The organism is Sphingomonas sp. MM-1 (genome assembly GCF_000347675.2).
GTDB classification, from domain to species: Bacteria; Pseudomonadota; Alphaproteobacteria; order Sphingomonadales; family Sphingomonadaceae; genus Sphingomonas_E; species Sphingomonas_E fennica.
On sequence record NC_020561.1, the window covers coordinates 2,255,000 to 2,312,670 of the forward strand.

41 protein-coding genes and 2 tRNA genes (1 of these 43 cut by a window edge) are annotated in these 57,671 nt (G+C 68.0%); 26 read left to right on the top strand and 17 right to left on the bottom strand.

Annotated elements, in window-relative coordinates; translation table 11 throughout:
- Both G432_RS10905 and G432_RS10910 read right to left on the bottom strand, forming a co-directional pair.
- A protein-coding gene (locus G432_RS10905) for a GNAT family N-acetyltransferase (protein WP_015458879.1) crosses the window boundary here: on the bottom strand, nt 1-366 show its 5' portion. It extends 249 nt beyond the left edge of the window; the window shows 366 of its 615 coding nt (coding positions 1-366); its start codon is at nt 364-366; its stop codon lies off the left edge, out of view.
- Nucleotides 347-8,593 carry an autotransporter-associated beta strand repeat-containing protein gene (locus G432_RS10910; RefSeq protein ID WP_015458880.1) on the bottom strand — a complete coding sequence of 2,749 codons (8,247 nt, stop codon included), beginning with the start codon at nt 8,591-8,593 and terminating at the stop codon, nt 347-349. Before G432_RS10910 ends, G432_RS10905 begins: the two co-directional genes overlap by 20 nt.
- 412 nt (nt 8,594-9,005) lie before the next feature.
- On the opposite strand from G432_RS10910, the gene G432_RS10915 reads away from it, so the two are divergent.
- Together G432_RS10915 and G432_RS10920 are read left to right on the top strand one after the other, a co-directional pair.
- Nucleotides 9,006-10,697, top strand: a complete 1,692-nt coding sequence (locus tag G432_RS10915; protein WP_236626761.1) for an N-acyl-D-amino-acid deacylase family protein — start codon at nt 9,006-9,008, stop codon at nt 10,695-10,697.
- Between the two features lie 76 nt (nt 10,698-10,773).
- Nucleotides 10,774-11,421 (top strand): DsbA family oxidoreductase, encoded by a 648-nt coding sequence (locus G432_RS10920; RefSeq protein WP_015458882.1) that lies wholly within the window; start codon nt 10,774-10,776, stop codon nt 11,419-11,421.
- A gap of 12 nt (nt 11,422-11,433) precedes the next feature.
- Here G432_RS10920 and G432_RS10925 read toward each other — a convergent pair whose 3' ends face one another.
- Entirely contained in the window at nt 11,434-12,042 is a 609-nt protein-coding gene (locus tag G432_RS10925; protein ID WP_236626762.1) for a M23 family metallopeptidase, read from the bottom strand.
- A gap of 353 nt (nt 12,043-12,395) precedes the next feature.
- On the opposite strand from G432_RS10925, the gene G432_RS10930 reads away from it, so the two are divergent.
- From G432_RS10930 to G432_RS10995, 14 genes are all read left to right on the top strand, one after another.
- Nucleotides 12,396-13,202, top strand: a complete 807-nt coding sequence (locus G432_RS10930) for an aldolase/citrate lyase family protein (protein WP_015458884.1) — start codon at nt 12,396-12,398, stop codon at nt 13,200-13,202.
- Nucleotides 13,203-13,291: 89 nt separating this feature from the next.
- Entirely contained in the window at nt 13,292-14,134 is an 843-nt protein-coding gene (locus G432_RS10935) for an inositol monophosphatase family protein (protein WP_015458885.1), read from the top strand.
- Between the two features lie 52 nt (nt 14,135-14,186).
- Nucleotides 14,187-16,181 (top strand): polysaccharide biosynthesis/export family protein, encoded by a 1,995-nt coding sequence (locus G432_RS10940; protein ID WP_015458886.1) that lies wholly within the window; start codon nt 14,187-14,189, stop codon nt 16,179-16,181.
- On the top strand, nt 16,178-17,314 hold the full coding sequence (locus tag G432_RS10945) for a hypothetical protein (protein ID WP_015458887.1): 1,137 nt from the start codon (nt 16,178-16,180) through the stop codon (nt 17,312-17,314). The genes G432_RS10940 and G432_RS10945 overlap by 4 nt, the downstream gene beginning before the upstream one ends.
- The gene (locus tag G432_RS10950) at nt 17,311-18,333 is read left to right on the top strand and encodes a glycosyltransferase family 2 protein (protein WP_015458888.1); all 1,023 of its coding nucleotides are present in this window, start codon (nt 17,311-17,313) and stop codon (nt 18,331-18,333) included. The genes G432_RS10945 and G432_RS10950 overlap by 4 nt, the downstream gene beginning before the upstream one ends.
- On the top strand, nt 18,330-19,673 hold the full coding sequence (locus G432_RS10955) for a glycosyltransferase 87 family protein (RefSeq protein ID WP_015458889.1): 1,344 nt from the start codon (nt 18,330-18,332) through the stop codon (nt 19,671-19,673). The genes G432_RS10950 and G432_RS10955 overlap by 4 nt, the downstream gene beginning before the upstream one ends.
- Nucleotides 19,670-20,731, top strand: a complete 1,062-nt coding sequence (locus tag G432_RS10960) for an NAD-dependent epimerase/dehydratase family protein (RefSeq protein ID WP_051128830.1) — start codon at nt 19,670-19,672, stop codon at nt 20,729-20,731. Before G432_RS10955 ends, G432_RS10960 begins: the two co-directional genes overlap by 4 nt.
- Complete coding sequence (locus G432_RS10965; protein WP_015458891.1) at nt 20,728-22,548, top strand: thiamine pyrophosphate-binding protein; 1,821 nt, start codon at nt 20,728-20,730, stop codon at nt 22,546-22,548. Before G432_RS10960 ends, G432_RS10965 begins: the two co-directional genes overlap by 4 nt.
- Complete coding sequence (locus G432_RS10970) at nt 22,545-23,039, top strand: GtrA family protein (RefSeq protein ID WP_015458892.1); 495 nt, start codon at nt 22,545-22,547, stop codon at nt 23,037-23,039. Before G432_RS10965 ends, G432_RS10970 begins: the two co-directional genes overlap by 4 nt.
- Nucleotides 23,027-23,797, top strand: coding sequence for a glucose-1-phosphate cytidylyltransferase (gene rfbF / locus G432_RS10975; RefSeq protein ID WP_041864885.1), 771 nt, complete (start codon nt 23,027-23,029; stop codon nt 23,795-23,797). The genes G432_RS10970 and rfbF overlap by 13 nt, the downstream gene beginning before the upstream one ends.
- Nucleotides 23,788-24,918 carry a CDP-glucose 4,6-dehydratase gene (gene rfbG, locus G432_RS10980; protein ID WP_015458894.1) on the top strand — a complete coding sequence of 377 codons (1,131 nt, stop codon included), beginning with the start codon at nt 23,788-23,790 and terminating at the stop codon, nt 24,916-24,918. The genes rfbF and rfbG overlap by 10 nt, the downstream gene beginning before the upstream one ends.
- A complete protein-coding gene (locus tag G432_RS10985) occupies nt 24,915-26,585 on the top strand; it encodes an ArnT family glycosyltransferase (protein ID WP_015458895.1) in 1,671 nt (556 codons plus the stop codon). Before rfbG ends, G432_RS10985 begins: the two co-directional genes overlap by 4 nt.
- 60 nt (nt 26,586-26,645) lie before the next feature.
- Nucleotides 26,646-28,010 (top strand): DUF4139 domain-containing protein, encoded by a 1,365-nt coding sequence (locus G432_RS10990; RefSeq protein ID WP_015458896.1) that lies wholly within the window; start codon nt 26,646-26,648, stop codon nt 28,008-28,010.
- A complete protein-coding gene (locus G432_RS10995; protein WP_015458897.1) occupies nt 28,007-29,593 on the top strand; it encodes a DUF4139 domain-containing protein in 1,587 nt (528 codons plus the stop codon). The genes G432_RS10990 and G432_RS10995 overlap by 4 nt, the downstream gene beginning before the upstream one ends.
- A gap of 138 nt (nt 29,594-29,731) precedes the next feature.
- On the opposite strand, the gene G432_RS11000 is transcribed toward G432_RS10995, so the two are convergent.
- Nucleotides 29,732-30,595, bottom strand: coding sequence for a fructosamine kinase family protein (locus G432_RS11000; RefSeq protein WP_015458898.1), 864 nt, complete (start codon nt 30,593-30,595; stop codon nt 29,732-29,734).
- Nucleotides 30,596-30,914: 319 nt separating this feature from the next.
- On the opposite strand from G432_RS11000, the gene G432_RS11005 reads away from it, so the two are divergent.
- Entirely contained in the window at nt 30,915-32,207 is a 1,293-nt protein-coding gene (locus G432_RS11005; protein ID WP_015458899.1) for an Hsp70 family protein, read from the top strand.
- A 163-nt stretch (nt 32,208-32,370) separates the two neighbouring features.
- Here the strand turns inward: G432_RS11005 and G432_RS11010 are convergent, their stop codons facing one another.
- Nucleotides 32,371-32,718, bottom strand: a complete 348-nt coding sequence (locus tag G432_RS11010) for a hypothetical protein (RefSeq protein ID WP_144062031.1) — start codon at nt 32,716-32,718, stop codon at nt 32,371-32,373.
- Nucleotides 32,719-33,020: 302 nt separating this feature from the next.
- Entirely contained in the window at nt 33,021-33,695 is a 675-nt protein-coding gene (locus tag G432_RS11015; protein WP_015458901.1) for a TetR/AcrR family transcriptional regulator, read from the bottom strand.
- Between the two features lie 80 nt (nt 33,696-33,775).
- Between G432_RS11015 and G432_RS11020 the strand changes: the two genes are divergently transcribed.
- From G432_RS11020 to G432_RS11030, 3 genes are all read left to right on the top strand, one after another.
- Nucleotides 33,776-34,903, top strand: coding sequence for an FAD-dependent oxidoreductase (locus G432_RS11020; RefSeq protein ID WP_236626906.1), 1,128 nt, complete (start codon nt 33,776-33,778; stop codon nt 34,901-34,903).
- A gap of 240 nt (nt 34,904-35,143) precedes the next feature.
- Nucleotides 35,144-36,802, top strand: a complete 1,659-nt coding sequence (locus G432_RS11025; RefSeq protein ID WP_015458903.1) for a M28 family metallopeptidase — start codon at nt 35,144-35,146, stop codon at nt 36,800-36,802.
- A gap of 607 nt (nt 36,803-37,409) precedes the next feature.
- On the top strand, nt 37,410-38,459 hold the full coding sequence (locus G432_RS11030; protein ID WP_144062032.1) for a hypothetical protein: 1,050 nt from the start codon (nt 37,410-37,412) through the stop codon (nt 38,457-38,459).
- A 231-nt stretch (nt 38,460-38,690) separates the two neighbouring features.
- Here G432_RS11030 and G432_RS11035 read toward each other — a convergent pair.
- Nucleotides 38,691-38,776 (bottom strand) — tRNA-Tyr (locus G432_RS11035).
- Nucleotides 38,777-38,968: 192 nt separating this feature from the next.
- Between G432_RS11035 and cobU the strand changes: the two genes are divergently transcribed.
- Both cobU and G432_RS11045 read left to right on the top strand, forming a co-directional pair.
- Nucleotides 38,969-39,481 (top strand): bifunctional adenosylcobinamide kinase/adenosylcobinamide-phosphate guanylyltransferase, encoded by a 513-nt coding sequence (gene cobU / locus G432_RS11040; RefSeq protein WP_015458905.1) that lies wholly within the window; start codon nt 38,969-38,971, stop codon nt 39,479-39,481.
- A 110-nt stretch (nt 39,482-39,591) separates the two neighbouring features.
- Nucleotides 39,592-39,678: transfer RNA gene (locus tag G432_RS11045), tRNA-Leu, on the top strand.
- A 116-nt stretch (nt 39,679-39,794) separates the two neighbouring features.
- Here the strand turns inward: G432_RS11045 and G432_RS11050 are convergent.
- Nucleotides 39,795-40,994, bottom strand: a complete 1,200-nt coding sequence (locus G432_RS11050; protein ID WP_202192007.1) for a cation:proton antiporter — start codon at nt 40,992-40,994, stop codon at nt 39,795-39,797.
- Between the two features lie 521 nt (nt 40,995-41,515).
- Here G432_RS11050 and G432_RS11055 point away from each other — a divergent pair.
- The 3 genes from G432_RS11055 to G432_RS11065 all read left to right on the top strand — a co-directional run bounded on the left by G432_RS11055 (nt 41,516) and on the right by G432_RS11065 (nt 44,952).
- A complete protein-coding gene (locus G432_RS11055; protein ID WP_015458907.1) occupies nt 41,516-42,535 on the top strand; it encodes a LacI family DNA-binding transcriptional regulator in 1,020 nt (339 codons plus the stop codon).
- A 151-nt stretch (nt 42,536-42,686) separates the two neighbouring features.
- Nucleotides 42,687-43,973 carry an MFS transporter gene (locus G432_RS11060; RefSeq protein WP_015458908.1) on the top strand — a complete coding sequence of 429 codons (1,287 nt, stop codon included), beginning with the start codon at nt 42,687-42,689 and terminating at the stop codon, nt 43,971-43,973.
- A gap of 58 nt (nt 43,974-44,031) precedes the next feature.
- Nucleotides 44,032-44,952, top strand: a complete 921-nt coding sequence (locus tag G432_RS11065; protein WP_015458909.1) for a bifunctional helix-turn-helix transcriptional regulator/GNAT family N-acetyltransferase — start codon at nt 44,032-44,034, stop codon at nt 44,950-44,952.
- Between the two features lie 21 nt (nt 44,953-44,973).
- On the opposite strand, the gene G432_RS11070 is transcribed toward G432_RS11065, so the two are convergent.
- The 9 genes from G432_RS11070 to G432_RS11110 form a co-directional block, all read right to left on the bottom strand.
- Nucleotides 44,974-46,074, bottom strand: a complete 1,101-nt coding sequence (locus tag G432_RS11070; RefSeq protein WP_015458910.1) for an HPP family protein — start codon at nt 46,072-46,074, stop codon at nt 44,974-44,976.
- Nucleotides 46,075-46,133: 59 nt separating this feature from the next.
- Nucleotides 46,134-48,119 (bottom strand): acetyl-CoA carboxylase biotin carboxylase subunit, encoded by a 1,986-nt coding sequence (locus tag G432_RS11075; protein WP_015458911.1) that lies wholly within the window; start codon nt 48,117-48,119, stop codon nt 46,134-46,136.
- Nucleotides 48,120-48,138: 19 nt separating this feature from the next.
- Nucleotides 48,139-48,693, bottom strand: a complete 555-nt coding sequence (locus tag G432_RS11080) for a hypothetical protein (protein WP_015458912.1) — start codon at nt 48,691-48,693, stop codon at nt 48,139-48,141.
- Complete coding sequence (gene bioB, locus G432_RS11085) at nt 48,690-49,685, bottom strand: biotin synthase BioB (protein ID WP_015458913.1); 996 nt, start codon at nt 49,683-49,685, stop codon at nt 48,690-48,692. Before bioB ends, G432_RS11080 begins: the two co-directional genes overlap by 4 nt.
- Nucleotides 49,682-50,959, bottom strand: coding sequence for an O-acetylhomoserine aminocarboxypropyltransferase (locus tag G432_RS11090; protein ID WP_015458914.1), 1,278 nt, complete (start codon nt 50,957-50,959; stop codon nt 49,682-49,684). Before G432_RS11090 ends, bioB begins: the two co-directional genes overlap by 4 nt.
- Nucleotides 50,956-53,106: a methylmalonyl-CoA mutase gene (scpA, locus tag G432_RS11095; protein ID WP_015458915.1), complete on the bottom strand. Its 2,151-nt coding sequence runs from the start codon at nt 53,104-53,106 to the stop codon at nt 50,956-50,958. Before scpA ends, G432_RS11090 begins: the two co-directional genes overlap by 4 nt.
- 1 nt (nt 53,107) lies before the next feature.
- A complete protein-coding gene (locus tag G432_RS11100) occupies nt 53,108-53,884 on the bottom strand; it encodes an enoyl-CoA hydratase-related protein (protein WP_015458916.1) in 777 nt (258 codons plus the stop codon).
- A 54-nt stretch (nt 53,885-53,938) separates the two neighbouring features.
- On the bottom strand, nt 53,939-54,382 hold the full coding sequence (gene mce, locus G432_RS11105) for a methylmalonyl-CoA epimerase (protein ID WP_015458917.1): 444 nt from the start codon (nt 54,380-54,382) through the stop codon (nt 53,939-53,941).
- 120 nt (nt 54,383-54,502) lie between these two features.
- Nucleotides 54,503-56,035: an acyl-CoA carboxylase subunit beta gene (locus tag G432_RS11110; RefSeq protein ID WP_015458918.1), complete on the bottom strand. Its 1,533-nt coding sequence runs from the start codon at nt 56,033-56,035 to the stop codon at nt 54,503-54,505.
- Between the two features lie 130 nt (nt 56,036-56,165).
- Between G432_RS11110 and G432_RS11115 the strand changes: the two genes are divergently transcribed.
- Nucleotides 56,166-57,593: a helix-turn-helix domain-containing protein gene (locus tag G432_RS11115; RefSeq protein WP_015458919.1), complete on the top strand. Its 1,428-nt coding sequence runs from the start codon at nt 56,166-56,168 to the stop codon at nt 57,591-57,593.
- The last annotated feature ends 78 nt before the right edge of the window (nt 57,594-57,671 follow it).

Genomic DNA, 57,671 nt, shown 5'->3' on the forward strand with positions numbered 1-57,671 from the left:
ATCGGCAAAAGCCGGGTCGAGGCCGGTGGTGATGTTGCCCACCTTGTGGTTCAGGTCGACGTCGAGCGTGTAGAAACCCGCCAGCGCACCCTGGTCCCGATCGAATATCCCCACGAAATAATGGTGGAGGTCGTTGAAGCTGGCGACGAAGGCGCGCAGCCGTTCCAGCGAGAAATCGAGCGGCGGCAGGTTGAGCCCGTCGCGCAGCGGCGCATCGTTCAGCCAGGCGGCGAAACGGGGCGTCACGTCCGCCGGTGAAAGGCTGCGCAACACATAGCCGTTGGTTTCGATATGGACGGGGGCGCCGCGCGGCCCGGCCGAGGGGGTATCGGGCCGGGCAAGGGCCTCAGAAGCGCCAGTTGACATAGATCTTCCCGCCATGATCCGAATAATCCCCGCCGATCTGGCCCGAATAGGTGGCGCCGATCCCGAATTCGGGGGTGATGTCGTAGTGGGCGCCGGCCTCGATCGCGGCGGCATCGCGCGCGACCGGCACGCCCTGGATCGAGAAGGGCGTGCTGCCCGCCAGGAAGGACGCGTCCGAATAAGGCCGGGCATCCCAGAAGGCGTGGCGCCAGCCCAGCATGCCGTTCAGCTGCACGCTGTCCCCGTCGCCCACCGCGATATCGTATGTGGCGCGGCCGCCCAGCGTGGTGAACACCGTGTCCATATTGTCCTTGTTGACGCGCAGCGCCGCTTCCCCACCGCGTTCGGCGAAGCTGTCGGTATGGAGGTGGACATAAGCGGCGTTGAGGAAGGGCTTCAGCGTGATGCCGCCATAGATCAGGCTGTAGGATGCCTCGCCGAACACCTGCACGGTCGATCCGTCATAATCGGCGGACAGCGCATCCGAGAAGCCGTCGAAGGCGACCGAGCGGTTGGCCTTCAGATTGTGCCAGCTATAGGCCGCGCCGGCCTGAAGCTGGAACTGGCCGTAATCGCCGCCGGCATAGGCGCCGACATGGTAGGCCTTGTCCTTGGTGCCCGATACATAATCGTTCACGCGATATTTGGCGTGGCTGTAGCCGCCGACGATGCCGGCCCGCCAGCTGGAGCCGAGGTCCATGTCGGCGCCCAGGAACACGCCCTTGATATCCCGCTTCAGCCGCGATGCGGTGCCGTCGCCCGAATGGTGGCCCCACGAACCGAAGACCTGGAGCCACAGGCCCTTGCCGACGGCGTTGGGATCGTCGCCCAGCCCGGCCGTCGCCAGCCGCTTGCCCACCGCCTCGCGCAGGAAGCGGCTGTCGTCCAGCATTCCGGTACGCACCGAGGCGTGAATCTCGCCCGTCAGCTGGCCAAAGGCTTTGCAGGCGCTGGCATCGTCCGGCGACATCAGCAGCGCGCCCTTCAGCGGGCTGTTGTTCGGCCGCGAATCGGCCCCGCCGGCCACGGCGAGCTGATTGCGCGATCCGCAGGCCGCCTCGTTGAGCGCGCGGGTCTGTTCCACCGTCAGATAGGCGTTGTTGGCGTCATATTCGTCCGCCAGCCCCAGGAAGGCGGACAGCGCCGTATCGCCCGACACGTCGAACGTGCCGGAAAGCCCGCCGGTGGCGGTGAGGACGGTGTAGCGCGTGCCGACCTGATAGGCGCCCTCCTGGCTCTTCACCACGTCCAGCTTGGCGCCCGAGGCGAGCGTCGCCGCGCCGGTGACGGCGATCACGTCCGACGTATTCGACAGCGGATCCAGCGCGGCGCGATAGATGCCGCCCGATGCCTGGTTGTAGGCACCGTTGACGGTGAGCGTGCCGGTGGCGCCCGAAGGGGTGATGATGCCGCCGCTTTCCACCGTTGTGGCACCCACCCGGCCGCGGCCGGAAAGCGTGCCGCCATTCTGGACGAGCATCGCCGAGCTGCCGAGATCGCCGATCACGTCGAGCGTGCCGGCCGTGACCCGCGTCTGGCCGGAGAATGTGCCGCCCGTCGCCACCAGAAGGGTGCCGGCGCCCGCCTTGGTGAGCGTGCCCGCCCCGCTGATCGGGCCGTTGACGGTCAGCGTGGTATCGGCGTCGGTAAGGTAGGTGCCCGCGCTCAGCACGTTCACCGCGCGGACGGAGGTGAAGCTTGCCGTCGTCTGCAGCGTGCCGCCGTCGAAGCTCAGCGCGCCGGACGACGCGCCGAGATTGCTGGCGTTGGAGATGCGAACCGTGCCGCCCTGCAGCAGGGTGCCGCCGGTATAGGTATTGGCGCCGGAGAGGACGAGCGTGCCGCCGTCCGTCTTCACCAATTGCGTGTTGCCGGTAAGCTCGGTGGCGATGGTAGCGGTGAATCCGGCGCCGGCGGCGGTGCCGTCGCCCACACGGATCGTCGATTGCGGGCCGACCAGGATCAGCGGCGCGCCGTCGATCGTATAGCCGTCCGCCGCGAACTGCATGCCGGCGGCGGTGACGTTGCCCTGGCTGCGATCGACCGTGACGGTGCCGCCCGTGCCGGCGAAGATGGCGAAGCTGTCGTCGCCATAGGCCGCGTTGACGGCACCGTCCGATCCGGTCCAGTTGTCGTTGCCGCGGGATGTTTGCCACAGGCCGCTGCCGCCATCGACCACGCCGTTATTCTTGGGGCCGGTGCCGTCCCAATAATCGAAGCTGAGCGGCCCGGCGGCGTAGATCAGGTTCACCTGGTTGGCGACCGATGTCTGCACCGTCAGGTCGGCCGGCGGGACGGTGCCGAGATCGAGGCCGTTGTCCGTCAGCATGCCCTGATAGTTGATCAGCCGGTAGATGCCGGGGCCGAAATTGCCGGTGGCGGTGACGTCGATTGTGCCGTCGAGCGTGAGGTTGCCGGCGACGTTGATGAGATCGTTGAACGCGCCGCCCACCGTGCCCGGCTGGCCGAGATTATAATCGAGCCGCGATCCGCCGGCCAGGGTGAGGTTGCCGGTGATGGCCAGCGTGCCGGCGGACCCGGCATCCGCGCCCGGCCGCAGCGTGCCGCCGTCCGCGACCGAGAGATTGCCGCCGAGCGTGCCGTTGCCGCCCAGCACCGCGCCGCTGGCGACGGTGGAGTTGGCGGCCGCATTGCCGCCGAGCGTGCTGTTCACCAGCAGCGTGCCCGCCGTGACGTTGACGCCGCCGCCATGCGCCGCGCCGTTGCCGGTGAAGGCGAGCGTGCCGGCCCCTGCCTTGGTGATCGCGCCCGCGCCCGAAACGGCGCCGCCGAGCGTCAGGCTCGTGCCGGGATCGGTGATAATCGTGCCGGCGGTATCGAACGTTGCCGCGCGATTGGCGGTGAAGCTCCCCGTCGTCTGCAACGTGCCGCCGCTGAAGGTGAGGCCGCCCGCGGCCGCGCCGAGATTGGCGTCGCTGGCGACCTGGGTGACGCCGCCGGTGAAGCGGGTGCCGCCGGCATAGCTGTTGGCGCCGGTGAGGACGAGGGTGCCGCCGCCGGCCTTCACCAGCCCGCCGGCACCCGAAACCGCGCCGTTGAGCGTAAGGGTGGTGCTGCCGGCGGTGTCGACGGTGCCGGTGCCAACAAGGTTGACCGCGCGGCCGCTGGCGAAGGAGGCGCCGGTGCCCAGCGTGCCCCCTTCGAAGGTGATCGCGCCGGATGCCGCGCCCAGATTGCCGTCATTCACCACCTGCAGCGTGCCGGCGCGGATGCGGGTGCCGCCCGTATAGCTGTTGGCGCCGGCCAGGATCAGCGTGCCGCCATCGGCCTTCACCAGTTCGGACGATCCGGTGATCGGCGCATCGATCACGGCGGTGAAGCCGGTCGCGCGGGTGGTGCCTTCGCCCACGCGGACCACCGCCTGCGTGCCCGTTAGCGTAAGGGTCCCGCCGGTGACGACATAGCCGTCCGCCGCGAACTGCATGCCCGATGTGGTGACGGCGCCAGGGCCGTTGTCCACCGTCACCGTGCCGCCCTGTCCCATGAAGATGGCGAAGGCCGCATCCGCGAAGGGCGCGATGTCGGTGCCGTTGGCGTCGGTCCAGTTGGTGTTGCCGCCCGATGCCTGCCAGGTGCCGGTGCCGCCGTTGATCGTGCCGTCGCCATGCGGGCCGTTGCCGTCCCAGTAATTGAGGACGAGATCGCCGGCATAGATCAGGTTCACCTGATTGGGGATCGACGTCTGCACCGAAAGGCCGGTGGCGGAAGGTGCGGTGCCGATGTCGAGGCCGTTGTCGTTGAGCGTGCCGCCATAATCGATGATGCGATAGAGGCCGGGATCGAACGTCCCGCCGGGGGCGACGGCAACGTTGATCCGGCCATCGAGGACGAGATCGCCGTTGACCTCGATCAGGTCGTTTTCGGGGCCGCCGGGGGAGTCGGCGCGCCCGAACTGGAAGTCGAGCGCCGCGCCGGACGCGAGCGAAAGATTGCCGCCGATGCCCAGCGTGCCAACGGAAGCCGCGGCCGCGCCGGGTGTCAGCGTGCCGCCGTCGGCGACGGTTACGTTGCCGCCCGCCCGGCCTTCGCCGCCCAGCCGTGCGCCGCTGGCAACGGTGATGTCGCCGCCGAGGCTGCCGTTCACCCACATCGCGCCGGCGGCCACGTTGGTTGTGCCGGCAAAGCCCGCGCTGTTGCCGGTCAGCACCAGATCACCGGTGCCGGCGGTGGTGAGCGCGCCCGCGCCCGATACCACGCCACCCAGTGTCAGCACCGTGCCGGGATCGGTCAGCAGCGTGCCGCTCGTCTCCACCGCCAGATTGCGGGTGGAGGTGAAGCTGGCGGTGTTCTGCAGCGTGCCGCCGGCCAGCGTGATGGCGCCCGCCGCATCGCCCAGATTGGCGTCGCTCGATACCTGCAGCGTGCCGGCTTCGATCCGCGTGCCGCCGCCATAGGTGTTGGCGCCGGTCAGCGCCATCGTGCCGGCGCCCTGTTTCACCAGCGCGCCCGGGCCGGAGGCGACCCCGCTCATGGTGAAGACGGTATTGGGATCGACCAGGAACAGGCCGTTCGACTGGAACACCATGTTCCGGCCGGTGCCGAAGCTGGTGAGCGTCTGCAGGGTGCCGCCCTCGAAGGTGAGCACGCTGGTGCCGGCGCCCAGCGCCACGGTGTTGGCGATGGCGATCGTGCCGGCCTGCAGGCGGGTGCCGCCGGTATAGCTGCTGTTGCCCGCCAGTTGCAGCGTGCCGGTGCCCTGCTTGATCAGGGCGCCCGCGCCCGAAATGACGCCGCCCAGCGTGAAGGTGGTGCCGGGATCGGTGACGATCGTGCCGGTGGTCTCCAGCGTCGACGTGCGGTTGGACGTGAAGCTCGCCGTCGTCTGCAAGGTGCCGCCGCTGAAGGTCATCGCCCCGGTGGCGGCGCCCAGATTGGCATCGGCGGATATCTGGGTAAGGCCCGCGCCGAACCGCGTGCCGCCGGCATAGCTGTTGGTGCCGGCCAGCACCAGCGTGCCGGCGCCCCGCTTCGCCACGCCGCCCGCGCCCGCGATGGTCCCGCTCAGCGTCAGCGTCGTGCCGGGATCGGTCAGCAGCGTGCCGGTGCCCTCCATCGTCAGCCCGCGCGCGGTGGCGAAACTGCTTGTGGTGCGCAGCGTGCCGCCTTCCGCGAAGGTGACGGCGGTGCCTGCCGCGCCCAGATTGCCGTCACTGGCGATCTGCAACGTGCCCGCATTGATGCGGGTGCCGCCCGCATAGCTGTTCGCGCCGGTCAGGATCAGTGTGCCGCCATCATCCTTCACCAGTTGCGAAGCGCCGGTGACCTGCGATGCGATCGTGGCGGTCGTCGCGGCGGAACCGCTCGTCCCGTCGCCGACGCGGATGGTGGCCTGCGGACCCACAAGGGTCAGCGGATCGCCCGTGATCACATAGTCGCTGGCCGCGAATTGCATGCCGGATGCGGTTACGGCGCCCGGGCCGTTGTCGATCGTCACGGTGCCGGCGGTGCCGCCGAATATCGCAAAGCCGCCGTCCAGATAATGGGCCACCGGCGTGCCCGACACGTCCGTCCAGTTGGTGTTGCCCGCCCCCGCCTGCCAGGTGCCGCTGCCACCCGTGATCTGGCCGTCGCCCGCCGTGCCGCCGCCATCCCAGAAATCCAGGTTGGGGGAAGGGAAGACGAGATTCACCTGCTTGTCGATCGATGTCTGCACGGTCACGTCCGGCGTGCGCGGCAGATCGCCGACGACGAGCCCGTTGTCGCTCAGGGTGCCGGCATAATTGATGATGCGATAGATACCGGGGCCGAAAGTGCCGTTGGGGCTGAGCGCGACGTTGATCGTGCCGTCGAGCACAAGATTGCCGTCGACATTGATCAGGTCGTTCAGCCCGCCTTCGGGCACGTTCGGGGTGCCGAACTGGAAATCGAGGATCGCGCTCTGCGTGAGGTTGAGATTGCCGCCGATGGCGAACGTGCCGACCGAATTCGCATCCGCGCCCGGCGTCAGCGTGCCGCTGACGGTGACGCTGCTGCCCAGCCTGCCCATGCCGCCCAGTTGGGCGCCGCTGGCGACGGTCGATATAACGGTGGCGTTGCTGCCCAGCGTGCCGTTCACCCACAGGCTGCCGCCATTGACCGTCGTGGAGCCGGTGAAGGCGGAGCTGTTGCCCGTCAGCGTTTCCGATCCGGCCGTGACGGCAAGCGTGCCGCTGCCGGTGAAGACGCCGGCATAGGTGTCGGCGGCGTTGGAGAGCGTCAGCGTCTGGTTGGCGAGCGCGACGGTGCCGCTGCCCGCGAGCGACCGGATCGATCGGTTGGCGACGGCCGAGACATCGAAGGTCCCGTCCGCGACGACCCGGCTTCCCGCCAGGCTGCCCGCGCCGGTCAGCGCCAGCGTGCCGGCCACGACATGGGTATCGCCGGTGAAGGCATCGCTGTTTGCGGTCAGGTTCAGCCGGCCCGTCCCGCTCTTCGCCAGCGTGCCGGCGCCGCTAACCGCGCCCGATTGGGTGGCCGTGCCATCGGAGATGATGTTCAGCGCCGCGCCGCTGTCGATCGAAGCGGCATTGGCGACGGTGATGCCGTTCGCATAAGCGAGCGCGCCGCCCGTGCCGATCGCATGCACGGCGCTGGTGCCGAGGGCCAGGTTGTAATTCAGGTTCAGCTGGCCGCCATGCACCTCGGTGGTGCCGGTGAAGCCGCTATTGTCGTTGGGCGTGCCTGCCGGCGCATCGGGATTGGCCGTCCGCACCCGCAGCACCGTGGTGCCGGCATAGCTGGCCAGCGTGCCGTTGCCCACCAGCGGAGTCTCGAACGCATAATTGCCCGTGGTGTCGCTGTGGTTCAGCGCCACCGTGCCGGTGCCGGTGCCGGCGCCGAACTGCACCTTGCCCGCCTGCAATGTGCCCGGCGCCGTGGCCGCGCTGCCGGTGGCCGCGCCGATATTTAGCGTGCCGTTGCCGCCGGCTTCCACGCCGAGGGTAAGCGTGCCGACCGATACGAAGTCGTCGGACAAGTGGAAATAATGGCCGCCATCGGGTGACTCGACCCGCGCGATCGTCCCGGAACCGATCCGGACGGTGCCGCCGTCCGCGATCGTCAGTGATCCCGTACCGGATACGCCGACATGTAACTGGCCAATGCCGTGGCTTTCCAGGATCGGCGGATCATCGTCATGCTCCCGGATGCCTCCGGCTACGTTCCAGATGGATCCGGCACCGGAAACGGTGGCATCGCCGGTGCCGCCGGCGACGCCCAACCGGATGGGGTCGGGATCGGCGCAGGTGCCCGTGGAGCAAAGCGCATAATCGTCTTGATAGTTGAGGGCCTTGCCGCCGGCTAGGACGTTGAACGTGCCCCTGCCGCCCGCGAGCACACCAACGCTCATGCCGTTCTTGAACGTGCCGGTGCTGGCATGGTTGGTATCGGTGTTGAAACCGGAAATCTCGATGGTGCCCGTACCGCCGCTGGCACCGATGATCGTCGCGCCGCCCGTCGAGGACGATCCCATACTGGCGGCAAGCTTGCCGCCGTTGAGCACGTTGATCGTGCCGGTTCCGCGAAGCGTCCCCACCTGCAGGCCGGCCGCCGCGCCGTCGCCATGGTTCTCGGTCGCGAAGCCGGCATCATCGATCGTGATCGTGCCTGTCCCGTCGTTGCGGCCCACATAGTTGACGGCGCTGTAAATGCGGAGCGATCCCGCCTCATTCCCATAGTCGCTCTGGCTTTCAACCTTCTTGCCGCGACCCAATATGTTGACGGTACCTGTGCCGAAATTGTCGCCGACGATCAGGCCTGCCGTGCCGGACCAGCCGCCAGCACGCAGCGCTATGCCCTCAGCTGCGGTTCCGGCGGGCCGCAGATTGAGATTGAGCGTGCCGACACCCTGATTGATCCCGACTTGCAGGGCATTGGGGCTCGATATCGATGCTTCCGAATAATATTCGTCCGCGCTGTTTTCGTCCATGCGGACGGTGAACGTGCCGTTGCCGCCCAGCCCCGAACCGATCTCGAGCGACCCCACCTCCCAATAATTGCTGCTGTTCCAATTGGGCCAGGCAGGATTCTCCACCCAGGATTCCTCCTTGATGGTCCAGGTCGCGCTGTTGGCGGGAGTCGTGTTGATGACGACGCGTCCGTCGAAAGCGTCGGGATAGTTGTTCCCGTTCTGCCAATTCTCGCGCACGGTGATGTCGCTGCTGGTGCCGCCCACCCAACTGTTGATGATGGGATCGGCCGACTGGGCCGTCGCGGGAGGTGGCGCCATCAATAATGTCGAAGTCGCTGCGCCACAAAGAAGTGCCGTGCGGAAATATCCGTTACGGATGTTCAAATAGGAACCCGTGCAGGAAAAGACGCCGTCCCGCATGGCACGCACTCCCTGTTGCGTGATCGGTGGACCTATATTGCCCTATGCGTCGACGATAGGGACTCGGCCCCTTCGATCAATAAAGCTATGATACGGTAGCTTTCGAATCAACCAGTTATATTATTGCCGGTTCCGGCTATTTCTGGCGTCCCGTCGAGTCCGTTTTGGATCGGATTGCGCGGCACAAACTCATCGCCGATGGAATGGTTCCGCCGTCCGAAGGAAAAAACATCCTCCCGCCCATCGGTGGATGACGCCGGAGCGAGGCCGGCTTATGCCGATGGAAACAGGAAGAAAGGCCGCCCGATCGATGCGCATGAACCGCCTGCTGCCGTTCGTCGCCGCCACCCTCGCCGTCATCGGGCTCCAGCCGGCGGCCGGGGCGGAAACCTATGACGTCGTGATCCGCAACGGCACGCTCTACGATGGCAGCGGCGCCGCGGGCCAAGTGGGCGATGTCGCCATCAGGGGCGACAAGCTGGCGGCCGTGGGCCGGGTGGAGGGACGCGGCCGGCGGGAGATCGACGCGCGCGGGATGGCGGTGGCGCCGGGCTTCATCAACATGCTGAGCTGGGCGACGGAATCGCTGATCGCCGACGGCCGCAGCCAGAGCGACATCCGCCAGGGCGTGACGCTGGAGGTGATGGGCGAGGGCAGCTCGATGGGGCCGCTCAGCCCGGCGATGAAGGCCGATGCGCTCAAGCGGCAGGGCGACATCCGATACCCGATGGGCTGGACCACGCTCGGCGAATATCTCGACATGCTCGAGAAGAAGGGCGTTTCCACCAATGTGGCGAGCTTCGTCGGCGCGGAGACGGTGCGCGTGCACGAACTGGGCGAGGGCGATGTCGATCCGACGCCCGAACAGCTCGATCGGATGAAGGCGCTGGTGCGGCAGGCCATGGACGAAGGGGCCATGGGCGTCGGCAGCTCGCTGATCTACGCGCCCGGCACCTATGCCGAGACGCCCGAGCTGATCGCGATCACCACGGCCGCGGCGCAATGCGGCGGCATGTATATCTCCCACATGCGATCGGAAGGGGACCGGCTGATCGAGGCGATCGACGAGCTCATCGAGATCGCGCGGCGATCGGGCGCGGCGGCCGAAATCTATCATCTCAAGATGGCTGGCCGCGACAATTGGGATAAATATGACGCCGCGATCGCCCGGATCGAGGCGGCGCGGGCCGAAGGGCTCCGGATCACCGCCGACATGTATACCTATCCCGCCGGCGCCACCGGCCTCGACGCGGCGATGCCGACCTGGGTGCAGGCGGGCGGGCTGGAGGCGTGGATCGAGCGGCTGAAGGACCCCGCGATCCGCGCCCGCGTCGCGACCGAGATGGCGGCGCCGGGCAAGGGCTGGGAGAATTTCTTCGCCGGCGCCGGGCCGGAGGGCATGCTGCTCGTCGGCTTCAGGAACGAGGCGCTGAAGCCCTTGACCGGCAAGACGCTGGCCGAAGTGGCGAAGATGCGCGGCAGGAGCCCGGCGGAAACCGCGATGGATCTGGTGATCGAGGATGGCAGCCGGGTCGGCACCGTCTATTTCCTGATGGACGAGGCCAATGTCGCGAAGCAGGTGGCGCTGCCGTGGATGAGCTTCGGATCGGATGCCTCGTCGCAGGCGCCCGAGGGCGTATTCCTGAAATCGGGCACGCATCCGCGCGCCTACGGCAATTTCGCCCGCCTGCTCGGCAGATATGTGCGCGACGAGGGGCGGGTGCCGCTGGCGGATGCGATCCGCAGGCTCACCGCGCTGCCGGCCGGCAACCTGAAGATCGCCGATCGCGGCATGCTGAAGCCCGGATATTTCGCCGATGTCGTGGTGTTCGATCCCGCCCGGATCGCCGACCATGCGACCTTCGCCGATCCGCAGGTCTACGCCACGGGCATGCGCGACGTGTTCGTGAACGGCGTGCAGGTGCTCAAGGATGGCGAGCATAGCGGCGCCACGCCCGGCCGGGTGGTGCGCGGGCCGGGCTATGGACGCTGCAAGGGATAGGCCCCCAAGGAAAAGGCGGGCTGGCAATCGGCCCCGGACGCCTCATATCGGGGGCAGCGGATCGAAAGGAATTGCAATGGCCCGGCCGATGAAGATCGATTTTGTCTCCGACGTTTCCTGCCCCTGGTGCGTGATCGGCCTGCGCGGGCTGGAGGAGGCGCTCAGGCGGGCGGACGATGTGGTGGACGCGCGCATCACCTTCCAGCCGTTTGAGCTCAACCCCGATATGGTGCCCGAGGGCGAGGACATCGCCGATCACCTCGCGCGCAAATATGGCTCCTCGATCGAGCAGCTCGAGGCCAATCGCGAGGCGATCCGCGCGCGGGCGGCGGAGTTGGGCTTCACCATGGCGGGCGGGCGCAGCCGCATCTACAACACGTTCGACGCGCACCGCCTGCTCCACTGGGCGGAGGCGGAAGGCCGGCAGGCGGCGCTGAAGCATGCCTTGTTCGAGGCCTATTTCACCGACGGCAAGGACCCGTCCGACCATGACGTGCTGGTCGCGGCGGCGGAGAAGGCCGGGCTCGACGGCACATCGGCGCGCGCGGTGCTCGCCACCGGCCGCTATGCCGAGGAGGTGCGCCAGGCCGAGCAGCTCTGGCGATCGCGCGGCATCAGCGCGGTGCCGGCGGTGATCATCGACGATCGCTACCTGATATCGGGCGGACAGCCGCCCGAGGCGTTCGAGCAGGCGCTGCGCCGGATCGCCGCCGAAGCGGCCTGAAGGCCCGCCCGCCTATCTGGCCGCCACGCCGGCCTGGGCGCGGGCGAAGGCGGACAGGTGCGGCGGTTCCGATGTCGCCGGGGCGAAGGCGCCGGGGCCATGCGGCCCCGGATCGCGCATCGGATCGACCGGGCGGCCGTTTATCCGCACCTCATAATGGAGATGGCTGCCGGTCGAACGGCCGGTCGATCCCGCGAGCGCGATGATCTGGCCGCGCCGCACCGCCTCGTCCGGCCTTACCAGCAGGCGCGAGAGGTGGGCGTAGCGGGATTGCACGCCGCCGCCATGATCGATCGCCACCAGATTGCCGTAGCCGCCGGCCCGGATCGCGCGATCGACGCGGCCGTCGGCGGTGGCGCGGACCGGGGAGCCCGCGGCGGTCGCCATGTCGACGCCGGCATGCGCCGCCGCCGTGCCGCGCAGCGGATCGAGGCGGGGGCCGAAGCGCGAGGTGAGCCGCGGATGTTCGACCGGCATAACCGCCGCCGCCGCCGCGCGATCCTCCCCACCGCCGGCCGGCGGGGGCGAGGGCTGCCAGCCGAGCATCCGTTCGCGGAACCGCGCATCGCCCCCGATCGGCAGCGTCGCCGAATCGGGGCTGGCGGGATTGCCGCGCGCCACCGCCGCCATTCCCGGCGAAGTAATGCAAAATATTGCCAGGGCGGCGATATGTTGTTTGCGGCGCGGTGAGGGGAAGGGGGGCATGCGATATGAATATCCGTCCCGACTTTCCATGAAAAGGCCCGAGCCTGCCTGCTTAAATATTGGGCAGATGCAAGCATTGGCTGAATAAAGCACTAAATTCGCTTCAACTGCAAAATCGCACGTTTCATCGCTGTGAGGGGCCGGGCAGGCCGGGCCGCCCCGCATCGGCTCCGTCAAGCGGATGTCGGGCATGGAGCGGCTTGCCGCCGTCCCGATCGCTGCGGACGAAGCCTTCGTCGCGGCGCCCGAGACCTATGAGTGAGGGGCGTATGAACCGGTCTGAGCTTGAGCTTCTGGACAATCTGAAACGCGGGCGGGACCATCATGGCGTGGTTGCCGTGAAGGCCGAATTCGAGGCCGAGGGCACCCGCCCGGACGAGTTTCATCGCCTGCTGGAGATCGCCCAGCGCGCCGGCGTGAAGGTGGCGCTGAAGATCGGCGGCTGCGAGGCGGTTTCCGATCTTCTTGCTTCGAAGATCTATGGTGTCGACTATGTGATCGCGCCGATGGTCGAGACGCCTTACGCGCTTTCCAAGTTCGTCGACGCCAAGAACAAGACGCACGGGGCCCAGGAACAGCGGACCAGTTTCCTGTTCAACCTGGAGACCGAGACGACCCTGCGCAACCTGCCGGCGATCCTGCCGGTGGCGCGTAGCGGCGTGGACGGCATGGTGTTCGGCCGCGTCGATTTCGCGCTTTCGCGGGGCCTGCCGCGCGGCGCGATCAACGATCCGTCGATCACCGCCGCGGTGATCGAGGCCGCCCATGCCTGCCGCGACAATGATCTGGAACTGGTCGTCGGCGGATCGGTGGCGGTGGAGGCGATCCCTGCGCTGCGCGAGATCCGGCGGGTGCGGCTGGACCGGTTCGAAACGCGCAAGATCGTGTTCGACGGCGCCGCGATCGAGGATGCGGCGATCGCCGAGGGCATCATGCAGGCGGTGGCGTTCGAGCTCGGCTGGCTGAAGAACAAGCATGATTATTACGATGCGATCGCCCGCGAGGATCTGGCGCGCATCGCCATGCTGGAAGCGCGCATGCCGGCGCCGCGGCAGGCGGTTCCGCACGCCGCCTGACCGGGCATCGCGGCGGAGCGTCCGATGCCGCTCCGCCCCCGCATCACACCATCCGCGCGGCACGTTCCGCGACAAGGGGATCGCAATCCATGCGTGACTATCGACAGCTGGATTCCGCCGTTTCGGGCCTGATGCGCTCCGTCGCCGGAGCCGTGATCCTGCCGCGATTCCGCAATCTCGCATCCGGCGAGATCGCCGAGAAATCGCCGGGCGAAATCGTGACCGTCGCCGATCGCGAGGCGGAGGAGCGGCTTGCCGCCGGGCTTGCCGCGCTGGACGGCGGGGTGCAGATCGTGGGCGAGGAAGCCTGCGCCGCCGATCCCGCACTGCTCCGCGATCTCGGCCGGGGCGCGGTGTGGCTGGTCGACCCGCTGGACGGCACCGCCAATTTCGCCGCCGGGCGCCAGCCCTTCGGCATGATCATCGCGCTGGCCGTGGACGGCGTGGTCGAGGCCGGCTGGCTCTACGATCCGGTGGCGGACCGGATGTGCCATGCGGTCCGGGGCGGCGGCGCCTTCATCGGCGGCCGCCCGCTTCGCACCTGGCCGGCACGCCGCCGCCGCCCGATCGCTGCGCTGGCGACCCAGTTCATGACGCCCGACCTGCGCGATGATTTCCACCGGCGGGCGGACGGGATGTTCGATCGCGTGCCGATCCCGCGCTGCGCCGCCGAACATTATCCCCGGCTCTGCCTGATGCAGAACGACGTGGCGATGTTCCAGCGGACCTTGCCGTGGGATCACGCCGCCGGGGCGCTGCTGCTCATGGAGGCGGGCGGCCGCGTCGCCCGCTGGGACGGCGGCGACTATCGCATCGACGACGGCAAGGCGGGGCTGCTGGCGACCGCATCGCCCGCTTTGTGGGAGGATGCGCGCGCCGCGCTGTTCGACGAGGCGGAGCTGGAAGCCGTGCCCGCCCTTGCCGTCGCCTGATCGCGATGGCCCGCCCCTCCCGCAAGAGATCGATGGACCTGTGACACCCGAGATGACGCTTCCGTTTCCCGGCCGGCGCGCCGGCATCGCGCGCCGTGCGCTGCGCTGCTCGGCGGCGCTGATGCTGTGCCTGCCGGCGATCGCCCAGGCGCAGTTCCTGCCGCCCGCCGTCGCCGATGCGGGGGCCGCTTCATCGCCTTTCGGCGGCCCGGCCGCCGCCTCCGGCGCGCGCGGCGTGAGCGCGGCGGCGGCGGCATCGCAGGTGGGGATCGGCGCGGACGACGGCGCGGCGGCCTTCCAGCCCGTGCAGATCGAGGGCAGGCGCCCGGCGGGCGATGCCGACGGCAACGGATCGGCCGGCAAGGCCGCGCGGGACGAAGCATCGGCGGAGGCGCTCCGCGATCGTTCGCTGGCGGCGGCGGGGCGGCCGGCGCTCAGCGAGTTCGAACGCTACGTCTCCTCGGTGGTGGACAAGCCGCTCCGCCGCTTCGGCGCCGATCTGCTGGTGCCCGCCGCGCGCGATTTCACCGCGCCGCCCACCACCACGGTGCCGCCCGATTACCGCCTGAACCCCGGCGACGAGCTGGTGATCGGCCTCGCCGGATCGGTGCAGGCGGATGAATTGCGCCTGGTCGTCGATCCCGAAGGCCGCGTGTTCCTGCCGCGCGCCGGCGCGGTGGACCTGGCCGGCGTGCGCTATGGCGACGTGCAGGCGCTGCTGTCGCGCCAGCTTTCCCGCTTCTACCGCGATTTCCAGATCAGCGTGGCGATCGGCCGGCTGCACGGCATCACCGTCTATGTCACCGGCTTCGCGGCCACGCCCGGCTCCTACACGGTCAGCAGCCTTTCGACGCTGGTGAACGCGGTGCTGGCGGCGGGCGGCCCGTCTGCCGGCGGCAGCTTCCGTTCCATCCAGCTTCGTCGCGGCGGCCGGCTGGTTTCCGATTTCGACCTCTATGATCTGCTGCTGAGGGGCGACAAGAGCGGCGACGCCGTGCTCCAGAATGGCGACGTCATCTATATCGCGCCGGTGGGCGCACAGGTGGCCGTGGTCGGCAGCGTCAACCATGAGGCGATCTTCGAGGCGGGGCCGAAGGATTCGCTCGCCGATGTGCTGCTCTATTCGGGTGGGGCCAACACGGTCGCGGACAATGGCCGGCTGATGGTGCTCAATCCGCTGGCGCCCGAAACCGGCGGCTGGGAGGAATTGACCCCCGCCCAGGCGCAGGCGCGCATCGCCAGGCGCGGCGAGATCGTGCGCGTGCTTTCCGGCGTCGGCATCGCCCGCCCGCTCGACCAGCAGCCGGTGCTGGTGACGGTGAGCGGCGAGGTCGCCCGGCCCGGCCGCTATTATTTCCAGCCCGGCGTCAGCCTGGAGGACGTGATCGGCCGCGCCGGCGGAATGACGGGCAAGGCCTTCCCTTATGCCACCATCGTCACCCGCGAAAGCGTGCGCCAGCAGCAGCGGCAAAGCTTCAACCGCGCGCTCAAGGATCTGGAGCTGCAGCTCACCACCCAGCCCCTCATCTCGGCGAACCGGGCCGAGCAGTTGCAGCCGGCCTATCTGCAGGCGGTGCAGTCGGTCGTCGCCCAGTTCCGCTCGCGCGAGCCGGACGGGCGGCTGGTGCTCGATATCGGGCCGGACGCGCGGTCGCTGCCGGGCGAGCTGGTGCTGGAGAATAACGACACCATCTACGTGCCGCCGCAGCCGGTGACGGTGGGCGTGTTCGGCGCGGTGCCAAGCTCCGCCTCGTTCAAATATACGCCCAACCGCACGATCGGCGATTATCTGAAGAATGCCGGCGGCGTCAGCAAGATGGGCGACAAGTCCGCCATCTTCGTGGTGCGCGCCAACGGCTCCGTCCTCGCTTCCGGGCGCGGCCTGTTCCAGGGCGGGCTTGCCAATGCGCGGGCGCTGCCGGGCGATCTGATCTACGTGCCGGTTGCCGCGGGGCGCGGCGAATTCTGGGCGCGGCTGCGCGATATCACCAGCACGCTGTTCGGCGGCGTCGCCGCTGCGGCAACGGTGAAGGTGCTCGCCGAATGAGCGCGATCGATCAGGGGCGGGCGGCTGTCGTCCGGGCGGTGCATGACGGCCGGATGCGCCGCCGCGTCTATGCGGTGGCGGCGCTGCTGCTCGCCCTTCTCTGCCTGTGGCCCCAGCCGCATGTCGCGCGCGCCAAGATCCTGCCGCAGGACAATGGCGGCTCCGGCGTCAGCGCGATGCTGAACGCGCTGGGCGGGCAGATGTCCGGCTTCGCCAATCTGCTGGGCGGCGCGCGCACCCCGATCGACGTCTATCTTGTCGTCGGCCGTAGCGAGAATGTGATGGTCGACGTGATCGACCGGCTCAGGCTGGTCGGCCCGTCGGGCCGCTACGCGACGGTGGACAAGGCGCGGATCGCGCTCGCCCGCAAGGTGGACGTCCATTCGCTGCCGGGCGGAGTGATCGAGGTCGAGACGCGCACGCATGACGCCGCCGAGGCGAAGGCGCTGACCTTCGCTTATGTCTCCGCGATCAGCGACCGCATCGGCACGCTCGGCCGCGAACGGATCGTCGCCAAGCGCAAGGTGGTGGACGAACGCTTCGGCCAGGCGGTGCGCCGGCTTTCCAGGGCCGAGGCCGCGCTCAACGAATTCCGCCGCCGCAACCGGCTGGCCGAGCCCGAGGCGCAGTTCGGCTCCGCCCTCATGCTGCGCGCAGACCTGGAGGCGCGGCTGCAGGCGAAGCTGGTGCAGCTCCAGACGGTGCAGCGCTTCGCGGGCGCGGAGAATGTGCAGCTCAAGGCGCTCCAGTCCGAAATCGCGGCGCTCCGCGCCCAGATCGCGCGCAGCGCGCAGCCGGCCGAAGGGGCGGGCGGGCCGAACGTCGCCGGGCTGGCCGAGGTTTCGGCAGAATATCTGAACCTCTATCGCGACTATCGCTTCGCCCAGGCGCTCTACGAGGCCTATTCCCGCCTGTCGGAACAGGTGGCGGTGGACGAGCTGACGGCGGAAAGCGCCGCCGACGTCCAGCTCCTCGAGCGGCCGCATCTCGATGCCGGGCGGCATTATAATATCCCGGCGGTGGCGCTGCTGGCGGCGCTGCTGCTGCTGGCCCTGTTCACCGAGGTCTATGCACCGGCGACGGGGATCGCGCTGTTCCGCGGGGCGCCCGCCGGCGGGGATGTGACGCCATGACGGCGGCGGTGGGGGCGCCGCTCTGGCCCGGCCCGGAAAACGAGGCCGTGCCCGAGCTTTCGATCGTCATTCCCTGCTTCAACGAGGAGGAGAATGTCCGCGCGATCCACGCGGCGGTGAAGGCCGAGGCCGAACGCCATGCGCGATCGCACGAGATCATCTTCATCGACAACAAGTCGACCGATCATACCCGCGCGCTGCTGCGGCAGATCTGCGCCGAGGACGGCGCCACGCGGGCGATCTTCAACAACCGCAATTACGGCCAGATGCGATCGCCCACCCATGCGATCTATCAGGCCACCGGCCGCGCGGTGATCGGCATGTGCGCCGATTTCCAGGACCCGCCGGCCATGATCGGCGAGTTCATGCGCCTGTGGCGCGGCGGGGCCGAGGTGGTGCTGGGCCAGCGCCGGTCCGAACGCGCTTCCCCGCTCACCCGCTTCATCCGGGCGGCGGGCTACGGCTTTCTGGGCCGCTTCGCCGATTATCCAGTGATCCCCGGCGCCACCGGCTTCGGCCTGTTCAGCCGCGACGTGGTGGATGCGCTGGCGACCTGGAACGAGCCCGAGCCCTTCTTTCGCGGCATGGTGGTGGAAGGCGGCTTCCGCATCGCCATCGTCCCCTTCAACCGGCCCGAGCGCGCGGCGGGCGAGACCAAGAACAATTTGCGCACCCTCGCCGACTTCGCGATTTCCGGCATCGCCGGATCGTCCAAGTCGCTGCTGCGCTGGCCGATCAAGGGATCGATCTATGCGGGCCTCGCGACGGCGCTGCTGCTCGGCGGCGCGCTGGCGGCGCATCTGGCGGACGGGCCCGGCTGGGCGCTGCTGTTCCTCGCCGCGCAGGCGGGCATGTTCGCCGTGCTGCTGCTGTTCCTGGGGCTGATCGGCGAGCAGGTGCGGATGATATCGGAGCGCACGCGCAACGTGCCGCTGGTGATCGAGGAAGCGCGGCTGAACTTTCCCGCCGGGCGGCGCGCGCCGGTGGATCGCCGCCAGTTCGGGACGGAGGAGGCATGAGCGGCGGGCGGCGGGCCGGCCGCGCGGCGGGCCTCTTCGCCGAACGGGCGCTGATGCTGGCCGTGGCGGCGAGCTTCGGCTGGCTCCTCTGGTCGTTCCACCGGAACGGCTATCTGCCGCAGCCCTTCATCATCGACACCAACGACACCTTCATGGACTGGTTCAACACCGCATATTGGGCGAACAATCCGGGCGCCTATGATGTGTGGCGGACGGTCTATCCGCCCTTGTCCTTCCTGTTCCTGAAGCTGTTCAGCCTGCCCGGCTGCTATCTGGATTCGCCCTTTCAGGCGCGCGACTGCGACTGGTTCGGCAAGGCTGCGATCCTCGCATCCTACGCGCTGGGCGTCGCGCTCGCCTGGATCGCCTTCCGCCGCGCCGACCGGGCGACCGCGCCGATGCGGATCATCGCCTTCGCGATCGGCCTGCCGATGCTGTTCGCGCTGGAACGCGGCAACCTGATCCTGCCCTGCATAGCCTGCTTCGTCATCGCCCATGGCGATATCGTGCGGTCGAAGGCATGGCGCGGGCTGGCGGCGGCGCTGACGATCAACTTCAAGCCCTATCTGCTGCTGCCGGTGCTGGCGCTGGCCTTCAAGCGGCGCTGGCGTTCGCTGGAGCTGGCCGGGATCGCGACGCTGCTGGTCTATCTCCTGACCTATGCCTTCGTCGGCGCGGGCAGCCCGATCGAGATCGTCGACAATATGCGCAACTGGGTCGTCACCTTCGTGGGCGGGCAGGTGTGGGAACAAATCTATTATTCGACCAGCTATGTGACGCTGCTGCCGATCCGCACCACGCCGATCCCGATACTGGACCATATCCCCTCGCGCACGGTGGAGACGATCCTGTGGGCCGTGCCGATCCTGATCCGCGCGAGCCAGGCGGCGGGGCTGCTCTGCCTCGCGGGCGCGTGGCTCCAGCCCCGCGCGCTTTCGACGCAGCGGATCGCGGCGCTGCTGATGGCCATGTCGCTCGTCAGCCAGTCGCCAGGCGGCTACACCCAGGCCTTCCTGATCTTCCTCGTCTTCCTCGAACCCTGGCGGCGGCCGGGGCCGATCGTGGCGATCGTCGCCGCCTATCTGCTTTCGATATCGGCCGACTGGATCCTTTCGCCCTTCCCCGAGATCGCATCGAAAAGCTGGCTGGGCGGCCGGCCGGTGACGGGCCTGTTCGGCCTTTCGGTCGGCCAGTTCGCGCGACCGGGGCTGATCCTGCTGATCCTGTGGGCGCTGGCGGCGGACAGCCTGTGGCTGATCGCCCGCGCGCATCGCGGCCATCGCCCGATGATCGCGATCGGGCCCCGGACATGGCCTGCCCGGCCGGCGGTGGCGCGATGACCGCTTTGGCCCGATCCCGTGGCGGCTGGCGCTTCGCCGACGATCTCGACGCCATGTTCGCGGCGCTGGCGCCGATCTGGCCGCGCCTGGCCGGCAAGCGCATCTTCATGACCGGGGGCACCGGCTTCATCGGCCGCTGGATGCTGGAAGCGCTGCGCGATGCCGATCTGCGGCTGGGGCTGGGCGTGGAGGTGGTGCTGCTGAGCCGCGACCCGGCGGGCTTCGCCGCGCGTGTGCCGCACATCGCCGGCCATCCCGGCTTCCGCCTGATGGCCGGCGATGTCTGCGATTTCGCGGTGCCGGACGGGGGCTTCACCCATATCGTCCATGCCGCGACCGATGCGAGCGCCGCGCTGAACAGGCGCGATCCGCGCCGCATGTTCGACACCATCGTCGAAGGCACCCGCCGCGCGCTGGACATGGCGCGGGACCGTGCGGTCGAACGCTTCCTGATGCTGAGTTCCGGCGCGGTCTATGGCGCGCAGCCGTGGGACATGACCCATGTCGAGGAAGGCTGGCGCGGCGGCCCCGACTGCCTCGATCCGATGTCGGCCTATGGCGAGGGCAAGCGCGCGGCGGAGATGCTCTGCGCCATCCATGCCCGCCAGTTCGGCCTCGACATGGTCAATGCCAGGATCTTCGCGCTGCTGGGGCCGCTGCTCTCGCTCGACATCCATTTCGCGGCGGGCAACTTCATCCGCGATGCCCTGCGCGGCGAAACCGTGGTGGTGGAGGGCGCGGGCACGGCGGTGCGATCCTATCTCTACGCCGCCGATCTCGCCATCTGGCTGTGGACCCTGCTGATCCGCGGCGAAAGCGGCGCCACCTACAATGTCGGATCGGAGGAAGCGGTGTCGATCGCCGAGCTGGCGCACCGTGTCCACCGCATCCTTGGCGGGGCCGGGGTCGATATCCTCGGCCAGCCCGATCCCGGCTGGAATCCCGGCCGCTACGTGCCCTCGACCGCGCGCATCGCCCGCGACCTCGGCCTCCGCGCGACCGTCGACCTCGATGAAGCGATCCGCCGCACGGCGATCTGGAACGGATGGCAGCAATGACGACCATGAAATTATCGGACTGGGTGGCCGGCGAGCTTGTCCGCCACGGCATCGGGCATGTCTTCATGCTCACCGGGGGCGGGGCGATGCACCTCAACCATTCGCTGGGCACCCATGCCGGCCTGCAATGCACCTTCACCCATCATGAGCAGGCGCTGGCGATGGCGGCGGAGGCCTATTACCGCCTCACCAACCGGCTGGCGGTGGTGAACGTGACGTCGGGGCCGGGCGGCACCAACGCCATCACCGGCGTCTATGGCGCCTTCGTCGATTCGGTCGGCATGCTGGTGATTTCCGGCCAGGTGAAGACCGAGACGACGGTGCGCTCCACCGGCCTGCCGCTGCGCCAATATGGCGATCAGGAGCTGGACATCGAGGAAATCGTCCGCCCCATCACCAAATATGCGACGATGGTCACCGATCCCCGGTCGATCCGCTACCATCTGGAAAAGGCGATCTACCTCGCCACCAGCGGCCGGCCGGGGCCGTGCTGGCTGGATATCCCGCTGGACGTGCAGGCGGCGCGGATCGACCCGGACGATCTGCTGCCCGGATTCGACCCCGCCGAGCTGGACGAGCCGTGGAAGCGGACCGACCTCGACGCGGCGGCGGCCGCGATCCTCGAAAGACTGCAGGCGGCCGAGCGGCCGGTGGTGTTCGCCGGCAGCGGCGTGCGGCTGAGCGGCGCGCACGGCGATTTCATCCGCCTGATCGAGAAGCTGGGCGTGCCGGTGGTGACGGGCTGGAACGCGCATGACGTGCTGTGGAACGATCACCCGCTTTATGCCGGGCGGCCCGGCACCGTGGGCGACCGCGCCGGCAACATGGTGACGCAGAGCGCGGATTTCCTGCTGGTGCTGGGCAGCCGGCTGAACATCCGGCAGGTGAGCTACAATTGGAAGACCTTCGCGCGCGCCGCCTACAAGGTGTGGGTGGATATCGATCCGGTCGAGCTGCGCAAGCCGACGGTGACGCCCGACATGCCGGTGGTGGCGGACCTTGCCGATCTGATCCCGGCGATGCTGGCCGCGCCTTATGCCGGGCCGACGGACGCGCACCGCCTGTGGCTGGGCTGGGCGCGCGGTCGGGGGCCGCGCTTCCCCACCGTGCTGCCCGAATATCGCGATAATGCGCTGGTCCATCCCTATGTCGCGATGGACGAGCTGTTCGCGGCGCTGGACGAGGACGACATCGTCGTCACCGGCAATGGCAGCGCCTGCGTCGTCAGCTTCCAGGTGGCGGCGCTGAAGCGCGGACAGCGGCTGTGGACCAATTCCGGCTGCGCGACGATGGGATATGACCTGCCGGCCGCGATCGGCGTGTGCGCCGCCACCGGCAGCCGGCAGCGGGTGATCTGCCTGGCGGGCGACGGCAGCATCATGATGAACCTGCAGGAGATGCAGACGATCGCGGGTTACGGCCTGCCGGTGAAGGTCTTCCTGCTCAACAACAGCGGCTATGTCTCGATCTTCCAGACGCACCGCAACTTCTTCAACGGCGTCGAGGTGGGCGGCGGACCCAAGAGCAACGTCACCTTCCCCGATTTCGGCAAGGTCGCCCACGCCTTCGGCTTCGCCTATTTCCGCGCGGCGAGCCATGACGATCTGGCCGCGACGATCGCGGACGCGCTGGCGGCGGACGGCCCGGTGCTGTGCGAGATCATGCTGGACGAGCATGTGTCCTTCGCCCCCAAGCTGGGCGCGAAGCAGCATCCCGACGGGCGGATCACCTCGCCCGCGCTCGAGGATCTTTCCCCCTTCCTCCCGCGCGAGGTGCTGCGGGAGAATATGCTGATCGACCTGATCGAGGAAGCGTGAGCGCCGTGACCGATCGATCGCCGTCGCGGGCGGCATCCAGGATCGCCGCCATCGGCAGGCGCGGCGGCCGGCCGCTGCGCTTCCTGGTGGCGGGCGCGGTCAACACGCTGCTGGGGCTGGCTTTCTACCCCATGCTGCTGTGGGCGAGCCCGTGGTTCCGCGTGCATTATCTGGCGGCGCTCGGGCTGGCGCAGATCACCTGCCTGCTGTTCGCCTTCGCCACCCACAAGTTCGGCGTGTTCCGCACGCGCGGACCGGGCATCGTGCGCGAGCTTGCGGCCTTCGCCTCCTTCTACGCCATCAGCTACGCGGCCAACTGGGCGATGCTGCCGCTGCTGGTCGAGCTGGCCGGCATCCGCCCGGCGGCGGCGCAGACCGGCTTCACCCTGGCGGTGATCGCCGGATCCTATTTCTGGCACAGCCGGATCACCTTCCGGCCGGCCGACAATCCCGAACAACCAAGGTCGCAGGAGATACGATGCGAACCGTGATACTGGCGGGCGGCCTGGGCAGCCGCCTGGGCGAGGAAACCGCCGTGCGCCCGAAGCCGATGGTGGAGATCGGCGGCATGCCGATCCTGTGGCACATCATGAAGATCTATTCGGCCGCGGGCCTCAACGATTTCGTGATCTGCCTCGGCTACAAGGGCTATCTGATCAAGGAATTCTTCGCCAACTACTTCCTCCACACGGCGGACGTGACGATCGACCTCAACCGCAACGACCTGGAAATCCACCAGGCGCGCAGCGAGCCGTGGCGGATCACGCTGGTCGAAACCGGCGCCACGGCGATGACGGGCGGGCGGCTGAAGGCGATCAAGCCCTATCTCGAACCGGGCGAGCCCTTCTGCTTCACCTATGGCGACGGCGTCGCCAGCATCGACGTGGCCGATCTGGTGCGCTTCCACCGCGCCCATGGCCGGCGGGCGACGATCACCTCGGTCGCCCCGCCGGGCCGGTTCGGCGCGCTGGAGTTCGAGGGCGATCGCGTCACCAGCTTCCGCGAGAAGCCGGCCGGCGACGGCGGGCAGATCAACGGCGGCTTCTTCGTCGCCGATCCTTCGGTGCTGGACCTGATCGACGGACCGGATACGACCTGGGAGGCCGAGCCGCTGGAACGGCTGGCCAATGCGGGCGAGCTTGTCGCCTATCGCCATGACGGCTTCTGGCAGCCGATGGATACGCTGCGCGACAAGCAATATCTGGAATCGCTCTGGCAGAGCGGCGAGGCGCCGTGGAAATGCTGGTGAGCGAGGGAAATCCGGGCGCCGGCAATCCCTGGGCCGGCCGGCGCGTGCTGGTGACGGGGCATAGCGGCTTCAAGGGGAGCTGGCTGGCCCTGTGGCTGCACGCGCTGGGCGCGGAGGTGACGGGCTTCGCCCTGCCCGCGCCCACCGATCCCAGCCTGTTCGAAGCCGCCCAGCTGGCCGGGCTGATCCGCCATGTGGAAGGCGACGTGCGCGATCCGGCGGCGGTGCGCCGGGTGGTGGCGGAGGCGCGGCCGGAGATGATCTTCCACCTCGCCGCGCAGCCGCTGGTCCGCCTATCCTATCGCGAGCCGGTGGAAACATATGCCACCAACGTGATGGGCACGGTGCATGTGCTGGAAGCGGCGCGGCAGGCCGAAGGGGTGGCGGGGATCGTCTGCGTCACCAGCGACAAATGCTATGAGAATCGCGAATGGGTGTGGCCCTATCGCGAGAGCGACCCGATGGGCGGGCACGACCCTTACAGCAGCAGCAAGGGCTGCGCGGAGCTGGTGGTTTCGGCCTATCGCAATTCCTTCTTCTCCGAAGGCGGGCCGGCGGTGGCATCGGTGCGCGCCGGCAACGTGATCGGCGGCGGGGACTGGGCGGAGGACCGGCTGGTCCCCGATCTGGTCCGCGCCTTCCGGCAGGGGGCGGCGCCGGTGATCCGGTCGCCCGAAGCGGTCCGGCCCTGGCAGCATGTGCTGGAGGCGCTGGGCGGATATCTGATGATCGCCGAACGGCTGCTGGCGGGCGAGGCGCGCTTTGCCGACGCCTGGAATTTCGGCCCGGCCGATGACGATGCCCGGCCGGTATCCTGGATCGTCGACCGGATGAAGGCCGCCTGGGGCGACGGCGCGTCCGCCGCCATGCCCTTTTCCGGCGCCCGCCCGCACGAGGCGGGGCTGCTGCGGCTCGATTGCTCCAAGGCGCGCGCGGCGCTCGGCTGGCGGCCGGCGCTGGCGCTGGAGGACGCGATCGACTGGATCGTCGAATGGCATCGCGCGGTCGACGACGGGCATAATCCCCGCGCCGTGACGCTGGCGCAGATCGCCGAATATCGCAGGCGGGCGGGCCATGGTTCCGCGGCAGGCGCGCCGGCCGCCGGAACCATGGCGGCATGAGGATCAGGCGCGCCCGCTTTTCCCCGGCCGGCATCCTCCTTTTCCTGATCCTGCTGCTGGCGCTGGCGCTCAGGCTCCACGGCCTGGGCTTCGGCCTGCCCGCGCTCTACGATCCGGACGAGCCGCTGTTCGTGGTGAGCGCGCTCAAGCTGCTCCGCGATCAGACGCTCAACCCCGGCTGGTTCGGCCATCCCGGCACCACCACCATCTATGCGCTGGCGATCATCGACATGCTGGTGTTCGCGGCCGGCAGCCTGACCGGGCGGCTGGCCGATACCCATGCCTTCGCGACCGCCATCTACACCGATCCCTCGATCGTGGTGCTGCCGGGCCGGCTGTTCATCGCGCTGTGCGGGGTGGGCTGCGTCTGGCTCACCTTCCTGATCGGCCGGCGGCTGTTCGGCGATCGCGCCGGCCTGCTGGCGGCGCTGCTGCTGGCGGTCGATCCGCTGCATGTCCAATGGTCGCAGGTGATCCGCACCGATATCCAGGCGACCTTGTTCATGCTGGCCTGCGCGCTCGCCTCGATCGGGGTCGCCCGGCACGGGCGGCTCGGCGATTATCTGTGGGCGGGCCTCTGGGTGGGGCTGGGCACGGCGACCAAATGGCCGGCCGCGACGATCATCGCCTGCCTCGTCGGCGCGGCGCTGCTGCGCATGCGATCCGATCCCGCGAACGCGCGGCAGGCGGCGGGGCGCCTCGCCATCGGCCTTGCGGCCTCGCTGGCGGCGCTGCTGATCGTCTCGCCCTATATCCTGATCGATCACCAGACGGTGCTGGCCAATCTGGGGCGCGAGGCGCGGCCCCAGCATCTGGGCGCCACCGGCGGCGGGTTGCTCTTCAACCTCGGCTGGTATGTGGCGGGGCCGATGCGCGAGGCGATCGGCATCGCCGGGCTGGCGCTGGCCGCGATCGGCATCGGCGTGGCGGCGCGGCGGCCGGTGGCGCTCGCCACCATCATCCCCGCCTTCCTCGTCTTCCTGCTGGCGATCAGCGGGGAATCGCTGATCTGGGCGCGCTGGATCCTGCCGCTGCTGCCCTTCCTCTCCCTGTTCGCGGCGGTGGCGATCGTCGCCGTTGCGGATCGGCTTGCGCCGGGGCTGGGGCGGCGCGGCGCAGTCGCCGTGCAGCTGCTGCTGGCGGCGGCGCTGGCCCTGCCGATGCTGGCGGCGGCGCGCGCCGAGGCGGCGGAGCGGATCAACGACACCCGCACGCAGGCCGCCGCCTGGGCGCGCGCGCATATCCCGCGCAGCGACCGCATCGTGCTGGAACATCTCGCCTTCGACATGCTGGGCGATGGGTGGAGCTTCCTCTTCCCCGGCGGCGATGTCGGCTGCATCGACGGCAACAAGGTGCTGGCCGGCCAGGTCCGCTATGCGGATGTCGAACGCTGGCGCAACGGCCGCTCGATCCTCGATCTCGGCACGATCGATCCGGCCCGGATCGCCGCCTGCTGGGGCGATTATGCGATCATCTCCCACCTCGATCGCTACCAGCGCGAGCCCGATCGCTACCGCGCGGAGCTGGCCACCTACCGGCGCTTCCTCGATGGCGGCACGACGGTGGCGATGTTTCGTCCCGCCCCGGGGCGGAGCGGCGGGCCGGAGGTGCGGATCGTCCGGCTCGGGCCTTTGGCCGGTCCGGTGGGGGACGCGCCGAAGCGGTGACGCTTCCCATCCACTGCTTATCCGGGCAGTATCCGGCGCAATTCTTTGGGGGGAATGCCGATGCGTTGCTTGCCGGTGGTGATGCCGTTGCTGTTCGTCGCCGTGCCGGCGCCGGCGCAGACCGCCCAGGGAGACGTGGCCGTCACCATTTACAACAACGACATCGCGCTGGTGCAGGATGCCCGCACGCTGACGGTGCCGGCCGGCCGCAGCCACCAGGAATTCCCCGATGTCTCCGCCCAGATCCGGCCGGAAACCGCGAGCCTTTCGGGAGCCGGCATCGCCATCGTCGAGCAGAATTTCGATTATGATCTGCTTTCGCCCGACAAGCTGATGGAAAAGGCGGTGGGGCAGACGATCACCATCGTCCGCACCAACCCGGCGACGGGCGCGGAAACCCGCGAGCAGGCGCGGGTGCTCGCGGCCAATGGCGGCATCGTGCTCCAGATCGGCGAGCGGATCGAGGTGCTGCGCGACGATGGCCTGCCGGTGCGCGTGGTGTTCGACAAGGTGCCCGATAATCTGCGCGCGCGGCCGACCTTGTCGGTGACGATCGACGCGGCGAAGGCGGGGCCGGTGGCGACGCGGCTGTCCTACCTCACCCCCGGCTTGGGCTGGACCAGCGACTATGTGATGCTGTTCGACGAGAAGACCGGCGCGGCCGACATGCAGGGCTGGGTGACGCTGACCAACAATAGCGGAACCACTTACGCCAATGCCCGGACGCTGCTGGTCGCCGGCAATGTCGGCGGCGGGCGCAACCGCCTGGGCGCGCTCACCTCCACCCTGGAGGCGGCCGGCACCGAGAGCGGCCAGCGCGAGCGGCTGGGGGATTATTATCTCTATCCGCTGGCCGAACGGACGACGATCGCCCAGGCGCAGCAGAAGCAGGTGAGCTTCCTCGACGTGAAGGGCGCGCCGGCGCGCAAGGCCTATGAGTTCGTGAACGGCTGGCTCGGCAGCAATGATACGCCGCGCAGCGCCGCGACCGCGATCAAATTCTCCACCTCCCGCCAGGGCGGGCTTGGCGATCAGCTGCCCGCGGGCACGATCCGCGTCTATATGCGCGATCAGCGCGGCGATCCCCAGTTCATCGGCGAAAGCCGGATCGATCATACGCCGATGGGATCATCCCTTTCGATCCGCACCGGCGAGGCCTTCGACGTGAAGGTGAAGACCGTGGTCGAGGAGCGCACCCGCCTTTCCAGCCGGCGCTGGCAGACGAGGATGCGCTACATCCTTTCCAATGCCCGGCCCGAGCCGGTGACGGTGGACGTGGCGCAGAACGGCCTGTGGGGCGATGCGCGGGTCACGGCGCAGAGCCTGGAGGGCAACCGGGTTTCGGCCGACCGGATCGAATGGAAGGTGCCCGTCCCCGCCAACGGGACGACCGAGCTGATCGCGACCTTCGATACGCGGTATTGACGGCCGTGCGCCTCGCCGCGCTGCTCGCCTTGCTGCTGGCCGGCTGGCCCGTCACGCTGCCGGCGGCGACCGTCACGTCGCGCGAGGCGGCGGATATATCCGTTACCCTCTATCGCGCGCCCGATCGCGGCAGCGGAGCGATGGATCGCCGCTGGCCGGGCGGCTACGCCCTGATCAGCGAGACGCGGACGATCGCCATCCCCGCCGGCGAAAGCGTGATCCGCTTCGAAGGGGTGGCGGAAGGATTGCTGCCGGAAACCGCCATCGTCACCGGCCTGCCCAGGGGCGTGCGCGAGAAGAATCGCGATGCAAGGCTGATTAGCCCGGCCGGTCTGGTCGATGCCTATCTGAAGCGCCGGGTGACGTTGAGGCGAACGAACCGCGAAACCGGCAGGGTGACGGAGCAGCAGGCGATCATCCAGGCCGGCCCCGATGGCGGCGTGATCGTCCAGACGGCGGAAGGCTATGAGGCGCTTGGCTGTTCGGGCCTTCCCGAACGGATGCTCTATTCCGGTGTGCCGGCCGATCTCGCCCCCCGCCCGACGCTTTCGGTGGTGGCGATCAGCGACCGGCCGGTGACGGCGACGGTGCAGCTCACCTATCTGGCGCAGGGTTTCGACTGGTCGGCCAATTATGTGGCGCGGATGAACCCCGATGACGATGGCAGGATGGGCCTTTTCGCCTGGCTGACGATCGCCAACGGCGGCGCCCAGAGCTTCCGCGACGCGCGGCTGCAGGTGGTGGCCGGCCGGCCGAACAAGGAAGAAGCCGCGTCTCAGCCCGTGCCGTCCCGCGCCGTGCTGAAGCTGCGATGCTGGCCGATGGATATCACCAGCACCCATCCCCGCTCCGTCTTCACCCGCCTGCCCTGGCCCGAGGGGGAGGGCGAGGAAATGATGTTCGAGAATGCCGACAACATCGTCGTGACGGCACGGCGCCGCGAACGGCGCATCTTGAACGAGCCGATGGCGGTTCCGGTGGCGCCCGCGCCCGCTGCCATGATGGCCGAGCAGGAGGAACTGGGCGATCTCAAGCTCTATCGGGTGCCGGAACGGGTGACGGTCGCCGCCCAGGCGCAGAAGCAGGTGGCGATGATCGACCGGCCGGATGCGGCTTTCGATCGCGTCTATTCGGCCGGTGCGGATAGCGGATCGGGCGATTACCGGCCGATGCCCTTCCTGCTCCGGGGCAGGAACAGCAAGGCCAAGGGCCTGGGCCTGCCGCTGCCGGCGGGCGGCGTCGCGATCTTCGAGGAGGTGGCGGGCGAGCCGATGCTGGTCGGCGAGACCGATCTCGCCGATCTGGCCGTGGACGAGCAGGTCGAGCTGCCCATCGGCGAGAGCCCGGATGTCCAGTGGCGGCTCACCAAGGTCCGCGAAACACGGCGGCGGCAGGATTGGCTGGCGGAATTCACCAATGCCCGCGCCGTGCCCGTGCAGGCCGAGATCATCGTGCCCTTCGACCTTGTCGACCGCCCGCCCGGCACCGAGCGCCGGCGCGGCGGCTGGGCGCTGCCGGTAACGATCGCGGCGAACGGCACGGCTTCGCTCCCTTATTCGATCCGGCTGGACCGCGGGCGCTGAGCGCCGGCGGCTTGGGAGCGCCTTTTCCCGATTTGGGCCCGGCGGGAGAGGGAAGATCGTAAGGCGAGATAGAAGGGCGCATCTCTTCGATCGCCCAACGGCTTGCCACGGGACAGGTTTGGAAGTTCGCCGGCCGGGTCAGCAGCCGAGCAGGTCGAGCGCGTGCGCTACGGCAGGCGCATAGCCTTCGCCGAAAAGCCGCAGGTGAACCAGCAAAGGCCAGAGCCGATAGACGGGCTGCCGCTCTTGCCAGCCGGGCGCCAGGTCGAGCGCATCGCAGAAGGCCGGCGGCGGATGGTCGAACAGCGTCAGCATGGCGACATCGACCTCGCGGTCGCCATGATAGCAGGCAGGGTCGATCAGGCCGGTGATCCGGCCTGCCGACACGAGTATGTTCCCACCCCAGAGATCGCCGTGGAGCAGCGCTGGCGGCGGATCGTGTGGGAGATATTCGCCGAGCCGGTCGGCCAGGGTATCGAGACGGTGCGAGAGGTCTGCGGCAATATAGGGGATATGACATCGGATCCGGTTGTCGGCCCAGAAAGCGGGCCAGTCGGATCGCGCATCATTTGCGATAGCCAGGGGCCCGAAGGCATGATCTTCGCGCCAGCCATAAGCCTGATCGGTCGCGACGTGCAGGCGTTGGAGAACGGTTGCGAGGTCGGCCCAGGCGGGTCCGGCAAGACGGCCGTCATTTTCGAGCCGATCCATGACGATCAGATCGGATTGGATCGCGACGATGGCCGGGGCGGGGGCGCCCGTCATTCCGATGGCGCCCAGCATGGCTGCTTCGGCCCACGCCTGCGGGGTCGGCTTCGCCACCAGCCGGCGCCCGTCGTCCAGCAGGATGGCGAACGCCGATGACAGGTCGCCGCCGGCCAGCGGCGCCATCTGCCTGACCGATCGACCGAGCAGCGCGGTGATGCGCTCTGTGAGCGGCGCGTCCGTGGCGGAGACGGGGCTCATGACCTGGTTGCCCTGATTCTCGTCGGATCGTTCCATGGCCGGGTTCTCCATGCGGCAATACCGTGGCTCGCAGGGGCGGAGAGGCGATTAAGCCCGCGCCGCGGCAGGCGCGCCATGGCGGATGCTCTTCCACCCGGAGTTTCAGCCATGAGCCAGACGCCGTTGACCGTTCGCATTCCCGAAGCCTGTCGCCAACCGGGCGGCGCTGATCGATCGCCCACCGGCAATGAATGTCGTCCAGACCATAGCCCGATCAACGCCCGACCGGGTTCAATGATCGCTTGCGACGTTGGGGGCGTCGGTCCATAGGCGCCGGCCCTCGCCGCTTCCCGTCACTTTTTGGAGATCCCCTTCGATGTCACGCCCCGCGCTCGGCCTCGACTTCGGCACGACCAACAGTGTCGCGGCTGTCGCCCTCGAGGGAGGGGCGTCGCAATTGGTGGACTTCACGGGCGAGCATTCAACCGGCGCCGTCTTTCGATCTGCGCTGTGCTTCTGGCACGATGAAGCTGTCCGGGGCGGACTTGCCCATGAGGCAGGACCATGGGCCATCGCCGAATATCTCGAATATCCCCAGGACAGCCGCTTCATCCAGTCGTTCAAATCGGTGGCGGCGAGCGCTTCCTTCGAACATGCCTCGGTATTCGAGAAGCGCTTCCGGTTCGAGGAACTCGGGCATCTCTTCCTCGAGCGGCTGATAGCCCATGCCGGAGGCCGGCTCGACGACAGGCCCGAGCGGATCATCGTCGGACGACCGGTTGAATATGCCGGGGGCCGCCCCGATCCCGAGCTTGCCCGACAACGCTATGACCGTATGTTCGAGGCCTTCGGGACGTCCATCCACTATGTCCATGAGCCGCTTGGCGCGGCGTTCAGCTACGCTTCGCGGCTGACCGAACCCGCCACCATTCTGGTCGCGGATTTCGGCGGCGGTACGAGCGATTTCTCCGTCGTCCATGTCGGCGAGCCCGGCGCCGGCAGGCGCTGCGTGCCGCTGGGATCGGCCGGCATCGGCATTGCCGGCGACCGGTTCGATTATCGCATCGTCGATCGCCTGGTCCTGCCCATGCTCGGCAAGGGCGGGGCCTATCGATCCTTCGACAAGATCCTCGAGATTCCGCGGGGATATTTCACCGATTTTGCCGACTGGTCGCGGCTGGCGCTCATGCGCAACCGCCGGACGATGGAAGAACTGCGTCGGCTGCAGAAATCGGCGGTCGATCCGGCCGCCATCGGCCGGATGATCGCGCTGATCGACAATGAGCTCGGCTATCCGCTCTATGACGCCGTGGGACGGCTCAAGCGCGCGCTTTCCAGCGAAGACCGGGCCATGTTCCTGTTCTCCGGCGGCGGGCTGTCGATCGAGGCCGAGGTATCGCGCGCCGAATTCGAAAGCTGGATCGCGGAGGATGTCGCCCGGATCGAGGCAACCGTCGATCGTGCACTCGCCCATGCGGAAAGATCGTCGGCGGAGATAGACCGGGTCTTCCTCACCGGCGGATCGTCGCTGATCCCTGCAATTCGCCGGTTGTTCGAACGCCGTTTCGGAGACGGTCGGATCGCCGGCGGCGACGAGCTGACATCGATCGCCCACGGCCTGGCGTTGATCGGACAAGAGGAGAACCTGACGGCCTGGACTGCGGACTGAGCCGGCCTACCGCAATGCCGGATGATCAATCGGCAGCAAAGCCGGCATTGAGATGGAGAAGGCTGTGTCAGATACGCGCTGAAGGCTTGGGTATCATCGCCTTACGGAACGACACTGCCCGGCCGTTGTGTACCATCCTTGCAATCCGCTCGCCGCATAAAGGCTATTCCGGCGCCATCTGGCAATTTGGTCCTACCCATTTGCCCGTTTCGATATCGAGATCATTGTCCATCATCCCAGCCGTGCACACCGGATAACGATCGTCGCCACGACGGGCCATGCTGAGATCCCGGTATCGGCGCAGCAGCGTTTCGCGATCCGGATTTTGTCGTTTTTGCCGCTCCACAAGCTTCATCACGCAATTGGCAAAGGCATCCGTGCCGTCCTTGAAGCCGTAGTCGGCGCATTGCGCCTTGGCCTTGTCAGTTGCTTTGCGGGCGAGAGCCTCGCTGGCGATGAGCGCGGAAGATCCGGTCAGCGCCAAGATAAATGCGAAGGACAAAACACGCATCGGCGTTCCCTTCATCAAGTGCAATCGGTTAGCACGAAGCGAACCTGCCAACCGTCCGCGGCTTGCGCAAGGACGGGTTTTTGGATGCTCATCGTCGATTGATTGGACGGCGTCATCGATTGGCCGGGAGGTGCCAACACGTGCGATGCGCGAGTATCCTGACGTTAAAGCGTGATAGCCTGCGCATGCCGCCTCGCCCTGTGGATGCGTTTTACGTAGCTGCAGAAGCGGATGAACCTTTCCCGGTGAAAGGTGATTATTTCAAATGCCACCCATGATTAAGGCCTGCAGCTTCGCGCCCATCATCGCGGCGAACGCTCGCGGATGCTTTCGATGCCGGTGAGGACGAGATTGATGCCGGCCAGGAACTGTTCGCGGTCGTCGTGTCCGGGCACGTGCGCCGCCAGCTGCCGCACGAAGGGATATTCGGCGGGATCGAGCTCGGCCCATTCCGCGGCCATGGCCGTGAGGTGGGCCGAGCGCTCGGTGTCGCGCGGCAGGCGGGCGGCGGCGGCATGCTGCGCGGCGATGCCCAGGATGGCGTTCATGAGCGCGGTGGTTGCGTTGAACAGCGCGTCATCGGGCACGCCGAGCGCCTGAACCTGCCTTCCGACGCTTTCCAATATCCGAAGCACCGCCCGTTGCCATGGATCGCCGGACAGCAGCGCCCCCATCCAGGGGTGCGCGTCGAGGGCATCGAACACGCCGAGAGCCACGGCGCGGATCGCATCCTGTGGCGCCCGAGGCGTCGCCAACCCGGCCATCATGCCGGCGATGATGTGGTCGGTCGCCGCCGCGACCAGCGCCTGCTTGTCGGCGATGTGCCAGTAGATCGCTCCGCTGCCGGTCGCGAGCCGAGCCGAAAGCGCGCGAAAGGTCAGCGCGCCTTCGCCGTCCGTGTCGAGGATCCCGATCGCGGCTTCGACGATCCGTTCCTTGGAGAGGGCGCCCGTGCGCCGTGCGGTCCTGGTGGCCATGACGCCACCTTGACATGATTGGAACGCCGTTCCAACGGCGTTGTGGAACGACGTTCCAATCAAATCCGGAGAATGCGATGATGACACCCGTGACGATCATCGGCGCGGGCCTTGGCGGTCTGGTCCTCGCCCGCGTCCTCCATGTTCACGGCATTCCCGCCATAATCTACGAGGCGGAGCCTTCGGCGATGGCGCGCACGCAGGGCGGCCTGCTCGACATCCATGCGCAGGACGGGCAGGTCGCCCTCGCCGCGGCCGGCCTCACGGAAGAGTTCCGCGCCATCATTCATGCGGGGGGAGAGGCCGCGCGCGTGCTGGATCGGCAGGGCGCGGTGCTGCTCGACCTGCCCGACGATGGCACGGGCGGGCGGCCCGAGGTGCTGCGCGGTGATCTGCGGCGCATCCTCGTGGAATCGCTGCCCGCGGAGGCGATCCGCTGGGGCAAGAAGCTCGCCGGTGTCGCGGCGCTCGGCGAGGGCCGATACGAACTTGGTTTTACGGATGGGTCGACCGTGACCACCGGCTTTCTGGTCGGCGCCGACGGCGCCTGGTCGAAAGTCCGTCCGCTGCTTTCGAGCGCCGTCCCGGAATATGTCGGCACGACCTTCGTCGAGACCTATCTTCGCGACGTCGACGTGCGGCACCCCGCAACGGCGCAGGCTGCCGGCGGAGGCGCCCTGTTCGCGCTCGCGCCGGGGCAGGGGATTTTCGCGCATCGCGAGCCGGGAGGCATTCTCCACGCCTATGTCGCGCTGAACCGCCCCGCCGCGTGGTTCGCCGGCATCGACTTCGGCGATGCCGCCGCCGCGACGGCGCGTGTGGCGGCCGAGTTTGGCGGCTGGGCGCCCGCGCTCACGGCCCTGATCACCGATGGCGAGGCGCCCCCGGTTCCGCGCCCGCTATATGCGCTCCCGACCGGCCACCGGTGGGATCGCGTGCCCGGGGTTACGCTGCTGGGTGACGCCGCGCATCTGGCGCCGCCCGCCGGCGAAGGCGCGAATCTGGCGTTGCTCGACGGCGCGGAGCTGGGGCAGGCGATCGCCGCCAATCCCGGCGACATCGAGACCGCGCTCGCCGTCTATGAAGCGGCGGTGTTTTCGCGTGGTGCGGCGGCGGCTGCGGATGGACATGATATGCTGGCGCTCCTGCTCGGCGAGCGTGCGCCGTTCGCGCTCGTCGATTTCTTCTCCGGCCCAGTGCAAAATTGAACCCGGCTGCCGGCCGCCCGGAAATAATTCCGCAATCCGAGATGTCGTGAGGGCCGGCCTGTCCTCGCGCGCGTCCCGCTGGCCTCCCGGCGCTGGAAGGGGGCCGGGACTCATTGACGCCGGGTGGGACACCTGGCCCGCGCCGGATGCCGCGGCAAGCCAGGTCCGGCGGTTGCGGCGCTGGACAGGCTTGCCGCCTTTGATAGGGTCCCGCCATCCATTGTCTCTGGGAACCCGCTCTTGAAACTTCGTTCCGTTCTCGCGGCCGCGCTGCCGCTCGCCATTCTCGCCTCCCCGCTTTCTGCCCAGCCCCAGGCCGCCGATCCCGCCTTTACCCCCGAAGGCATTCGCTCGATCGTGCGCTTCCTGTCGGATGATCTGCTGGAAGGCCGCGATACCGGCAGCCGCGGCCATGAAATCGCCGCCCGCTACGTCGCCAGCCGGTTCGAGGAATTCGGCCTGAAGCCGGCCGGGGACAACGGCACCTGGTATCAGCGCATCACCCTGCAGCAGACCGATCGCACCGATACGCCCGGCACGCTCACCGTCACCGGCCCGGCCGGCCGAAAGGACTGGACGCATGGCAGCGATGTCCTGATCGGCCTCAGCGCCAGCGAGAGCCATCTGGATATCTCCGCGCCGCTGGTCTTCGTCGGCTATGGGATCGAGGACAGGAAGCTCGGCATCAACGATTATGCGGGACTGGACGTGCGCGGCAAGATCGTCGTCGCGTTGCGGGGCTATCCCAAGGGCCTGCCCAGCGAAGAAGGGGCGCATGTCAGCGCCGCCAAGCGCCAGGCCGCCCAGGCCCATGGCGCCATCGGCATGGTTTCCGTCGGCACGCTGCTGTCGATGAAGACCCGGCCGTGGGCGCAGATGGTGCATTTCGCCGACGAGCCGGATTTCACTTGGGTCAGCCCCGAAGGCCAGCCTTTCGACGATGCGCCCGCCATCCGCGCCAGCGCCAGCCTGAACGATCCGGCGGCCGAAGCCGTGTTTGCCGGCGCGCCCAGGACATTGGCCGCCATCCGTGCGGAAGCCGACAAGGAAGGCGGCCGGCCGAAGGGCTTCGCGCTCAAATCCAGCATCCGCATCCGGAATGAGAGCACCACCAGGCGGGTCACCAGCCCCAATGTCGTCGCCATGCTGCGCGGATCCGATCCGAAGCTGGCGGACGAATATGTGGTGCTGTCCGCCCATCTCGACCATATCGGCATCAGCCCAGCCAAGCCGGGCGACACGGCCGATACCGATCGCATCAACAATGGCGCACTGGATAATGCCGCCGGCATCGCCACGATGCTGGAAGTGGCCCGCGCGGCGGCCGCATCACCGGTGAAGCCGCGCCGCTCGATCATCTTCCTCGCCTCCACCGGCGAGGAAAAGGGCCTGATCGGCGCCGATTATTATGCGCGTCATCCCAGCGTGCCGATCCGCTCGATCGTCGGCAATGTCGATCTGGATATGCCGCTGCTGCTCTATCCCTTTACCGACGTCACCGCCTTCGGCGCGGATCATTCGTCGCTGGGGCCGATCGTGGCCGGCGCGGTGGCGCCGATGGGCATCAGGCTTTCGCCCGATCCCATGCCCCAGGAAAGCATCTTCGTCCGTTCCGACCATTATATGTTCGTGAAGCAGGGCGTGCCGGCCGTGTTCCTGGCGACCGGTTTCGCCAATGGCGGCGAAAAGGCGTGGGGCGCCTTCCTCGGCGGCAATTACCACCACCCCGGCGACGACATGAACCAGAAGATCGACTGGAATGCCGGCGCCCGCTTCGCCGAGGCCAATTACCGCATCATGCGCGCCATGGCCGATGCCGACACGCAACCGCTCTGGTACGCGAAGGACTTTTTCGGCGACACCTTCGCGCCCACCAGCCCCCGCGCCCCCAGGCGCTGACCGAGCCGGGCCGGCAGGCAACCTGCCGGCCCGCGCACCAAGCGCGCGCTTGGAAATGGCAGCTATCGCGCAAGCGATTGCGTGTGAGTTCCACCAGAGATGCCGCCCCATCTCCATGGGGCATGGCGGCGTGACGCCATCCTTTTTGGGTTAGGCGCGGAAGGCCCTTTGTCACCGACCGCATGGGCGCATCCGAATCTCGATAGCCGTTCGAACAGGCCCAATAGAGCATGGACCCAACGCGTTGAGATAGGCGCCAGTTCGGCCGGACGGCTGCGGCCGCGTATCGTCACGAAAGCCGGGGAAACGCCAGGCTTCTGCGATTATCGGCGCTTGGAAGAGAGTGGGGGTGGTGGCAGGGCTTGAATAGAACCCATCATCTAACAAGTTGAAATTCATAATCTTTGCAAAAGGGTTCGGAACCGTCCCCCACACTCTCCCCCACATTTTGAAACCCTGCCGCCTAGTCAGGTGGAAATGATCGCCAACGGATACGCGCAGAGGATGGCAAGCGTTAAGATCACATCAGGAAATTCGTGCGAGGAAATACTCTAGGATTTCTAGCCTCCAAAAAACTGACCCGATGACACACGATCCACGAGCCGCCTTGGCTAAACGCTACTTCCTTGACGATTTGCCCGGTGCGATTCAACTAGGCGCCCGTTTGAACGGCATCCTCTTGAAGGTCGATGCGGGAGAGCAACTCACGCAGTGGTCGCGGCCTTTCCTCGCATCAAATGGCTTCCATGCTCTTGATGCCTTGGTCGGCGGACAGAGCAATTGGGAGACTTTTCAGAGAGCGGCCGAAGAGGAGCAGGCAGAACGTCTTGAAAAGGCTTCAGTCAAGGCTGCGGAGAAGGTCGCCGAGCTGGCAGAACTTGCTGTAACGCGAGCAGCGACAGCAAAAGCGACCTTTGCGGCCATGGCGAACGATCCTGTGCTTCGTCGAAAGCAGGAGGCCAAGAAACTACGACACCGCTTCGACGTGGGGTATATCGAAAACGAGCACTACGGGCGCGTGATGGCGCTCCTCAAACGAATCGACAATGGACAGCGCCTCAAAGAAGCCGACGTCTTGTGGTTAAGGACTGAGGCTGACTGTTGGACAGACGAACTGCACAAGGCTTGGCACGCATTGGAAGCCGCCGCCTTGACCAAAGCATGGGAAAACGGCGGGGACGCTTGGAATGCCGTGAACGCGAGCGCACATTGGCGGAAGGCTGATGAGCCGGAGCGCGCGTTGGGCGTGACGGAAGCGGCATTGGCAAAGGTCGGGCGAGTCCCCAAGCTACGGTCGGCATTGCTAACGACGCGCGGCGGCGCATTACGCGATCTGCGACGCCTTGACGAAGCAAAGTCGTTGGGCTGCGAAGCCCATGAATTAACCCCGAAAGACTACCGGCCTTGCACGCTGCTAGGTGCGGTGCATTTCGAACTTGGCGATCTCGTCACCGGGCATGAGTGGTATGCAAAGGCTGAAAGCCTGGGGGCACCGCCCAAAGCGATTGACCAGGATTTGTGCATGTTGCTTGCTCGATCCCCTGACCAGGAGCAGCAGCGCATTCGTGAGTTTCTGCTCCACAAGGATCCTGATCGGTTTAACTGGCTCAATCGCTGGAACGGATCGCAAAGGCCGCGCGATCCTAGACGCCCCTAGCCGCTCCATCAGCAGCTACGTCGGTCACGACGTATAAGCGCGCACTTCAAATTTCCCTCTCCCGCATGGAGCCGGACAGCGCATGTGAATAAGCCGATTTACTCCCACACTTCTCCCACACCAGCCTCCGGTTGCAGGCAAACGGCAACGGACGCAGGGGGACGATAGCGAGATAATGCGCTATTTTCCGGGATTTCTAGGAGCTTCGGCGGACGTTGCCGGATAAGTTGGTGGTGGACAGGGCTGGATTCGAACCAGCGTACGCTCACGCGGGCAGATTTACAGTCTGCTGCCTTTAACCACTCGGCCACCTGTCCACACCATCGCGATGGCGCGTTTTCCCGTCATTTGTGCACGTGGTTGGCGTGCCGGGAACCCTGCGCCACGGCGCGGGAGGGCGCCTGATAGACGAGGCTTTCGGCTTCTGCAACCCCGGCGGAGCGATGTTGCGCGGCGCGCGTGCGCGGGGCATGGCGGCCTTGCCGGAAGGACGGGAAAAGGGGCGTGGCATGCGGGTTTCGACGCTGGTGATCGGGGGCGCGCGATCGGGCAAGAGCCGCTTTGCCCAGGCGCTGGCGGAGGCCGAATCGGGACCGCTCGTCTATGTCGCCACCGCCGAGGCGCTGGATGGCGAGATGGCCGATCGCATCGCCCGCCACCAGGCCGATCGGGGGGCGCGCTGGACGACGCGGGAGGCGCCGCACGATCTGGCGGCGGCGATCGCGGGGGTCGATCCCGGCGCGACGATGCTGGTCGATTGCCTGACGCTCTGGCTTTCCAACCGCATGCTGGCCGGCGCCGACCTGGATGCCGAGGCGCACGCGCTGGTGGCGGCGATCGGGGCCTGCCCGGCCGCCCGGCTGGTGCTGGTGAGCAATGAGGTGGGCTTCGGCATCGTTCCGGAAACCCCGCTGGGCCGGGCGTTCCGCGATCGGGCGGGCTGGCTCAACCAGGCGGTTGCCGCCGCCGCCGACAGGGTTGCGCTGGTGGTCGCCGGGCTGCCCCTCTGGCTCAAGAATTGAGGCGCGGCAGATTCCGTGCAGAAAAGCGATTTCGCCCGTTGCCACCCCCGTATTGCTTTGCTAGAGGCACGCGCCTGCCAGCGCCCCGCTCTCGGGGCCCTTCTCGATGTGCGGTCGTGGCGGAACTGGTAGACGCGCAACGTTGAGGTCGTTGTGGCCGAAAGGCCGTGGAAGTTCGAGTCTTCTCGACCGCACCATTCGAAATGAGGAACAGGGCAGGCGGCTCCGCTGAAGGAGCAGCCGGCCCTTCCCGCCTTCCCCTGCCAGCTTGAGATGGCGACGCCGCTCCCCCCGGCGGAGCGGCGCCTGTCCGTCAGCCCTTCTTGTCGCGGAGGTGCGCCAGCCGCGCCAGCCGGGGCTTCACCACCGGGATGGTCAGCATCGTGCTGCCCACCGCCATCAGCAGCAGGGCGGTGAAGGTCTCGTTGGTGATGATCTGCTTGTCGAGCAGGATGTTGGCGAAGATGATCATGATCAGCGCCTTGGTCTGCAGCAGCCAGCCGACGATCGATGCCTCCCCCTTCTCCCAGCCGAGCAGGCGGCCGGCGAGGTGGATGCCGGCGAGCTTGCCGGCAACCGCCGCCACCAGCAGCAGCGCGGCGGCGCCGAACACGGCCAGCCCGCCCACGTCCCAGTTGGTGCGCAGGCCCGTGCTGAGGAAGAAGACCGGCATCACCGCGAGCAGGATGTTGCCGCGGAACTCGTCCATCTGCTTCTGGTCGAACCAGTCGGCATCGATCACCGCGCCCGAAAGGAAGGCGCCCACCATGAAGTGCAGGCCCGCCCAGTCCGCCGCGAAGCCGCAGGCGGCGAGCCAGATCAGCCCGACATACCAGCGGTCCGACGCGGGGATGCGCGTCATGATCCTGCGGATGGCGAAGGCGGCGATCGCGAAGCCCGCGAGGAAGCCGAGCTGGCGGCCCATCCGGTCCCAGTCGAGCAGGATGCAGGCGAGCACGCCCCAGATCGCCACATCGTCCATGCTGGCATAGCGCAGGATCCGCTGGCCGATCGGCTGGCGCAGGATGTCCAGCTTCTCCATCAGCAGGACGAGGATGGGCAGCGCCGTGACCGCGCAGGCCATGCCGGTGCCCAGGATCACCTGCCAGGGCTGGCCGTTTGGCCCGGCCCAGCCATCGAAGCGCAGCATCAGCATCGCCGCCAGGCTGCCGAACAGCAACGGCACGGCAAGGGCGAGACCGGCCGTGACCCCGGTTTCGCGCCGCCGCCGCCAGGTTTCGCGCAGGTCCAGCTCGATGCCCGCCACCCAGACGAACATCATCACCGCCCACCAGGCGATGCCGTTCAGCGCCGTCACCACCTGGGGATTGAAGACGAAGCGGTAATATTCGGGGAAGGCCGCGCCCAATATGCCCGGCCCCAGCAGGATGCCGCCGATGATCTGCACCACGACGAGCGGCGCATAATGATCGGTCCGGCCGATCCGCCAGACCAGATAGGGCACAGTGAAGATGATCAGCATTGCGATCAGGAAGATTTCGGTCGTGCTCATGGCCGTGTGCATGTGGCTGCTATTCCCCCCCTGTCGGTTGCCGGGCGATCCATCGCCGCCCGGCATGGTTCAATCGGATATTCCAGCGTTGTCATGAAATGGCGGCGCGGCGCGGAGGCCCCTGCCGGGCCGGGCGCCGCAAGGCCCCGGCGCCGGCGGGCGATGGCTTTGCGCGGGGACGGGACATAGGGCCTGCCGCCGCCCGCCCCGCGCGGGACAAGCAGCCGGCCAAGGCGGGGAGGCATTGCCGCGAATCCAGCGGCTTCGCGCCGGCGATTGCCGGTGCGGCCGCCATCCCGATCCGGCCCTTGCGGAGCCCCTCCATCGCCATACCGTCCCCCACGGTTCCGGGATGCCGCCGCCCCCGGATGCTTCTTGTCCCCTGCGGCCATATCCGGGGGCGGGCGGGACAAGCCGGCCGGCGGCCCGAGGGCGCGTGATCGGCGGCCCGCAACCTTCCGCGGATGACCAACGTTATCATCTACTACCCATGTTCCTCCGGTCATGCTAGCGGGGGCCGCATGGATGCCGGTCGTCGCGCAACAATCGTCGATGTCGCCCGTGAGGCGGAAGTTTCGATCAAGACCGTTTCGCGTGTCTTCAATGACGCGCCGAACGTTCGCCCGCACACGCGCGACCGCGTGGTCAAGGCCGCCACCGCGCTGAATTACCAGCCGAACGTGGTGGCGCAGGGGCTGGTGGGGCGGCGGTCATACCTGCTCGGCCTGTTCTACGAAAATCCCAGCCCCAATTATGTGGTGGAGCTGCAGCGCGGCGCTGTCGACCGGCTGCGCGGCGAGCGTTATCGCCTCATCGTGCTGCCGGTGGAGCAGGTGGCGCAGGTGGCGGACAATATCCTGTCCTTCGTCCGCTCCGCCGCGCTCGACGGCATCATCCTGACCCCGCCGGCATCGGACCATCCCGCGATCCTCGAGCATCTGAGCGCGGCGCGCTTTCCCTTCGTGCGGATCGCGCCCACCAGATCGCCCGAGATCCAGCCGCGCAACATCACCGACGACGTCGCCGCCGCGCGGGCGATGACCGAATATCTGATATCGCTCGGCCACCGGCGGATCGGGGTTATCAAGGGCGATCCCAGCCACCCGTCCAGCGAGGCGCGGCTGCTGGGCTTCTCGCTCGCGCTGGCATCGGCGCACCTGCCGCCCAGGCTCGACGATATCGATCAGGGCATGTTCACCTTCGAAAGCGGGTTCGAGGCGGCCCGCCGCCTGCTGGCGCGCAAGGACCGGCCGACCGCGATCTTCGCGCAGAATGACGACATGGCCGCCGGCGCGATCATGGCCGCGCATGATCTGGGCATCGACGTGCCGGGCGAGCTTTCGATCGCCGGCTTCGACGACAGCGCCATCGCCAACATCGTCTGGCCGCGCATCACCACCATCCACCAGCCGGTGTTCGACATGGCCCGATCGGCCACGGATACGCTGCTGGCGATGCTGGAGAAGAACCCCTATCCCGACGTGGTGGATCACCCCTTCACGCTGATCCCGCGCCAGTCGACCGGCCCCGCGCCGCGCTGAACGCGCTGCGGGGGTGCCCGTCGCCCCCTCTTTCCGTCTTCCCCGGATTCGATCGATTTTCGCGAAAAATCGGGATTGATAACGTTGGTCAAAGCGTGATCTAACGCGGCGGGCCCCGATCGAACAAGCGGGCCGACGGAGAGGAAGAAGGATGACCGGCAAGGCAAATGGCGGCACGCGGGCCGCCTTCGTGGTGGTGACGTGCCTCTATTTCATGTGGGGCTTCATCACCTCGAACAACGATCCGCTGATCGCGGCGCTGCGCGGCATCTACACGCTCAACGTCGCCGAAGGCATGCTCACCCAGTTCGCCTTCTTCCTTGCCTATTTCGTGATGTCGCTGCCGGCCGCCGGCCTGCTCGCCCGGCTGGGCCACGCCCGCACCATCATCGCCGCGCTGCTGGTGATGGTGGGCGCCTGCCTGCTGGTGCTGGTGGCCTCCCGCTTCGAAACCTATGCCATGGTGCTGGTCGCCCTGTTCGTGATGGCCAGCGGCATCACCGCGCTGCAGGTGGCGGCCAACCCGCTGGTGGCGTCGATGGGGGCCGCCGAAACCAGCCATTTCCGCCTCACCTTCGCGCAGGCGTTCAATTCGCTGGGCGTGGTGCTGGGCACCGCCATCGGATCGCGCATCATGCTGAGCGAGGATGTGTTCGCGCCCGGCGGCCATGTCGCCGAAGGCGTTTCGCGCGCGACCGCGCTGGGCGTGGTGGACCATGCCTTCGTGCTGATCGCGGTGGCGATCGCGGCGCTGGCGGTGCTGATCTTCGCCTTCCGCCGCCGGATCGAGGATACCGCCACCGACAGCGCCGTCGAAAGCGGATCGCCGTTGCAGGCGCTGCGTTCGGGCTGGGCGCTGTTCGGCGCGCTCGCCATCTTCCTCTATGTCGGCGCGGAAGTGACGATCGGCAGCGTCATGATCAACTTCCTCAACCGGCCCGACGTGCTCGGCGTCTCGCTGCGCGAGGCGGGCGAATTCTATCTCACCTGGTTCTATTGGGGCGGGGCGCTGGCCGGCCGCTTCATCGGCAGCGCCTTGCTCACCCGCATCCGCGCGAGCTACCTGCTCACCATCGCCGCGCTGGCCGCGACCGGCCTCACCGCCGCCGCCTTCCTGCTCAGCGGCCCGGCCGCCGCTTATGCCGCGCTCGGCGTCGGCCTGTTCAACTCGATCATGTTCCCGACGATCTTCACCATCACCTTCGAACGGTCGAAGGCGTCGCACGCCTCGGTGTCGGGCCTGCTGTGCATGGCGATCGTCGGCGGCGCGCTGCTGCCGTGGATGTCGGGCCATGTCGCCGACGCCACTGGCAATATCGGCGCCACCTTCCTGCTGCCCGCCATCGCCTATGCCGGCATCCTGCTCTTCGCCGCCAGCGGCACGCGGGGCCGGGCGCCCTCGCGTGACGGCATGGTGGCGCCGGTGGCGATGCACTGACCGGGTGCCCGCCGCATATAGTTGACTAAGGCAACATTATATGTTGTCCCTGTCAACTATGGAACAGGCCATCCAGACGATCCGCGGCTTCAACCGCTTCTTCACCCGCCATGTCGGCGCGATCGACGCGCGCTTCCTCGATATGGACGTCAATTTGCCGGAAGCGCGATTGCTGTTCGAGATCGCGATGCGCGAGCCGGTGATGGCGAGCGGGCTGCAGGACGCGCTGGACCTCGATCGCGGCTATCTCAGCCGCATGGTCGCCCGGTTCGAGGATCGGGGCTGGATCAGGCGCGATCGGGTGGAAGGCGATGCCCGCGCCCGGCCGATCCGCCTCACATCATCGGGGCGCGCGGCGTTCGAGATGCTGGACGAAAGGCAGCGATCGGCGGTCGCGGCGGATCTCGCCCGGCTCGATCCCGTCGAGCGGGACGATCTGGTCCAGGCGCTCGCCAAGGCGCGGCTGCTGCTCGATCCCGATGCCGGCGCCGATTTCCGCATCCGGACGTTCCGGACCGGCGATGTCAGCCATATCGCCGCGCGCCAGTCGATCCTCTACGCCGCCAGCCATAGCTGGGGCCACGGGCTCGAGCTGGTGGAGGCGGAAACGGTCGCCGCCTTCCTCCGCAATTTCAAGCCGGGGCGCGAGCAGTGCTGGATCGCCGAGATCGAAGGCGTGACGGCGGGCGCGGTGTTCCTGACGGACGAAGATAATGGCACGGCGCGCCTCCGCCTGCTTCATGTCGAGCCGTTCGCCCGCCGGCGCGGCATCGGCGACGCGCTGGTGCGCCAGTGCATCGGCTTCGCGCGGGAAAATGGCTATGCGGAAATCATGCTCTGGACGCACACCGTGCTCGATGCCGCGCGCCGCATCTATGCGCGCCACGGCTTCGAGCGGATCGCAACGGAGGTCCACCATGCGTTCGGCGAGCCGGTCCAGGGCGAGACGTGGCGCCTGGACCTGACGGCGAAGCCGTAGCGACGCGCGCGCGCGCCCTTTTCAGCCCAGCGCGCCGGCCACCCGCTCCGCGACATGGCCGCGCCACAGGGCGGCGAGCAGGTCGGTCTGGCTGATGAGGCCGATCAGGCGGCCGTCGCCGTCGGCGACGATCGCCATGTGGTGGAGCCCGCCGGAAAGCGCGGGCAGCAACTCGTCGATCGGGGTTTCGGGGGCGACGAGGCACAGGTCACGCGCCATCACCTCGCTTACCGTGCGGCCCGCGCCCGCGAGCAGCTCGGCATGGCCGACGATGCCGGTCACGCGGCCGTCCTCGTCCACCACCGGCATTGTCGCCAGCCGCCGTTCCAGCAGCCGGTCGCGCGCCTGGCCCACGCCTTCGCCGGGCCGCGCCTGCACCACGTCTCGGGACATGATGCGCCCGCAGACGATCTCGCCATGGAGCCGGCGGTGCGCCTGCGCCTCGACCTGGCGGAACAGCGCGTCGAGATCGTCGCGGCTCACGTCCAGCAGCTCGTCATAGCGGGCGAGCACGACATCGATATCGGCGGCGGTATAGCCCACGCGCTCCTGCGGCGGCGGATCGGCGGTGCCGTGGGTATTGCGCGAAGGCGGCGCCACGCGATGGGGGTAGCGGTGGCGGGTGGCGTTGTTGAAGGCCCAGGCGATCGCCAGCAGGATCGCGGAATTGAGGCCCACCGGCACCAGCGCGAACGACCATCCGGCCGCCCAGATGGCCGGGCCGCCGATCACCGCCGTCAACGCCACCGCGCCGCCGGGCGGGTGGAGGCAGCGGGCGAGGCTCATCGCCCCGATTGCGGCGGCCACGCCCAGGCCCGCCGCCGGCACCGGATCGTGCAGAAGCCTGGCCGCCGCCACGCCCATGATCGCGGAGATGACGTTGCCGCCGATCACCGACCATGGCTGGGCGAGCGGGCTGGCCGGCACCGCGAACAGCAATACGGCCGATGCGCCCATCGGCGCGATCAGGATCGGCAGCGCCGAATCCGCCCCCAGCCACAGCCGGCAGACCGTGCCGGTGACGAGGATGCCGATCAGCGCGCCCAGGCAGGCGCGCAGCCAGCCGAGCCGCCCCAGCGGCGACCAGACCGGGGCCAGCGGCGCGAACAAGCGCGACAGCATCGAAATCCTTTCATCCCTCCCGCCCGCCCCGGGCCATCGGGGGCGGGCGGCCGGGCGGCTTATTCGAACTCGAGGATCACCGCGTCAACCGCCAGGCTCTCGCCCGGCGCGGCGGCGACGCGTGCCACCGTGGCCGCCTTTTCGGCGCGCAGGATATTCTCCATCTTCATCGCCTCCACCACCGCGAGCGGCTGGCCGGCCTCGACACGATCGCCCGCCTTCACATGGATGGCGGTGATCAGGCCCGGCATCGGGCAGAGCAGGAAGCGGGAAAGATCCGGCGGCACCTTCTCGATCATATGGTGCGAAAGATCGGCGATGCGCGGCGGCAGCACCGACAGCGCATGGCTGGCGCCGCGCGTGGTGAAGCGCCAGGCGCCGGTGCGGCGGCGTTCCACCCGGATGGCCAGCTCCTCGCCGTCGACGATCGCCTCCACCAGCCGCTGGCCGGGAATATAGGGGGCGTCGACCACCACGGCCGTGCCGTCCACCGTCACCGCGTCGCCGGCCACTTCCGCCTGATGCTCGGCGCCGTCCAGCTTCACCACCCAGCGGGTGGGGGCGGGCGTCCGCCCGTTGAGCTGGCCGTCGATCGCGTGCGCGCGGGTGGCATCCTCGGTGGCGATCAGCGCCGCCACGGCGGCGAGCCGCGCGGTCAGCCCCTCGCCCGTCGGCGCGCCGGTGAAGCCTTCGGGATATTCCTCGGCGATGAAGCCCGTGGTCAGCCGCCCTTCGCGGAAGCGCGGATGCTGCATCAGCGCCGACAGGAAATCGACATTATGGCCGATGCCGTCGATCTCGAACCGGTCGAGCGCGTCGATCTGCCGGTCGATCGCCGCCTCGCGCGTGTCGCCATAGGTGATCAGCTTGGCGATCATCGGATCGTAGAACATCGATATCTCGGCGCCTTCGGTCACGCCGTCGTCGATGCGCACATTCTCCGACGCCGCCGGCGGGCGATAGCGGACGAGGCGGCCGGTGGACGGCAGGAAGCCGCGATAGGGATCCTCGGCATAGACGCGGTTCTCGATCGCCCAGCCGGTGAGCTTCACGTCGTCCTGGGTGAAGGCCAGCTTCTCGCCATAAGCGACGCGGATCATCTGCTCGACCAGGTCCAGCCCGGTCACATATTCGGTGACGGGATGTTCCACCTGCAGGCGGGTGTTCATCTCCAGGAAGTAGAATCCCTGGCCGGTGGTGTCGGCGCCGGAAACGATCAGCTCCACCGTGCCGGCCGAATGATAGCCGACGGCGCGGGCAAGGGCCACGGCCTGCTCGCCCATCGCCTTGCGCATCTCCGGCGTCACGAAGGGGGAGGGCGCTTCCTCCACCACCTTCTGGTGGCGGCGCTGGACGGAACATTCGCGCTCGCCCAGATAGACGATGTTGCCATGCTTGTCGCCGAGCACCTGGATCTCGATGTGGCGCGGGCTTTCGATGAACTTCTCGATGAACACGCGGTCGTCGCCGAAGCTGGCGAGGCCCTCGCGCTTCACGCTTTCGAAATTCTCGCGCACGTCCTTTTCGGAGAAAGCGAGGCGCATGCCCTTGCCGCCGCCGCCGGCGGACGCCTTCATCATCACCGGATAGCCGATGCCGTTCGCGATCTCGACGGCATGGTCGGTGGAGGTGATCTCGCCCACGAAGCCGGGCACGACGTTGACGCCGGCCTGCTTGGCCAGCTTCTTCGATTCGATCTTGTCGCCCATCGCGGCGATCGCGTTCGGCGGCGGGCCGATGAAGGCGATGCCGGCCGCTTCCAGCGCCTCGGCGAAGCTGGTGCGTTCGGACAGGAAGCCATAGCCCGGATGCACCGCCTCGGCGCCGGTCTGCTTGCAGGCGGCGATGATCGCGTCGGCCAGCAGATAGCTTTCCGATGCCGGCGGCGGGCCGAGGCGGACGGCCTCGTCGGCCAGCTCGACATGCTTGGCGCGGGCATCCGCGTCGGAATAGACGGCCACCGTCTTGATGCCCATCGCGCGGGCGGTGCGGATCACGCGGCAGGCGATTTCACCGCGATTGGCGATCAGGATCTTCTTGAACATGGGGTCGTCGTCTCTCCGTCTATTTCTGCGCGAGGAGCAGGGCGGCCAGCCGCAGCTCCGTGGTGCCGCCGGGCGCGGCGCGGGTGGATGCGAACAGGCGCGTGGTGCGGGCGCCGGCGCCCGCCACGTTCCATTCGGTCTGCGAGGAGGCCGGGCTGGTCCGCGTCCGGCCGGGGCCGAGCGCCAGCGCCTGCTGGATGCGGGCGGCGAGCGCCAGCTGATCGGCGGCGCCCGAAAGCCGCACGCGCAAGGTGCACTGGCGCGCCGGGATGTTGGCGGGCAGCCGGTCGTCGGCCAGATAGGTCAGCAGCGCCTCATCCGCCTTGTAGCTTTCGCCCGGCTGGCCGGGGCCGCGCGGCTGGAGGGCCAGCGGCACCGGCGCCATGGCGATGGCGGCGTGGAATATCTCCGGGTCGCGGAAACCCGCCCAGCAGGTCGCCTTGAAGGTCTCGATCGCCATGGCGCTGTCGATCGTCTTCAGCTTTTCCACCGGCGACGGCGCGGGCGCGGGCTTCGCCGGGGATGGCGAAGCCGTGGCCTGTGCCGCCAGCAGCAGAAAGGCCGCCGCGATCATTCGGCGGCGACCGCCACGCGCGGCGCCTCGGCATCCATGGCGCGGATGCCCAGCCTGGCGAACAGGGCCGCGTCGCTGTCGTCGCCGGCATTGGGCGCGGTCAGCAGCTTGTCGCCGGTGAAGATCGAATTGGCGCCGGCGAGGAAGCAGAGCGCCTGCGTGCTTTCCGACATGCTCTCGCGGCCGGCGGACAGCCGCACCATCGATCGCGGCATGGCGATGCGGGCGACGGCGACGGTGCGGACGAACTCGATCTCGTCGATCTTCGCCAGCGGGGTATCGGCCAGCATGTCGCCCAGCACCGTTCCCTTCACCGGCACGAGCGCGTTGATCGGCACGCTTTCGGGATGTTCCATCGTCGCCAGCGCGTGGAGGAAGCCCACCCGGTCCTCGCGCTTCTCGCCCATGCCGACGATGCCGCCGCAGCAGACGTTGATGCCGGCCGACCGGACATGATCGAGCGTGTCGATGCGATCCTGGAAGCTGCGCGTCGAGATGACGTTCGCGTAATTTTCCGGCGAGGTATCGATATTGTGGTTGTAATAATCGAGGCCGGCCTCGGCGAGCTGGCGGGCCTGCTTCTCGGTCAGCATGCCCAGCGTCATGCAGGTTTCCATGCCCATCGCGCGGACGCCCTTCACCATCTCGATGATGGCGGGCATGTCGCGGTCCTTGGGCTCGCGCCAGGCGGCGCCCATGCAGAAGCGGGAGGAACCGTGATCCTTGGCCTGCGCGGCCGCCTGCAGCACGGCGCGCGGGTCCATCAGCTTGCTTGCCTTCAGGCCCGTCTCATGATGGACGGACTGGCTGCAATAGCCGCAATCCTCCACGCAGCCGCCGGTCTTGATCGACAGGAGCGTCGAAAGCTGGACGGCATTGGCGTCGTGGTGGGCGCGATGCACCTCGGCGGCGCGGAACACGAGGTCCATGAAGGGAAGGTCGAACAGGTCGGCGATTTCCTCGCGCGTCCAGTCGGTACGGTAATCGGTCATGCGGCCTCCAACGCCTGCGCCATGTCGGCGATGATGTCGTCGATATGCTCGATCCCGACGGAGACGCGCACCACGTTCGGCCCCGCACCCGCCTGCTCCTGGTCCGCCACCGCCAGTTGCCGGTGGGTGGTGGAGCTGGGGTGGATGATGAGCGAACGCGTATCGCCGATGTTCGCCAGATGGCTGAACAGCTTCACCGCCGAGACGAGCTTGACGCCCGCCTCATAGCCGCCCTTGAGGCCAAAGGTGAACACCGCGCCGCCCTTGCCGCCCAGATAGCGCTGGGCCAGCGGGTGATAGGGATCGTCGGCGAGGCCCGCATAGGACACCCAGTCCACCTTGGGGTGCGCCTTCAGCCAGGTGGCGAGCGCCAGCGCGTTGGCGCAGTGGCGCTCCATGCGCAGCGCCAGCGTCTCCATGCCGGTCAGCGTCAGGAAGGCGTTCATCGGCGCCATGGCGGGGCCGAGATCGCGCAGGCCCAGCGCCCGGCACGCCAGGATGAAGGCGACGTTGCCGAACGCCTCGGTGAAGACCTTGCCGTGATAGGACGGGTTGGGCTGGCTGAGATAGGGATAGTTGCCGGATGCCGCCCAGTCGAACCGGCCGGCGTCGACGATCACGCCGCCCAGCGAATTGCCGTGGCCGTTCAGGAATTTCGTTACCGAATGGACGACGATGTCGGCGCCATGATCGATCGGGCGGCAGAGCAGCGGCGTCGCCATGGTGTTGTCGACGATCAGCGGCACGCCCGCGGCATGGGCCACATCGGCGATGGCGGCGATATCCTGCACCACGCCGCCGGGATTGGCGAGGCTCTCGATGAACACCGCGCGCGTCTGCGGCGTGATGGCGGCGGCGACATTGGCGGGATCGTCGGCATCGACGAAGCTCGCATGCCAGTCCATCTTGCGGAAGCTGTGGCCGATCTGGTTGAGCGAGCCGCCATAGAGCCGCTTGGCCGCGACGATATGGCAGCCCGGTTCCATCAGCGTGTGGAAGGCCAGGAACTGCGCGGCATGGCCCGATGCGGTGGCGAGCGCGGCGGCGCCCCCCTCCAGCGCGGCGATCTTGCCTTCCAGCGCGCCGTTGGTGGGGTTCATCAGCCGGGTATAGATGTTGCCGGCGACCTCCAGGTTGAACAGCCCTGCTGCGTGATCGACATCGTCGAATACGTAGGAACTGGTCTGGTAGATCGGCGTGATCCGCGCCTTGGTGGTGGGATCGGGCGCGGTTCCGGCGTGGATCGCCAGCGTCTCGGGCCGGTGCGCGGTCATTCGGCGGCTTCCTCTATGCCCTCGGGCGGGATGTTGTGGCCCAGCAGGCGCAGCACCTCGCCCGCCGCGTCGACCAGGTTGGTGCCGGGGCCGAAAATGCCCTGCACGCCCGCGTCGCGGAGGAACTGATAGTCCTGCACCGGGATGACGCCGCCGGCGACGACCTTGATGTCCGACCGGCCTGCCTGCCTGAGGAGGCCGATCAGCTCGGGGATCAGCGTCTTGTGCCCGGCCGCGAGGCTGGAGGCGCCCACCACGTCCACGTCGGACTTGATGGCGAGGTCGGCGGCTTCCTGGGGCGTCTGGAACAGCGGCCCCGCGACCACCTCGAAACCGAGGTCGCCGAAGGCCGAGGAGACGAGGTTGGCGCCGCGATCATGCCCGTCCTGGCCCATCTTGGCGACCAGCATGCGCGGGCGGCGCCCCTTGCGGCGGCCGACGGCGGCCACGCCGTCCACCAGCTGCGCCCAGCGCGCATCGTCGCCATAGGCCCCGCCATAGACGCCCTTCACCGGTGTCGGGCTGGTGCCGTAGCGGCCGAACACATCCTCCATCGCGGCGGAAATCTCGCCCAGCGTCGCCCGCTTGCGCGCGGCCTCCACCGCCAGCGCCAGCAGATTCTCCTTGGCCGCGGCGCCCTTGCGCAGCGCATCCAGCGCGGCCTGGGCGGCGGCTTCGTCGCGGGCGGCCTTCACGCGGTTGATGCGGGCGATCTGCGCCTCGCGCACCGCGTGATTGTCCACCTCGAGGATGTCGATCGGCTCCTCGTCGGCCAGCCGGTATTTGTTGACGCCGACGATGATCTCTTCCTTGCGGTCGATCCGCGCGGCCTTGGCGGCGGCGGCTTCCTCGATCATCGCCTTGGGCCAGCCGGCGGCGACCGCCTTGGCCATGCCGCCCTCGGCATCGACGCGCTCGATGATCTCCCACGCGCGGTCGACCAGCTCCTGGGTCAGCGCCTCGACATAATAAGAGCCGCCGAGCGGATCGACCACCTTGGTCATCCCCGTCTCTTCCTGGATCACGATCTGGGTGTTGCGGGCGATCCGGGCGGAGAAATCGGTGGGCAGCGCGATCGCCTCGTCGAGCGCGTTGGTGTGGAGCGACTGGGTGCCGCCCAGCATCGCCGCCATCGCCTCGATCGTCGTGCGCATCACGTTGTTATAGGGGTCCTGCTCGGTCAGCGAGACGCCCGACGTCTGGCAATGGGTGCGCAGCATCTTGGACCGTTCGTCCTTCGCGCCCAGCTTCGTCATCACCCGGTGCCACAGCACGCGCGCGGCGCGCAGCTTGGCGATCTCCATGAAGAAGTTCATGCCGATCGCGAAGAAGAAGCTGAGGCGGCCGGCGAACTTGTCGATGTCGAGGCCGGAGGCCACGCCATATTTCACATATTCCATGCCGTCGGCGATGGTGAAGGCCAGCTCCTGCACCTGCGTCGCCCCGGCTTCCTGCATATGGTAGCCGGAGATGGATATGCTGTTGAACTTGGGCATGTTCGCCGACGTATAGGCGAAGATGTCCGAGATGATCCGCATCGATGGCTCGGGCGGGTAGATATAGGTGTTGCGGACCATGAACTCCTTGAGGATGTCGTTCTGGATGGTCCCGTCGAGCTGGGCCTGCGGCACGCCCTGCTCCTCGCCCGCGACGATGAAGAAGGCGAGGATCGGGATCACCGCGCCGTTCATCGTCATCGAAACGGACATCTGATCGAGCGGAATGCCGTCGAACAGGATCTTCATGTCCTCGACCGAATCGATCGCGACGCCCGCCTTGCCGACATCGCCCGTCACGCGCGGATGATCGCTGTCATAGCCGCGGTGGGTGGCAAGATCGAAGGCGACGGACAGGCCCTTCTGCCCGGCCTTCAGGTTGCGGTGGTAGAAGGCGTTGGATTCCTCGGCGGTGGAAAAGCCCGCATATTGGCGGATCGTCCACGGCCGGCCGGCATACATGGATGCGCGCACGCCGCGGGTGAAGGGCGCGAAGCCGGGCAGGCCGGGGTCGATCCCGGCCACGTCCTCGGCCGTGTAGAGCGGCTTGACGTCGATCCCCTCGGGCGTCGCCCAGATGAGGTCCTTGCCCTTCACTTCCTTGGCGGCGGCGGCCTGCCAGTCGGCCAGGGTCGGCTTGCTGTCGGTCATCTCACTTGCCTTCGTATCGGGCCGGGCGCTTTTCGAGGAAGGCGGCGACGCCCTCCTTGAAATCGGCGGACTGGCCGGCCGTCTTCTGGTCCGCCCGTTCGCGGGCCAGCACGTCGGTCAGGTCCTCGCCCAGCGCGCGGCGCACGCTGTTGCGGATCAGGCTGATCGCCTTGGTCGGCCCCTTGGCGAGGCGGGTGGCGACGGCGCGGGCCTCGCCCAGCAGCGCCTCGTCGTCCACCGCGCGGTTGATCAGGCCCCAGGCCTCGGCCTTCTCGGCGGGCACGCGCTCGCCCAGCAGCATCATCTCCAGCGCGCGGGCGCGGCCGACGGCGCGGGCCACCAGCCAGGTCGCGCCGGCATCGGGGACGAGGCCGATATTGACGAAGGCCAGCAGGAAATAGGCCGATCGCGCCGCCAGCACATAATCGCCCCACAAGGCCACCGAGCAGCCGGCACCGGCGGCGAGGCCGTTGACCGCCGTCACCACCGGGATCGGCAGGCTCGCGAACTTTTCCGCCAGCGGATTATAATGGCTGTCGAGCAGCTCGCCCGGGTCCTCCGGCAGGCCGCCCGCATCCTGCAGGTCCGCGCCCGAGCAGAAGGCCCGGCCCTCGCCGGTCAGCAGGATGGCGCGCGCGCCTTCGGCCAGCGCCTTGTCCAGCGCGTCCGATACCTCCTCGAACAGCTTGAGCGAGATCGCGTTCAGCCGGTCGGGCCGGTCGAGGGTGATCGTCGCGACCTTGTCGGCCAGGTCGTAGCGGATGGTGGCGTAGGTCATGTGCTGCTCCCCGAACCGCTCAGCCTTTTCTCAGGATAAGCGGATATATTCATCTCAATGCGTGCCGTCGCCCTTCGGCGTTTCCATGATCTCGGTCAGCACCCCGCCCATGTCCCTGGGGTGGACGAAGAAGATGAGCGTGCCGTGCGCGCCGATGCGGGGTTCGCCCAGCACCTTCTTGCCCATCGCCAGAAATTCCGCGCGCGCGGCGTGGATGTCCGGCACCTCGTAGCACATATGGTGCTGGCCGCCGGCCGGGTTCTTGGCGAGGAAGCCGTGGATCGGGCTGTCCGTGCCCAGCGGCTCGATCAGCTCGATCTGGGTGCCGGCGGTGCCGTTCTCGCCCGGCGTGTCGACGAAGCACACCTTCACGCCCTGGCTCGGCATGTCGAACGGCTCGTGAATCTTCACGGCACCCATCACGTCGCGCCAATAGGCGATCGCCGCCTCGATCGACGGCGTGGCGACGCCGACATGGTTCAAACGGCCGAGTTTCATCACTTCCGATCCTTCAATCGTCATGCCAGCGAAGGCTGGCATCTCCCGCGACAGGGAGAATGGCCGGTCGTCGAGCCGCCCGTCATCCCGACTTTGGTCAGGATGACGGCTCGACGGCCGTCACAGCGGAATATTGTCGTGCTTCTTCCAGGGATTTTCGAGGCTCTTGTTGCGGAGCTTGCGGAGGCCCAGCGCGATCCGCCGCCGCGTCGAATGCGGCATGATCACCTCGTCGATGAAGCCCTTGCTCGCCGCCACGAAGGGGTTGGCGAACTGGTCCTCATATTCCTTGGTGCGCTGGGCGATCTTCTCGGGCTCGCCGATATCCTTGCGGAAGATGATCTCCACCGCGCCCTTGGCGCCCATCACCGCGATTTCGGCGGTGGGCCAGGCATAATTATAATCGCCGCGCAGATGCTTGGACGACATGACGTCATAGGCGCCGCCATAGGCCTTGCGGGTGATGACGGTGATCTTCGGCACGGTCGCCTCGGCATAAGCGAACAGCAGCTTGGCGCCGTGCTTGATGATGCCGTTATGCTCCTGCGCGGTGCCTGGCAGGAAGCCGGGCACGTCGACGAAGGTGACGATCGGGATGTCGAAGGCGTCGCAGAAGCGGACGAAGCGGCCGGCCTTCTTCGAGGAATTGATGTCCAGGCAGCCCGCCAGCACCATCGGCTGGTTGGCGACGATGCCCACGGTGCGCCCCTCGATCCGGCCGAAACCGGTGATGATATTGGCGGCATGGGTGGGCTGGACCTCGAAGAAGTCGCCCTCGTCGACGACCTTCGCGATCAGCTCCTTCATGTCATAGGGCTTGTTGGCGCTGTCCGGGATCAGCGTGTCCAGGCTCTCCTCGATCCGGTCCCAGGGGTCGTCGCTCGGCCGCACCGGCACATGCTCGCGATTGGACAGCGGCAGGAAATCGAAGAAGTCGCGGGTGGCGAGCAGCGCCTCGATATCATTCTCGAACGCGACGTCGGCGACGCCCGACTTGGCGGTGTGGGTGACGGCGCCGCCCAGTTCCTCCTGCGTCACCACCTCGTTGGTCACGGTCTTCACCACGTCCGGCCCGGTGACGAACATGTAGGACGAATCCTTCACCATGAAGATGAAGTCGGTCATCGCCGGGGAATAGACGGCGCCACCCGCGCACGGCCCCATGATGACGCTGATCTGCGGCACCACGCCGGAAGCCAGCACGTTCCTCTGGAACACCTCGGCATAGCCGCCCAGCGAGGCGACGCCTTCCTGGATGCGGGCGCCGCCCGAATCGTTGAGGCCGATCACCGGCGCGCCGACCTTCAGCGCCATATCCATGATCTTGCAGATCTTCTGCGCGTGCCGTTCGGAAAGCGATCCGCCGAACACGGTGAAATCCTGGCTGAACACGAAGACGAGGCGGCCGTTGATCGTGCCCGATCCGGTGACGACGCCGTCGCCGGGGATCTTCTGGTCGGCCATGCCGAAATCGACGCAATTATGCTCGACATAGGTGTCGACTTCCTCGAACGACCCCTCGTCCAGCAGCACCTCGATCCGTTCGCGCGCGGTCAGCCGGCCCTTCTTGTGCTGCGCGTCGATCCGCGCCTGGCCGCCGCCCATCCGCGCGGCGGCGCGCTTCTCCTCGAGCTTCTGCAAAATCGCCAGCATCGTTCCTCGCTTCGTTCGAATGGGCTTTCGAGGCTTCCCTTTCCAAGCTTGGCGCGCCATGGCAAATGTGAATTTGCGAAATTGCGAAGCCGGATTTTGCAAATGCCGGCGGAAGAGGAGGAGGGCGCGCATGGCGGACGCAGCGGAAAGGCGGCCTCTCCGCGCGCGCCTGTTCGCCGGGGGCGAGCTGCGCGGCCTCCGCCGGCGGCACGGGCTGGGGCAGGCGGCGATGGCCGAACGGCTCGGCATTTCGGTGAGCTATCTCTCCCAGCTGGAAAATGACGACCGCCCGGTGACGCGGCCGGTGGCCGATGCGCTGGCCCGCATCTTCCCGCTGGACTGGACGGAGCAGGCGGATGCCGCGGGCACCCGCCAGGCGGCGATGCGCGAGGCGATGGCCGATCCGCTGTTCGCCGATCTCGGCCCGCCCGATGCGCTTCACCGCGCGGTGGAACAGCAGCCCGACCTCGCCGATCGCTTCCTGCGCCTCCACGCCGCCTGGCGCCGTGCGGAGGAACGGCTCCAGATGGCGGACGAGGCGATCGGCGCGGGCACTGCGCGGGGCGGGCGGCTGCCGTGGGAGGAGGTGCGCGACTGGTTCCACCTCGCCGGCAATTATGTCGACAGCATCGATCGCGCGGCCGAGGCGCTGGCGCAGGAGCTGGACGCCCAGCCGCTGGGCGAGGGGCTGATCGCCCATATCCTGAAGCAGCGCCACGGCGTCGACGTCCTGTCCTCCGGCGATGAGGCGGCGGCGATGCGGCGCTTCGATCGCGCGCGCGGCCTCCTCACCCTCGGCCGCGCCCTGCCGCCCGAAACCCGGCGGTTCGCGCTGGCCCACCAGCTCGCCCTGCTCGAATTCCGCGATGCCATCGCCGCCGTCGCCGGGGCGGCCGATCTCCGCACCGGCGAGGCGAAGACATTGCTTTCGGTCGGCCTCGCCAATTATGCCGCCGGCGCGCTGCTGATGCCCTATGCCCGCTTCCGCGAGACGGCGCGCGCGCTCCGCCACGATATCGACCGGCTGTGCCAGCGCTTCGGCGTCAGCTTCGAACAGGCCTGCCACCGGCTGTCCACCCTGCAGCGCGCTGGCGCGCGCGGCATCCCCTTCTTCTTCTGCCGGGTGGACATGGCCGGCAACATCACCAAGCGCCATTCCGCCACCCGCCTGCAATTCGCCCGTTTCGGCGGCGCCTGCCCCTTGTGGATCGTGCACGAGGCGGTGGCGATCCCGGACCGCATCCTCGTCCAGCTCGCCGAGACGCCCGATGGCGTGCGCTATGTCCAGATGGCCAAGGGGCTGGTGAAGCCGTCGGGCAGCTATGCCCGCTCGCCCCGCCGCTACGCCGTGGCGTTGGGCTGCGAGGCCGATCACGCCGCCGAGTTCATCTATGCTGACGGCCTCGACACCGCGCGCGCCGCCGCCGCCACGCCGATCGGCATATCCTGCCGCCTCTGCCCCCGCCCCGATTGCGACCAGCGCGCCTTCCCCCCCTCCGACCGCGCCATCGAGGTCGACCCCGACGTGCGGGACGTGGTGCCGTATCGGGTGGGATAGCGTTCGATTGCCACTCGATAATCCGGCGATGCCGGCCTACCACTGCGCGCATGAAGTCCCATCCCGGCCCATCTAGCC

What these genes read in the sequence shown, in the direction of transcription:
- G432_RS10920 (WP_015458882.1), top strand. Translation starts at nt 10,774, where the DNA reads ATGGCCCGGCCGATGAAGATCGATTTTGTCTCCGACGTTTCCTGCCCC.
- G432_RS10935 (WP_015458885.1), top strand. Translation starts at nt 13,292, where the DNA reads ATGCGTGACTATCGACAGCTGGATTCCGCCGTTTCGGGCCTGATGCGC.
- G432_RS11100 (WP_015458916.1), bottom strand. Translation starts at nt 53,884, where the DNA reads ATGACCTACGCCACCATCCGCTACGACCTGGCCGACAAGGTCGCGACG.
- G432_RS11115 (WP_015458919.1), top strand. Translation starts at nt 56,166, where the DNA reads ATGGCGGACGCAGCGGAAAGGCGGCCTCTCCGCGCGCGCCTGTTCGCC.
- scpA (WP_015458915.1), bottom strand. Translation starts at nt 53,106, where the DNA reads ATGACCGACAGCAAGCCGACCCTGGCCGACTGGCAGGCCGCCGCCGCC.
- G432_RS11080 (WP_015458912.1), bottom strand. Translation starts at nt 48,693, where the DNA reads ATGATCGCGGCGGCCTTTCTGCTGCTGGCGGCACAGGCCACGGCTTCG.
- G432_RS11065 (WP_015458909.1), top strand. Translation starts at nt 44,032, where the DNA reads ATGGAACAGGCCATCCAGACGATCCGCGGCTTCAACCGCTTCTTCACC.
- G432_RS11010 (WP_144062031.1), bottom strand. Translation starts at nt 32,718, where the DNA reads ATGCGTGTTTTGTCCTTCGCATTTATCTTGGCGCTGACCGGATCTTCC.
- G432_RS10950 (WP_015458888.1), top strand. Translation starts at nt 17,311, where the DNA reads ATGACGGCGGCGGTGGGGGCGCCGCTCTGGCCCGGCCCGGAAAACGAG.
- G432_RS11050 (WP_202192007.1), bottom strand. Translation starts at nt 40,994, where the DNA reads ATGAGCACGACCGAAATCTTCCTGATCGCAATGCTGATCATCTTCACT.
- G432_RS11060 (WP_015458908.1), top strand. Translation starts at nt 42,687, where the DNA reads ATGACCGGCAAGGCAAATGGCGGCACGCGGGCCGCCTTCGTGGTGGTG.
- bioB (WP_015458913.1), bottom strand. Translation starts at nt 49,685, where the DNA reads ATGACCGATTACCGTACCGACTGGACGCGCGAGGAAATCGCCGACCTG.
- G432_RS10940 (WP_015458886.1), top strand. Translation starts at nt 14,187, where the DNA reads ATGACGCTTCCGTTTCCCGGCCGGCGCGCCGGCATCGCGCGCCGTGCG.
- G432_RS10955 (WP_015458889.1), top strand. Translation starts at nt 18,330, where the DNA reads ATGAGCGGCGGGCGGCGGGCCGGCCGCGCGGCGGGCCTCTTCGCCGAA.
- G432_RS11020 (WP_236626906.1), top strand. Translation starts at nt 33,776, where the DNA reads ATGACACCCGTGACGATCATCGGCGCGGGCCTTGGCGGTCTGGTCCTC.
- G432_RS10945 (WP_015458887.1), top strand. Translation starts at nt 16,178, where the DNA reads ATGAGCGCGATCGATCAGGGGCGGGCGGCTGTCGTCCGGGCGGTGCAT.
- cobU (WP_015458905.1), top strand. Translation starts at nt 38,969, where the DNA reads ATGCGGGTTTCGACGCTGGTGATCGGGGGCGCGCGATCGGGCAAGAGC.
- G432_RS10960 (WP_051128830.1), top strand. Translation starts at nt 19,670, where the DNA reads ATGACCGCTTTGGCCCGATCCCGTGGCGGCTGGCGCTTCGCCGACGAT.
- G432_RS11110 (WP_015458918.1), bottom strand. Translation starts at nt 56,035, where the DNA reads ATGCTGGCGATTTTGCAGAAGCTCGAGGAGAAGCGCGCCGCCGCGCGG.
- G432_RS10915 (WP_236626761.1), top strand. Translation starts at nt 9,006, where the DNA reads ATGCGCATGAACCGCCTGCTGCCGTTCGTCGCCGCCACCCTCGCCGTC.
- rfbG (WP_015458894.1), top strand. Translation starts at nt 23,788, where the DNA reads ATGCTGGTGAGCGAGGGAAATCCGGGCGCCGGCAATCCCTGGGCCGGC.
- G432_RS10965 (WP_015458891.1), top strand. Translation starts at nt 20,728, where the DNA reads ATGACGACCATGAAATTATCGGACTGGGTGGCCGGCGAGCTTGTCCGC.
- G432_RS10910 (WP_015458880.1), bottom strand. Translation starts at nt 8,593, where the DNA reads ATGGCGCCACCTCCCGCGACGGCCCAGTCGGCCGATCCCATCATCAAC.
- G432_RS11090 (WP_015458914.1), bottom strand. Translation starts at nt 50,959, where the DNA reads ATGACCGCGCACCGGCCCGAGACGCTGGCGATCCACGCCGGAACCGCG.
- G432_RS11005 (WP_015458899.1), top strand. Translation starts at nt 30,915, where the DNA reads ATGTCACGCCCCGCGCTCGGCCTCGACTTCGGCACGACCAACAGTGTC.
- rfbF (WP_041864885.1), top strand. Translation starts at nt 23,027, where the DNA reads ATGCGAACCGTGATACTGGCGGGCGGCCTGGGCAGCCGCCTGGGCGAG.
- mce (WP_015458917.1), bottom strand. Translation starts at nt 54,382, where the DNA reads ATGAAACTCGGCCGTTTGAACCATGTCGGCGTCGCCACGCCGTCGATC.
- G432_RS11055 (WP_015458907.1), top strand. Translation starts at nt 41,516, where the DNA reads ATGGATGCCGGTCGTCGCGCAACAATCGTCGATGTCGCCCGTGAGGCG.
- G432_RS10990 (WP_015458896.1), top strand. Translation starts at nt 26,646, where the DNA reads ATGCGTTGCTTGCCGGTGGTGATGCCGTTGCTGTTCGTCGCCGTGCCG.
- G432_RS10985 (WP_015458895.1), top strand. Translation starts at nt 24,915, where the DNA reads ATGAGGATCAGGCGCGCCCGCTTTTCCCCGGCCGGCATCCTCCTTTTC.
- G432_RS11015 (WP_015458901.1), bottom strand. Translation starts at nt 33,695, where the DNA reads ATGGCCACCAGGACCGCACGGCGCACGGGCGCCCTCTCCAAGGAACGG.
- G432_RS10930 (WP_015458884.1), top strand. Translation starts at nt 12,396, where the DNA reads ATGAACCGGTCTGAGCTTGAGCTTCTGGACAATCTGAAACGCGGGCGG.
- G432_RS11075 (WP_015458911.1), bottom strand. Translation starts at nt 48,119, where the DNA reads ATGTTCAAGAAGATCCTGATCGCCAATCGCGGTGAAATCGCCTGCCGC.
- G432_RS11070 (WP_015458910.1), bottom strand. Translation starts at nt 46,074, where the DNA reads ATGCTGTCGCGCTTGTTCGCGCCGCTGGCCCCGGTCTGGTCGCCGCTG.
- G432_RS11000 (WP_015458898.1), bottom strand. Translation starts at nt 30,595, where the DNA reads ATGGAACGATCCGACGAGAATCAGGGCAACCAGGTCATGAGCCCCGTC.